The 56,216-nt window shown below is 60.3% G+C and carries 54 protein-coding genes (2 of these 54 cut by a window edge); 21 read left to right on the top strand and 33 right to left on the bottom strand.

Features of this window, described 5'->3' with window-relative positions; genetic code table 11:
- On the top strand, positions 1-684 hold the 3' portion of the coding sequence (gene hemN / locus ACUXAC_RS24725; RefSeq protein WP_087762530.1) for an oxygen-independent coproporphyrinogen III oxidase. Its footprint begins 690 nt before the window's first position; 684 of the gene's 1,374 nt are visible here — the last part of the coding sequence; its start codon lies off the left edge, out of view; its stop codon occupies positions 682-684.
- A 34-nt stretch (positions 685-718) separates the two neighbouring features.
- Here hemN and ACUXAC_RS24720 read toward each other — a convergent pair whose 3' ends face one another.
- The 4 genes from ACUXAC_RS24720 to glnA all read right to left on the bottom strand — a co-directional run bounded on the left by ACUXAC_RS24720 (position 719) and on the right by glnA (position 5,027).
- Positions 719-841 carry a YshB family small membrane protein gene (locus tag ACUXAC_RS24720; protein WP_015379453.1) on the bottom strand — a complete coding sequence of 41 codons (123 nt, stop codon included), beginning with the start codon at positions 839-841 and terminating at the stop codon, positions 719-721.
- Between the two features lie 112 nt (positions 842-953).
- Entirely contained in the window at positions 954-2,366 is a 1,413-nt protein-coding gene (gene glnG / locus ACUXAC_RS24715; protein ID WP_015379452.1) for a nitrogen regulation protein NR(I), read from the bottom strand.
- 8 nt (positions 2,367-2,374) lie between these two features.
- Positions 2,375-3,424, bottom strand: a complete 1,050-nt coding sequence (glnL, locus tag ACUXAC_RS24710; protein WP_004931246.1) for a nitrogen regulation protein NR(II) — start codon at positions 3,422-3,424, stop codon at positions 2,375-2,377.
- 193 nt (positions 3,425-3,617) lie between these two features.
- Complete coding sequence (gene glnA / locus ACUXAC_RS24705) at positions 3,618-5,027, bottom strand: glutamate--ammonia ligase (protein ID WP_019452181.1); 1,410 nt, start codon at positions 5,025-5,027, stop codon at positions 3,618-3,620.
- A 370-nt stretch (positions 5,028-5,397) separates the two neighbouring features.
- On the opposite strand from glnA, the gene typA reads away from it, so the two are divergent.
- From typA to fabY, 5 genes are all read left to right on the top strand, one after another.
- Positions 5,398-7,221 (top strand): ribosome-dependent GTPase TypA, encoded by a 1,824-nt coding sequence (gene typA, locus ACUXAC_RS24700; RefSeq protein ID WP_004931243.1) that lies wholly within the window; start codon positions 5,398-5,400, stop codon positions 7,219-7,221.
- A gap of 166 nt (positions 7,222-7,387) precedes the next feature.
- Entirely contained in the window at positions 7,388-7,978 is a 591-nt protein-coding gene (gene yihX / locus ACUXAC_RS24695) for a glucose-1-phosphatase (protein WP_060425015.1), read from the top strand.
- Positions 7,979-8,029: 51 nt separating this feature from the next.
- The gene (locus tag ACUXAC_RS24690; protein WP_049201866.1) at positions 8,030-8,923 is read left to right on the top strand and encodes a virulence factor BrkB family protein; all 894 of its coding nucleotides are present in this window, start codon (positions 8,030-8,032) and stop codon (positions 8,921-8,923) included.
- Complete coding sequence (gene dtd / locus ACUXAC_RS24685) at positions 8,920-9,357, top strand: D-aminoacyl-tRNA deacylase (RefSeq protein ID WP_025304712.1); 438 nt, start codon at positions 8,920-8,922, stop codon at positions 9,355-9,357. The genes ACUXAC_RS24690 and dtd overlap by 4 nt, the downstream gene beginning before the upstream one ends.
- Before the next feature lie 21 nt (positions 9,358-9,378).
- On the top strand, positions 9,379-10,326 hold the full coding sequence (gene fabY, locus ACUXAC_RS24680) for a fatty acid biosynthesis protein FabY (protein ID WP_004931235.1): 948 nt from the start codon (positions 9,379-9,381) through the stop codon (positions 10,324-10,326).
- A gap of 38 nt (positions 10,327-10,364) precedes the next feature.
- Here fabY and ACUXAC_RS24675 read toward each other — a convergent pair whose 3' ends face one another.
- Both ACUXAC_RS24675 and ACUXAC_RS24670 read right to left on the bottom strand, forming a co-directional pair.
- Complete coding sequence (locus ACUXAC_RS24675; protein WP_102985147.1) at positions 10,365-12,026, bottom strand: AsmA family protein; 1,662 nt, start codon at positions 12,024-12,026, stop codon at positions 10,365-10,367.
- Between the two features lie 116 nt (positions 12,027-12,142).
- On the bottom strand, positions 12,143-13,555 hold the full coding sequence (locus ACUXAC_RS24670) for a nucleobase:cation symporter-2 family protein (protein ID WP_387445438.1): 1,413 nt from the start codon (positions 13,553-13,555) through the stop codon (positions 12,143-12,145).
- 240 nt (positions 13,556-13,795) lie between these two features.
- On the opposite strand from ACUXAC_RS24670, the gene gltS reads away from it, so the two are divergent.
- Positions 13,796-15,007: a sodium/glutamate symporter gene (gene gltS / locus ACUXAC_RS24665; RefSeq protein WP_038872558.1), complete on the top strand. Its 1,212-nt coding sequence runs from the start codon at positions 13,796-13,798 to the stop codon at positions 15,005-15,007.
- A gap of 42 nt (positions 15,008-15,049) precedes the next feature.
- Here gltS and recG read toward each other — a convergent pair whose 3' ends face one another.
- From recG to ACUXAC_RS24635, 6 genes are all read right to left on the bottom strand, one after another.
- The gene (recG, locus tag ACUXAC_RS24660) at positions 15,050-17,131 is read right to left on the bottom strand and encodes an ATP-dependent DNA helicase RecG (protein WP_387445441.1); all 2,082 of its coding nucleotides are present in this window, start codon (positions 17,129-17,131) and stop codon (positions 15,050-15,052) included.
- Positions 17,128-17,823, bottom strand: coding sequence for a tRNA (guanosine(18)-2'-O)-methyltransferase TrmH (trmH, locus tag ACUXAC_RS24655; protein ID WP_387445444.1), 696 nt, complete (start codon positions 17,821-17,823; stop codon positions 17,128-17,130). Before trmH ends, recG begins: the two co-directional genes overlap by 4 nt.
- Positions 17,824-17,828: 5 nt before the next feature.
- On the bottom strand, positions 17,829-19,940 hold the full coding sequence (gene spoT / locus ACUXAC_RS24650; protein ID WP_019452189.1) for a bifunctional GTP diphosphokinase/guanosine-3',5'-bis pyrophosphate 3'-pyrophosphohydrolase: 2,112 nt from the start codon (positions 19,938-19,940) through the stop codon (positions 17,829-17,831).
- Positions 19,941-19,958: 18 nt separating this feature from the next.
- Positions 19,959-20,234, bottom strand: a complete 276-nt coding sequence (rpoZ, locus tag ACUXAC_RS24645) for a DNA-directed RNA polymerase subunit omega (protein WP_004931221.1) — start codon at positions 20,232-20,234, stop codon at positions 19,959-19,961.
- A gap of 54 nt (positions 20,235-20,288) precedes the next feature.
- Positions 20,289-20,912, bottom strand: coding sequence for a guanylate kinase (gmk, locus tag ACUXAC_RS24640; RefSeq protein ID WP_454266937.1), 624 nt, complete (start codon positions 20,910-20,912; stop codon positions 20,289-20,291).
- 205 nt (positions 20,913-21,117) lie between these two features.
- A complete protein-coding gene (locus ACUXAC_RS24635; RefSeq protein ID WP_387445448.1) occupies positions 21,118-22,641 on the bottom strand; it encodes an MFS transporter in 1,524 nt (507 codons plus the stop codon).
- Positions 22,642-22,756: 115 nt separating this feature from the next.
- Between ACUXAC_RS24635 and ACUXAC_RS24630 the strand changes: the two genes are divergently transcribed.
- Positions 22,757-23,653, top strand: a complete 897-nt coding sequence (locus tag ACUXAC_RS24630; RefSeq protein ID WP_100397016.1) for a LysR family transcriptional regulator — start codon at positions 22,757-22,759, stop codon at positions 23,651-23,653.
- Here ACUXAC_RS24630 and ACUXAC_RS24625 read toward each other — a convergent pair.
- Complete coding sequence (locus ACUXAC_RS24625) at positions 23,647-24,264, bottom strand: trimeric intracellular cation channel family protein (RefSeq protein WP_025304704.1); 618 nt, start codon at positions 24,262-24,264, stop codon at positions 23,647-23,649. The genes ACUXAC_RS24630 and ACUXAC_RS24625 overlap by 7 nt on opposite strands.
- A gap of 253 nt (positions 24,265-24,517) precedes the next feature.
- Here ACUXAC_RS24625 and ACUXAC_RS24620 point away from each other — a divergent pair, with 253 nt between their 5' ends.
- A complete protein-coding gene (locus ACUXAC_RS24620) occupies positions 24,518-24,952 on the top strand; it encodes a DUF3574 domain-containing protein (protein WP_055317175.1) in 435 nt (144 codons plus the stop codon).
- Positions 24,953-24,986: 34 nt separating this feature from the next.
- Here ACUXAC_RS24620 and ACUXAC_RS24615 read toward each other — a convergent pair whose 3' ends face one another.
- Positions 24,987-26,171 carry a NupC/NupG family nucleoside CNT transporter gene (locus ACUXAC_RS24615; protein WP_387445452.1) on the bottom strand — a complete coding sequence of 395 codons (1,185 nt, stop codon included), beginning with the start codon at positions 26,169-26,171 and terminating at the stop codon, positions 24,987-24,989.
- Between the two features lie 360 nt (positions 26,172-26,531).
- On the opposite strand from ACUXAC_RS24615, the gene ACUXAC_RS24610 reads away from it, so the two are divergent.
- Entirely contained in the window at positions 26,532-26,921 is a 390-nt protein-coding gene (locus tag ACUXAC_RS24610; RefSeq protein WP_387445455.1) for a hypothetical protein, read from the top strand.
- A gap of 55 nt (positions 26,922-26,976) precedes the next feature.
- Here ACUXAC_RS24610 and ACUXAC_RS24605 read toward each other — a convergent pair whose 3' ends face one another.
- Complete coding sequence (locus tag ACUXAC_RS24605; protein WP_015379441.1) at positions 26,977-27,840, bottom strand: YicC/YloC family endoribonuclease; 864 nt, start codon at positions 27,838-27,840, stop codon at positions 26,977-26,979.
- Positions 27,841-27,966: 126 nt separating this feature from the next.
- Between ACUXAC_RS24605 and rph the strand changes: the two genes are divergently transcribed.
- Both rph and pyrE read left to right on the top strand, forming a co-directional pair.
- Positions 27,967-28,683 carry a ribonuclease PH gene (rph, locus tag ACUXAC_RS24600; RefSeq protein WP_025160305.1) on the top strand — a complete coding sequence of 239 codons (717 nt, stop codon included), beginning with the start codon at positions 27,967-27,969 and terminating at the stop codon, positions 28,681-28,683.
- A 96-nt stretch (positions 28,684-28,779) separates the two neighbouring features.
- Positions 28,780-29,421, top strand: coding sequence for an orotate phosphoribosyltransferase (pyrE, locus tag ACUXAC_RS24595; protein WP_004931204.1), 642 nt, complete (start codon positions 28,780-28,782; stop codon positions 29,419-29,421).
- A gap of 31 nt (positions 29,422-29,452) precedes the next feature.
- Here the strand turns inward: pyrE and slmA are convergent, their stop codons facing one another.
- From slmA to coaBC, 3 genes are all read right to left on the bottom strand, one after another.
- Entirely contained in the window at positions 29,453-30,049 is a 597-nt protein-coding gene (gene slmA / locus ACUXAC_RS24590) for a nucleoid occlusion factor SlmA (RefSeq protein WP_004931203.1), read from the bottom strand.
- A gap of 251 nt (positions 30,050-30,300) precedes the next feature.
- Positions 30,301-30,759, bottom strand: coding sequence for a dUTP diphosphatase (gene dut, locus ACUXAC_RS24585; protein ID WP_016929680.1), 459 nt, complete (start codon positions 30,757-30,759; stop codon positions 30,301-30,303).
- Entirely contained in the window at positions 30,737-31,954 is a 1,218-nt protein-coding gene (gene coaBC / locus ACUXAC_RS24580; protein WP_049201884.1) for a bifunctional phosphopantothenoylcysteine decarboxylase/phosphopantothenate--cysteine ligase CoaBC, read from the bottom strand. Before coaBC ends, dut begins: the two co-directional genes overlap by 23 nt.
- 183 nt (positions 31,955-32,137) lie before the next feature.
- On the opposite strand from coaBC, the gene radC reads away from it, so the two are divergent.
- The 4 genes from radC to mutM all read left to right on the top strand — a co-directional run bounded on the left by radC (position 32,138) and on the right by mutM (position 34,396).
- Positions 32,138-32,821 carry a RadC family protein gene (gene radC, locus ACUXAC_RS24575; protein ID WP_025304698.1) on the top strand — a complete coding sequence of 228 codons (684 nt, stop codon included), beginning with the start codon at positions 32,138-32,140 and terminating at the stop codon, positions 32,819-32,821.
- A gap of 262 nt (positions 32,822-33,083) precedes the next feature.
- Complete coding sequence (gene rpmB / locus ACUXAC_RS24570) at positions 33,084-33,320, top strand: 50S ribosomal protein L28 (RefSeq protein ID WP_004931195.1); 237 nt, start codon at positions 33,084-33,086, stop codon at positions 33,318-33,320.
- Positions 33,321-33,331: 11 nt separating this feature from the next.
- Positions 33,332-33,499: a 50S ribosomal protein L33 gene (rpmG, locus tag ACUXAC_RS24565; protein ID WP_002442576.1), complete on the top strand. Its 168-nt coding sequence runs from the start codon at positions 33,332-33,334 to the stop codon at positions 33,497-33,499.
- An 81-nt stretch (positions 33,500-33,580) separates the two neighbouring features.
- Positions 33,581-34,396 (top strand): bifunctional DNA-formamidopyrimidine glycosylase/DNA-(apurinic or apyrimidinic site) lyase, encoded by an 816-nt coding sequence (gene mutM, locus ACUXAC_RS24560; protein ID WP_004931185.1) that lies wholly within the window; start codon positions 33,581-33,583, stop codon positions 34,394-34,396.
- Between the two features lie 3 nt (positions 34,397-34,399).
- Here mutM and coaD read toward each other — a convergent pair whose 3' ends face one another.
- Genes coaD through waaA form a run of 3 tightly spaced genes read right to left on the bottom strand, consistent with a single transcriptional unit; the run spans position 34,400 to position 36,940 of the window.
- The gene (coaD, locus tag ACUXAC_RS24555; protein WP_004931181.1) at positions 34,400-34,885 is read right to left on the bottom strand and encodes a pantetheine-phosphate adenylyltransferase; all 486 of its coding nucleotides are present in this window, start codon (positions 34,883-34,885) and stop codon (positions 34,400-34,402) included.
- 3 nt (positions 34,886-34,888) lie between these two features.
- Positions 34,889-35,662, bottom strand: a complete 774-nt coding sequence (locus ACUXAC_RS24550; RefSeq protein ID WP_038872579.1) for a glycosyltransferase family 2 protein — start codon at positions 35,660-35,662, stop codon at positions 34,889-34,891.
- On the bottom strand, positions 35,663-36,940 hold the full coding sequence (gene waaA, locus ACUXAC_RS24545; RefSeq protein ID WP_025304695.1) for a lipid IV(A) 3-deoxy-D-manno-octulosonic acid transferase: 1,278 nt from the start codon (positions 36,938-36,940) through the stop codon (positions 35,663-35,665).
- Positions 36,941-37,065: 125 nt separating this feature from the next.
- Between waaA and ACUXAC_RS24540 the strand changes: the two genes are divergently transcribed.
- Positions 37,066-38,079, top strand: a complete 1,014-nt coding sequence (locus ACUXAC_RS24540) for a glycosyltransferase family 9 protein (RefSeq protein WP_319857886.1) — start codon at positions 37,066-37,068, stop codon at positions 38,077-38,079.
- Between the two features lie 44 nt (positions 38,080-38,123).
- On the opposite strand, the gene ACUXAC_RS24535 is transcribed toward ACUXAC_RS24540, so the two are convergent.
- Genes ACUXAC_RS24535 through rfaQ form a run of 3 tightly spaced genes read right to left on the bottom strand, consistent with a single transcriptional unit; the run spans position 38,124 to position 41,433 of the window.
- Positions 38,124-39,224 carry a glycosyltransferase gene (locus ACUXAC_RS24535; RefSeq protein WP_213873720.1) on the bottom strand — a complete coding sequence of 367 codons (1,101 nt, stop codon included), beginning with the start codon at positions 39,222-39,224 and terminating at the stop codon, positions 38,124-38,126.
- 2 nt (positions 39,225-39,226) lie between these two features.
- Positions 39,227-40,354, bottom strand: coding sequence for a glycosyltransferase family 4 protein (locus ACUXAC_RS24530; RefSeq protein WP_142110687.1), 1,128 nt, complete (start codon positions 40,352-40,354; stop codon positions 39,227-39,229).
- Positions 40,351-41,433 (bottom strand): putative lipopolysaccharide heptosyltransferase III, encoded by a 1,083-nt coding sequence (gene rfaQ, locus ACUXAC_RS24525; RefSeq protein ID WP_147840659.1) that lies wholly within the window; start codon positions 41,431-41,433, stop codon positions 40,351-40,353. Before rfaQ ends, ACUXAC_RS24530 begins: the two co-directional genes overlap by 4 nt.
- Before the next feature lie 210 nt (positions 41,434-41,643).
- Here rfaQ and ACUXAC_RS24520 point away from each other — a divergent pair, with 210 nt between their 5' ends.
- Positions 41,644-42,600, top strand: a complete 957-nt coding sequence (locus tag ACUXAC_RS24520; RefSeq protein ID WP_100397021.1) for a polysaccharide deacetylase family protein — start codon at positions 41,644-41,646, stop codon at positions 42,598-42,600.
- Positions 42,601-42,608: 8 nt separating this feature from the next.
- On the top strand, positions 42,609-43,703 hold the full coding sequence (locus tag ACUXAC_RS24515; protein ID WP_060424994.1) for a glycosyltransferase family 9 protein: 1,095 nt from the start codon (positions 42,609-42,611) through the stop codon (positions 43,701-43,703).
- Between the two features lie 36 nt (positions 43,704-43,739).
- Here ACUXAC_RS24515 and ACUXAC_RS24510 read toward each other — a convergent pair whose 3' ends face one another.
- Genes ACUXAC_RS24510 through rfaD form a run of 6 tightly spaced genes read right to left on the bottom strand, consistent with a single transcriptional unit; the run spans position 43,740 to position 50,113 of the window.
- The gene (locus ACUXAC_RS24510) at positions 43,740-44,717 is read right to left on the bottom strand and encodes a glycosyltransferase family 2 protein (RefSeq protein WP_421115359.1); all 978 of its coding nucleotides are present in this window, start codon (positions 44,715-44,717) and stop codon (positions 43,740-43,742) included.
- A complete protein-coding gene (locus ACUXAC_RS24505; RefSeq protein ID WP_060441454.1) occupies positions 44,714-45,955 on the bottom strand; it encodes an O-antigen ligase family protein in 1,242 nt (413 codons plus the stop codon). The genes ACUXAC_RS24510 and ACUXAC_RS24505 overlap by 4 nt, the downstream gene beginning before the upstream one ends.
- Positions 45,956-45,983: 28 nt before the next feature.
- Positions 45,984-47,150, bottom strand: coding sequence for a glycosyltransferase (locus ACUXAC_RS24500; protein WP_060441455.1), 1,167 nt, complete (start codon positions 47,148-47,150; stop codon positions 45,984-45,986).
- Complete coding sequence (gene rfaC, locus ACUXAC_RS24495) at positions 47,147-48,112, bottom strand: lipopolysaccharide heptosyltransferase RfaC (RefSeq protein ID WP_047729607.1); 966 nt, start codon at positions 48,110-48,112, stop codon at positions 47,147-47,149. The genes ACUXAC_RS24500 and rfaC overlap by 4 nt, the downstream gene beginning before the upstream one ends.
- A 2-nt stretch (positions 48,113-48,114) precedes the next feature.
- Positions 48,115-49,161: an ADP-heptose--LPS heptosyltransferase RfaF gene (gene rfaF, locus ACUXAC_RS24490; protein WP_047729608.1), complete on the bottom strand. Its 1,047-nt coding sequence runs from the start codon at positions 49,159-49,161 to the stop codon at positions 48,115-48,117.
- A 22-nt stretch (positions 49,162-49,183) separates the two neighbouring features.
- Complete coding sequence (rfaD, locus tag ACUXAC_RS24485) at positions 49,184-50,113, bottom strand: ADP-glyceromanno-heptose 6-epimerase (protein WP_047729609.1); 930 nt, start codon at positions 50,111-50,113, stop codon at positions 49,184-49,186.
- Between the two features lie 239 nt (positions 50,114-50,352).
- Here rfaD and kbl point away from each other — a divergent pair, with 239 nt between their 5' ends.
- Together kbl and tdh are read left to right on the top strand one after the other, a co-directional pair.
- Positions 50,353-51,549, top strand: a complete 1,197-nt coding sequence (kbl, locus tag ACUXAC_RS24480) for a glycine C-acetyltransferase (RefSeq protein ID WP_004931154.1) — start codon at positions 50,353-50,355, stop codon at positions 51,547-51,549.
- Between the two features lie 9 nt (positions 51,550-51,558).
- On the top strand, positions 51,559-52,584 hold the full coding sequence (gene tdh / locus ACUXAC_RS24475; protein ID WP_025304682.1) for an L-threonine 3-dehydrogenase: 1,026 nt from the start codon (positions 51,559-51,561) through the stop codon (positions 52,582-52,584).
- Between the two features lie 41 nt (positions 52,585-52,625).
- Here the strand turns inward: tdh and ACUXAC_RS24470 are convergent, their stop codons facing one another.
- The 3 genes in view from ACUXAC_RS24470 to gpmM are tightly spaced (at most 9 nt apart) and all read right to left on the bottom strand, a layout consistent with a single transcriptional unit that may run on beyond the window.
- On the bottom strand, positions 52,626-53,579 hold the full coding sequence (locus ACUXAC_RS24470; protein ID WP_047573306.1) for a divergent polysaccharide deacetylase family protein: 954 nt from the start codon (positions 53,577-53,579) through the stop codon (positions 52,626-52,628).
- Positions 53,580-53,581: 2 nt separating this feature from the next.
- Positions 53,582-54,916, bottom strand: a complete 1,335-nt coding sequence (envC, locus tag ACUXAC_RS24465) for a murein hydrolase activator EnvC (protein WP_049201812.1) — start codon at positions 54,914-54,916, stop codon at positions 53,582-53,584.
- Positions 54,917-54,925: 9 nt separating this feature from the next.
- Positions 54,926-56,216, bottom strand: the 3' portion of a protein-coding gene (gpmM, locus tag ACUXAC_RS24460; RefSeq protein ID WP_387445483.1) for a 2,3-bisphosphoglycerate-independent phosphoglycerate mutase. It continues 254 nt past the right edge of the window; 1,291 of the gene's 1,545 nt are visible here — the last part of the coding sequence; its start codon lies beyond the right edge, outside the window — the gene reads right to left on this strand; its stop codon occupies positions 54,926-54,928.

Here is a 56,216-nt window from a genome sequence, read left to right as displayed (position 1 = left end):
GAGCTGAATCCCGATCGCCTCAGCGTGTTCAACTACGCGCATATGCCGAACTTGTTCGCCGCCCAGCGCAAAATCAAAGACGCCGACCTGCCGGGCGCGCAGCAGAAGCTGGATATCCTGCAGCAGAGCATCGCTTTCTTGACCGGCGCCGGCTATCAGTTCATCGGCATGGATCACTTTGCGCGCCCGGACGACGAGCTGGCAATCGCCCAACGCGAAGGCAAGCTGCACCGCAATTTCCAGGGCTACACCACCCAGGGCGACAGCGATCTGCTGGGGCTGGGCGTGTCGGCCATCAGCATGCTAGGCGACAGCTATGCGCAGAACCAGAAAGAGCTGAAGCATTACTATGACAGCGTACAGGCGCAGGGTAATGCGCTGTGGCGCGGGCTGGCGTTGACGGACGACGATTGCCTGCGGCGCGATCTGATCAAAACCCTGATCTGCAATTTCCGGTTGGCGTATCAGCCGCTCGAACGGCAATACGGCATCGACTTTACCGCTTACTTCGCCGAAGACCTGCAGCTGCTGGCGCCGTTTGAACGCGATGGGCTGGTGGAGCGGGACGAGCAGGGCATCCGCGTCACGCCGCGCGGGCGCTTGCTGATCCGCAATATCTGCATGTGTTTTGACCGCTATCTGCGGCAACAGGCGCGCAGCCAGCAATTCTCACGGGTGATTTGAGGATGAAAAAACAGCCGCTGATGCGGCTGTTTTTTTAACTGAAGAAGTTAATCAGCGCGGCGCACAACACCGCGGCAACCGCCGCCTGCGGGGTGTGGCTGGCAGCGGAGCCCAGCTCCGCGCCCTGAGAAATGAATACGATGAATGAGTCCAGCATCGTCAACCTCCAGAGTGTGCGACACGATCATACTGCGCCCGCACCGGCTGTAAAGCCTGAGGTTGGCGTTTTTTTGTGCGCCGGACTGTGTTTTTCATCATCCACCCCGCTCCTATTCCATGCCCAGCTCTTTGAGCTTGCGGGTCAGGGTATTGCGCCCCCAGCCCAGCAGGCGCGCGGCTTCCTGTTTGTGCCCTTGGGTGTGGCGCAGGGCGGTGGTGAGCAGCGTGCGCTCCATTTCCGGCTGCGCTTCCGACAGCAGGTTTTGATGACCGGAACGCAGCGCGCGATCGGCCCACTGCGCCAGCAGCGTGGCCCAGCTGTCCGGCAGACTGTGGCTGGGGCTTTCCGGCGCGGCGGTTTCGAACAGTTCACCCGGCAGATCCTGGATCAGCACTTCCTGCCCGGCGGCCATCACCGTCAGCCAGCGGCAGGTGTTCTCCAGCTGGCGCACGTTGCCCGGCCAGGGCAGGCGGGTGAGCGCGGTTTCGGTTTCCGGGTGTAGGTTCTTGGCTTCGACGCCTAACTCTTTGGCGGCGATCTGCAGGAAGTGGCGCGCCAGCCGCGGGATGTCTTCACGGCGCTCGCGCAGCGGCGGCAGGTGTACGCGGATCACGTTCAGGCGGTGGAACAGATCCTCGCGGAACTTGCCTTCCTGCACCCGCAGCTCCAGGTTCTGGTGCGTGGCGGCGATGATGCGCACGTCGACCTTCACCGGCGCATAGCCGCCGACCCGGTAGAACTGGCCGTCTGCCAGCACCCGCAGCAGGCGCGTTTGCACGTCGAGCGGCATATCGCCGATCTCGTCGAGGAACAGTGTACCGCCGTCGGCCTGTTCAAAGCGGCCCTGACGGATTTGGTTAGCGCCGGTGAAGGCGCCTTTCTCGTGGCCGAACAGCTCGGACTCGATCAGATCCTTGGGGATGGCGGCCATGTTCAGGGCGATGAACGGCGACTTGGCGCGCGGGCTGTGGCGGTGCAGCGCATGCGCCACAAGTTCCTTGCCGGTGCCGGATTCGCCGTTGATCAACACGCTGATCGACGAACGCGACAGCCGGCCGATGATGCGAAACACGTCCTGCATCGCCGGCGCTTCGCCGATGATGTCCGCCGCCGGATCGCTGGCCGGCTGGCTGCGCACCGGCTGCTGCTGCTCCTGATAATGGCTGATGGCGCGCTCGACCAGCGCCACCGCTTCGTCGATGTCGAACGGCTTCGGCAGGTAGTCGAAGGCCCCTTGCTGATAGGCGCTGACGGCGGCGTCCAAATCCGAATGCGCGGTCATGATGATCACCGGCAGCATCGGATGGCGCTGTTTGATCTGCTTGAGCAGCGCCAGGCCGTCTATACCCGGCATGCGGATATCGGACAGCAGCACGTCGGGGGTTTGCGTGGCCAAGGCTTCCAGCACGTCATTGCCGCCTTCGAAGGTGGCGCAGCTCAGGCCCGCGCCGGTGAGCGCACGCTCAAGCACCCAGCGGATGGAGCTATCGTCATCGACGATCCAGACTATCCCTCGTTGCATAGCAAACCTCACTGACGAATGGGCAGGTAGACCGAGAATTCGGTATGACCTGGCCAACTGTTGAATTCAATTTTTCCGCAATGCTGATCGATAAGATTGCGGGCGATGGATAATCCCAGGCCGGTACCGCCTTCACGGCCGCTGACCATCGGGTAGAACAGCGTGTCCTGCAGCTGCGCCGGTACGCCGGGGCCGTCGTCTTCGACGTCGATGCGCGCCGCCAGGCGGTAGCGGGTGCCGTGCAACGTAATCTGAAACGCGGTGCGGGTGCGCAGCGTGATGGTGCCGCCCGCTTCGCCCAGCGCCTGCAGCGCGTTGCGGGTGATGTTCAGCAGCACCTGTTCAATCTGATCCGGGTCGTGGGCCATTTCCGGCAGGCTCGGATCGTAGTCGCGCACCAGCGTGACGTTATCCGGCATTTCCAGCGACACCAGCTGGCAGACGCGCTCCGCGACCTGATGAATGCTCTGGGTAATGTGCTGGCCGGGCCGCTGTGGGCCGAGCAGGCGATCCACCAGATTGCGCAGCCGATCGGCCTGCTCAATGATCACCTTGGTGTATTCGGTCAGCGCCGGATCGGGCAGTGCCTTGGCCAGCAGCTGCGCCGCGCCGCGCAGGCCGCCCAGCGGATTCTTAATCTCGTGCGCCAAACCGCGCACCAGATCGCGAGCCGCCACCTGTTGGGCATGCTGCAGCTGTTCCTGGCTCAGGCGGCGCTGATTGTCCATCGGCGCCAGCTCGACGAGGATATAACCTTCCGGCAGCGCCTGAGCGGTCAGGGAAAGGATATGCGCGCGGCCATCGACTACCAGGGTCACTTCGTTGTCGGTGAAGCCCTGACCGGCGCGCAGGCTTTCGCGCATCAAAGAGACGTTCAGCGAAAAATAACCGAGCAAATCGGGCAGCGGCGTGCCGAACAGCTTGCGGGAGCTTTGCGCCAGCAGCTGCTGTGCCGCCGGGTTGGCGTAGTGAACCGCCAGTGAGTCATCCAACAGCAGGATGCTGTTGATGAGTGAATTGAGGATCTGCCCAGCATCGGGCAGCTTGCCAGTTGCCATACAGCAGACTCCTGCACCTTTTTAGTGCATCTATCCTACTCCATCCGGGATCGGCGCGGTATGGAATAGTTTTGCAGAAAATACGGTGGAGAAAAAAACCCATCCGAAGATGGGCTGAAAGTTTCCACGGCAACAAAAAAGCGATAACAAAAATGTGGGCGCCGCCCACCTGTGCAGACGGCGCGGGTAGGGCTTAGACGCTGTAGTACAGTTCGAACTCAACCGGGTGTGGCGTCATGCGAACGCGGTCCATCTCTTCTTTGCGCAGTTCGATGTAGGCATCGATCGCATCGTCGGTGAACACGCCGCCGCGGGTCAGGAACTCGCGGTCTTCGTTCAGTGCGGCCATTGCTTCGTCCAGCGAGCCGGCCACTTTTGGGATCTCGGCTTCTTCTTCCGGCGGCAGGTCGTACAGGTTTTTGTCCATGGCGTCGCCAGGGTGGATCTTGTTGATGATGCCGTCCAGGCCGGCCATCAGCAGCGCGGCGAAGCACAGGTATGGGTTAGCCGCCGGATCCGGGAAGCGGGCTTCGATGCGGCGCGCTTTCGGGCTGGAGACCACCGGGATACGGATGGACGCGGAGCGGTTACGGGCGGAGTAAGCCAGCATCACCGGCGCTTCGTAGCCTGGCACCAGACGCTTGTACGAGTTGGTGGTCGGGTTGGCCAGGGCGTTGATCGCTTTGGCGTGCTTGATGATGCCGCCGATGTAGAACAGCGCGGTTTCAGACAGGCCGCCGTATTTGTCGCCGGCGAACAGGTTGGTGCCGTTCTTGGACAGCGACATGTGGCAGTGCATGCCGGAACCGTTGTCGCCGAACATAGGCTTCGGCATGAAGGTCGCGGTTTTGCCGAAGGCGTGCGCCACGTTGTGCACCACGTATTTGTAGATCTGAATTTCGTCGGCTTTCTTGGTCATGGTGTTGAAGCGGGTTGCCACTTCGTTCTGACCGGCGGTTGCCACTTCGTGGTGGTGCGCTTCAACCACCAGGCCCATCTCTTCCATGGTCAGACACATGGTGGAACGCAGATCCTGCGAAGAGTCGACCGGTGGAACCGGGAAGTAACCGCCTTTCACCGCCGGACGGTGGCCTTTGTTGCCGCCGTCGTATTTTGTACCGGAGTTCCAGGCGCCTTCGATGTCGTCGATGGCCACGTGGGAACCGCGGATGCTGCTGCCGAAGCGGATGTCGTCGAACAGGAAGAACTCAGGCTCTGGCCCGAACAGCACGGTATCCGCGATGCCGGAGGAGCGCAGGAAGTCTTCGGCGCGTTTGGAGATGGAGCGCGGGTCGCGATCGTAGCCTTGCATGGTGCCCGGCTCGAGAATGTCGCAGCGAATGATCAGCGTAGGTTCTTCGAAGAACGGATCCAGAACCGCCGTGCTGGCGTCCGGCATCAGCACCATGTCAGATTCGTTGATGCCCTTCCAACCACCGATAGAGGAGCCGTCAAACATTTTACCTTCTTCGAAGAAGTCGGCGTTTACCTGGTGAGCCGGGATAGTCACGTGCTGTTCCTTACCCTTGGTGTCAGTGAAACGCAGGTCTACGAATTTCACTTCATGCTCATTCAGCATCGTCAAAACGTGTTCAGCGGACATACTTAACTCTCCCGGTTTATCATTGTCGTCGTCGTGGAACGAATCTGTGGAACTGGCTTTTTTTCGCCTTGAAAAGACTAAAGCGAAAAGCGTGCCAACTTTTAGAAAAGGCTTTTATCGCCTCTCTGCGCGGGTTTTACCCAGCCACAGTATGCACCATCAACGATAAATTGCACTGTTATGGTGCAATAAGGGTGGGCGCGGGCACCGAAATGGTGCAAAAGTGCAACGATTGCGGCTTTTTGCACCGTGAAAGGGATCACAAACTGACCGGTACGCGGTTGTTTATAAGAGATGGTTGTGATCTTGTTTAGTCCCTCGCTTAATACGTGTACAATAGCGCGCTATTTCTAATGCCCGAGGCAAAGCTGTGATCGAAAATTTGCGTAACATCGCCATTATTGCCCACGTTGACCATGGTAAAACCACCCTGGTTGATAAGCTGCTGCAACAATCCGGTACTTTCGGAGAGCGTGCGGAAGCGACCGAACGCGTAATGGACTCCAACGATTTGGAGAAAGAGCGTGGGATTACCATCCTCGCAAAAAACACCGCCATTAATTGGAACGGTTACCGTATCAACATCGTGGATACCCCAGGACACGCCGACTTCGGCGGCGAGGTAGAACGCGTGATGTCGATGGTTGACTCGGTGCTGCTGGTTGTGGATGCAATGGATGGCCCTATGCCGCAAACCCGCTTCGTGACCAAGAAGGCCTTCGCCAACGGTCTGAAGCCGATCGTGGTCATCAACAAGGTTGACCGTCCTGGCGCGCGCCCTGACTGGGTTGTGGATCAGGTGTTCGATCTGTTCGTGAACCTCGACGCGACCGACGAGCAGCTCGACTTCCCGATCATCTACGCTTCTGCGCTGAACGGCATCGCCGGCGTCGACCACACCGACATGGCGGAAGACATGACCCCGTTGTATCAGGCGATCGTCGACCACGTGTCTGCGCCGCAGGTTGAGCTGGAAGCGCCATTCCAGATGCAGATCTCCCAGTTGGACTACAACAACTACCTGGGCGTTATCGGCATTGGCCGCATCAAGCGCGGTAAAGTGAAGCCGAACCAGCAGGTCACCATCATCGACAGCGAAGGTAAAACTCGCAACGGTAAAGTGGGCAAAGTGCTGGGCCACCTGGGTCTGGAGCGTATCGACAGCACCCTGGCGGAAGCGGGCGACATCATCGCCATCACCGGCCTGGGCGAGCTGAACATCTCCGACACCATCTGCGACACCAATGCCGTAGAAGCGCTGCCGGCGCTGTCCGTCGACGAGCCGACCGTAACCATGTTCTTCAACGTCAACACCTCGCCGTTCTGCGGTAAAGAAGGTAAGTACGTAACGTCGCGTCAGATCCTTGACCGTCTGAATAAAGAGCTGGTACACAACGTAGCGCTGCGCGTTGAAGAAACCGACGATGCGGACGCCTTCCGCGTATCCGGTCGTGGCGAACTGCACCTGTCGGTGCTGATCGAAAACATGCGTCGCGAAGGTTTCGAGCTGGCGGTTTCCCGTCCGAAAGTTATCTTCCGTGAAATCGATGGCCGCAAGCAGGAGCCATTCGAGAACGTAACGCTGGATATCGAAGAGCAGCATCAGGGTTCCGTGATGCAGGCGATGGGTGAGCGTAAAGCCGACCTGAAAAACATGGATCCGGACGGTAAGGGCCGCGTGCGTCTCGACTACGTGATCCCAAGCCGCGGTCTGATCGGCTTCCGTAACGAATTCATGACCATGACTTCGGGTACCGGCCTGCTGTACTCCACCTTCAGCCACTACGACGACGTGCGTCCGGGCGAAGTGGGCCAGCGTCAGAACGGCGTGCTGATCTCCAACGGCCAGGGCAAAGCGGTAGCGTTCGCGCTGTTCGGCCTGCAGGATCGCGGCAAGCTGTTCCTGGGCCACGGTGCAGAAGTGTATGAAGGCCAGATCATCGGTATTCACTCACGCTCTAACGACCTGACCGTAAACTGCCTGACCGGTAAGAAGCTGACCAACATGCGTGCTTCCGGTACTGACGAAGCGACTACCCTGGTTCCGGCCATCAAAATGACCCTGGAGCAAGCTCTGGAGTTCATCGATGACGACGAACTGGTAGAAGTGACGCCAACCTCGATCCGTATCCGTAAGCGTCACCTGACGGAAAACGATCGTAAGCGTGCCAGCCGCGGTCCTAAAGACGCTTAATCGCTGATTGAGTGTCTCATGCTTAGGGCGCGGTTCTCGCGCCCTGAGTTTTTTCCTCTGTTGTTCCCCGTTTGTGCGGCGCGCTATGCGCTTTTCCGTTCGCTCCCTGTTCAGCTGTTCCTTTTCCCGCTACAGTGAAATCTCACCGGCCCATCAGGAGAGGACTATGCTGTATATCTTTGATTTAGGTAATGTGATCGTCGATATCGATTTCAAGCGTGTGCTGGGCGTGTGGAGCAATTTGAGCGGCACGCCGTTGGCGGTGCTGTCCGATCGTTTCACCATGGGTGAGGTGTTCCAGCAACATGAACGCGGTGAAATCAGCGACGAAGACTTCGCCGGCAAGCTGTGCGATGAAATGGGCATCGCGCTCAGCTTCGAGCAATTCGCCACCGGCTGGCAGGCGGTATTCGTCGCGCTGCGCCCGGAAGTGATCGACATCATGCAGCGCCTGCGCAACGAGGGTCACCGGGTGGTGGTGCTGTCGAACACCAACCGTCTGCACTGCAACTACTGGCCGCAGCACTATCCTGAAGTGGCCGCCGCCGCCGATCATCTTTATCTGTCGCAAGATCTCGGCATGCGCAAGCCGGAGGCCGATATCTATCAACATGTGCTGGCTGCGGAAAACACCGCCGCCGCCGACGCGGTGTTCTTCGACGATCACCCGGCGAACGTCCTCGCCGCGCAGGCGCTGGGGATCAAGACGGTGCACGTCACCGATCGCGACGTGGTGCCGGCCTATTTTGCCCAATGAGCGCAGGGCGCGTTAAGCTTAAGGCGTATCAACTGACATCAAGGAGTGACCATGTCGTTTTTCCGCCGCAAGAAGCTGCCCTCTGCGATTAAGCCCGGCGTCACCTTCGGACGGTTGCTGTACCAGCGTATCGATCACGATGGCCTGACGATGTTGGCGGGCCATCTCGCCTATGTTTCCCTGCTGTCGCTGGTGCCGCTGGTCACCGTGGTGTTCGCGCTGTTCGCCGCTTTCCCGATGTTTTCCGACATCAGCGAACAGCTGAAGAGCTTCATCTTTTCCAATTTCGTGCCGGCCGCCGGCAACGTCATACAGAACTACCTGGAACAGTTCGTCGCCAACTCCAACAAGATGACCGCCGTCGGCACCTGCGGGCTGATCGTCACCGCGCTGCTGCTGATCTCCTCGGTGGACAGCGTGCTGAACACCATCTGGCGCAGCAAGAACAAGCGGCCGATCGTCTTCTCCTTCGCCGTGTACTGGATGGTGCTGACGCTGGGGCCGCTGCTGGTGGGTGCCAGCATGGCCATCAGCTCCTACCTGCTGTCGCTCAACTGGCTGGCACAGACCGGCGTCAACGGTTTGGTGGATCAGGTGCTGCGCATCTTCCCGCTGATTTTGTCGTGCATCTCCTTCTGGCTGCTGTATTGCATCGTGCCGACGGTGCGGGTGCCGCCCAAAGACGCGCTGATTGGCGCGGTGGTGGCCGGATTGCTGTTCGAGCTGGGCAAGAAGGGATTCGCGCTGTACGTCACCATGTTCCCCTCCTATCAGCTGATTTACGGCGTGCTGGCGGTGATCCCGATTTTATTCCTGTGGGTCTACTGGAGCTGGTGTATCGTGTTACTCGGCGCGGAAATCACCGTGACCATCGGCGAATACCGCGACTACCGCCGGCAGAAGGCGGAGCAACAGGAACAGAAACCAGAAGGGCAGCAGGAATGATTGCGTTGATTCAACGGGTGTTAAACGCCAGCGTCACGGTGGGTGGCGAGACGGTAGGCAAGATTGGCCCCGGTTTGTTAGTGTTATTGGGCGTGGAGCAGGGCGATAACGAGCAAAAAGCGCAGCGCCTGTGCGAACGCGTGTTGGGATACCGCATTTTCGGCGACGAGAACGACAAGATGAATCTCAACGTCCAGCAGGCCGGGGGCAGCGTGCTGGTCGTTTCGCAGTTCACCCTGGCGGCGGACACCCAAAAGGGCATGCGGCCCAGCTTCTCGCGCGGTGCTGCGCCGCAGGAAGCCGATCGGTTGTATCAATATTTTGTTGGCCAGTGCCGCGAACGCGGCGTAGAGACCCAGACCGGCGAGTTCGCCGCCGACATGCAGGTGGCGCTGGTCAACGATGGTCCGGTGACATTCTGGCTACAGGTCTAAGCATTCGGAGAACAGGCGTCTATGTATCACCTACGAGTACCCGTAACAGAGCAAGAACTGAAGGAGTATTACCAGTTTCGCTGGGAAATGCTGCGCAAGCCGCTGCACCAGCCGGTGGGTTCGGAAAAGGATGCCTATGACGCCATGGCCCATCACCAAATGGTGGTGGACGAGGCCGGTAAAATCGTCGCCATCGGGCGGCTGTACATCAATGCCGACAACGAGGCGGCGATCCGTTTTCTGGCGGTAGACCCGACGCTGCAGGATAAAGGGCTGGGGACGCTGGTGGCGATGACGCTGGAGTCCGTTGCGCGGCAGGAGGGCGTGAAGCGGGTGGTGTGTAGCGCCCGTGAGGACGCGGTGGACTTCTTCGCCAAGCTGGGGTTCGTCAATCAGGGGGAGATCACTGCGCCGCAGACCACCCCGATCCGCCACTTTTTGATGATCAAACCGGTAGCGACGCTGGACGATATCCTGCATCGCCCCGACTGGTGCGGCCAACTGCAGCAGGCCTGGTATGAACATATCCCGCTGAGCGAAAAGATGGGCGTGCGCATCAGCCAATACACCGGCCAGCGCTTCGTCACCACCATGCCGGAGATCGGCAACCAGAATCCACACCATACGCTGTTCGCCGGCAGCCTGTTCTCGCTGGCGACGCTGACCGCCTGGGGGCTGATTTGGCTGCTGCTGCGCGAGCGCCATCTCGGCGGCACCATCATTCTGGCGGACGCGCACATTCGCTACAGCAAACCGATCACCGGCAGGCCGCGGGCGGTGGCGGATCTCGGCTCGCTGAGCGGCGATTTGGCGCGTCTGGCGCGCGGCCGCCGCGCGCGCGTACACGCCGAAGTACATCTGTTCGGCGACGAGGATAAAGGCGCGGTGTTCGAAGGCACCTACATGGTGTTGCCGGCCGAGCCGGATGTGCCCTTGGATCAGGGCGGTTCTGAAGCGCTGGAAGAGTAAGGCGGCGGCCCTGCCCTGAGGGCGGGCCGCGCAGTGCATTACGGCAGTTGTTGGTTCACCGCTTGGCCGTCGCCGGCGGTGGCCTGCAGATTGCCCTTCAACGAGGCTTTGAACGGCCCGTCGCTGTTCAGCAGCCCTTTCAACTGCAGCTCAAGGTTGCCGTCGCCCGTCAGCGGCACCGGCTGCCATCCCCATTGCTGCAAAGTGTTGATCGGTACCGATCGGCCGTGCAGCGTCAGCTGGAACGGCTTGCCCGGCAGCTGATCGACGGTCGCTTTGGCCTCAAGCAACCCATTAGGCATAAAGGCGCTGAGCTCGGTGACGGCGATCTGATTGGCGTCGGCGTTCAGCGCCAGCGAAGGGCGCCGCACGTCTATTTTGTTGAAGGTCGCTTCGCTGCCGTTCAGGTTCAGCGAGCCGGACCAGATGCCCCATTGGCGATCGCGCGCCAGCAGCAGGTTGCTGCCGTAGCCGTCCAGCGCGGTGATCTGGAACGGGAATGCCGGGTTGATATCGATGATCAGATTGCGGTTGGTGGTCAGTTTAGTGACGTACACCTCCGCCAGCCAGTCCGGCAGCGGTTTCAGCCACAGCTCGCGCCAGTCGATCGGCAGGGTGTACTCCAGCGCCGCCATGGCCACTTCATCCAGCTGCAGGCGTTTGCCGGCGCGCAGCCAGTTGCCGGAGGTGCGCAGCAGCCCGCCTTCCCAGCGGGTGGTGAATTGCTGAATGGCGATGCCGGCGGAAGAGAGCCGCAGGGTGGCGATCGGATCGATCAGGTGGAAACTGCCGTTGATCACGTCGCCGGCGTTGACGTTGAGCGAGCCGTCTTCGCTGCGCCAGTCGCCTTTTTCGATGCTGACGTTTTGCAACGACAGATCGAGATCGTTAAACGCCCATGCCTTGCCTTCCAGGCGCGCGTCGATCAGATCGAAACGCTTGAGGGTGACCGGCGGCAGCGTGGTAAAGCGCTGCATGAATTCCGCCAGCGTCAGCGGGGTCTGCATGCGCACGCCGCTCAGCCGCAGGCGATCCACCTGCCAACTGCCGTCGGCGGCGCGGCTGGCCACGCCGGTCAGGTCGCCCTGCGCCAGATTGGCGCCGAAGTTGTTCAACAGCAGCTGGCCCTGTTTTTGCTCCCCCTGCACCAACACCTTCGAGGCGGGTATGCCGTTCAGCGTCATCGAACCGGCGCTGAACTGGAACTGGTTGTTGTCCCCCAGCAGATGGCCGGCCAGCGGGCGCCACGGCGTGATGCCGGCAGTGACCTGCTGTGCGTTGAGCTGCCACTCGCTATCGTTGGACTGCAACGCCATGTTGCTCAGCTGCAGCACGTCGGCCTGTACAGGCAGCGCCGCCGCCTGCGGCTGCACGTTCAACGTGCCGTCGCGCAGCGTGACGCTGTGGAAATAGCGCGGTTCGGTGATTTGGCGCAGGCTGAGGCCGAGATCGACGCGTTTGGCGACCAGCGCCTGCGGCTGGCCGTTGCGCGCCAGCTGCACGTCTTCCAGAGCGATCTGGTCCGGCTGGCTCCACGAATGGGTGATTTTTCCTATCGACAGGCGGTATTCGCTGTTGTCGCTGATCCAGGCGCTCAGGCGGCCTGCCGCCCAGCGAGTTTGCCCCACCAGGTACAGCACCACCACCGCCAACACGATCAGCAGCAGCAACGTCAGCAACAGCTTTCCGATAAATTTCATCGTCTACATCCGCATCGGTCAAAAAAGATACCCTGTTTATGCCGCAATTGGCCGGGCATCTCAAGGGCAATGGTCTGATAGACAATAAAAAACGGCCGCAAGCGGCCGTTTGAACATCAATGGACGGGGTACTTTTTCTCGTGTTCCTGCGGGAACACCAGGTTCAGCACGATGGCGGTAATGCCGCCGGCGGCGATGCCGGAAGAGAGCAGGGTTTTCAGCCAGTCCGGCGCGAACTGCAGGATCAGAGGTTGCTGGGAGACGCCCATGCCGACGGCCAGCGACAGCGCCATGATCATGATGGCGCGACGGTTCAGACGCTCGCGCGACACGATGCGCACGCCGGAGGCGGCGATGGTGCCGAACATCACGATGGTCGCGCCGCCCAGGACCGGCTCGGGAATGTGCTGTACGAAGCCGGCCACCGCCGGGAACAGCCCCAGCGCGATCAGCATCAGCGCCACCACGAAGCCGACGTAACGGCTGGCGACGCCGGTCAGCTGGATCACGCCGTTGTTCTGGCCGAAGCAGGAGTTGGGAAAGGTGTTGAACACTGCCGACAGCATCGAGTTCAGGCCGTTGGCCAGCACGCCGCCCTTCAGGCGCTTCATGTACAGCGGCCCGCTGACCGGCTGTTCGGAGACGTCGGAGGTGGCGGTGATGTCACCGATGGTTTCCAGCGAGGTGACCATAAAGATCAGCATCAGCGGCAGCAGCAGGTTCCAGTCGAAGCCCAGGCCGTAATAGAGCGGCGTGGGGATGGTGATCGCCGCTGTGGGGGCCGCCGGTGCGTCGGCGGGCAGCATGTCCATCGTCCAGGCCAACAGATAGCCGACCGCCATGGCGATCACCAGCGAAGCCACGCGCAGATAAGGGTTGCGCTGGCGGTTCAGCAGGATGATCACCGCCAGCACCGCGCCGGCCAGCAGCAGGTTTTTCGGCGAGCCGAAGCTGTGATCGTTCATCGCGGCGTAGCCGCCGCCGATCGAGGTCAGGCCGACCTGAATCAGCGACAGGCCGATGATCATCACCACGATGCCGGAAACCAGCGGGGTGATGATGCGGCGCGCCAGATGCAGCACGCGCGACAGCAAAATTTCGGTGCAGGAAGCGACCATCAGGGTGCCGAACAGCGCGGCCATCATGGTCGGCACGTCGGCGCCGCCGTTTTTCAGCGCCAGACCGCCCATGATCAGCGGCGAAACGAAGTTGAAGCTGGTGCCCTGAATCGACAGCAGCCCGGAACCCACCGGCCCCCAGGTTTTGATTTGCAGAATGGAAGCCAGACCGGAGGCGAACAGCGACATGCTGATGATGTGCTGGGTATCCTGTGCCGGCAGGCCCAGCGCCTGGCAGATCAGCAGGGCCGGAGTGATCACCGCGACGAACATCGCCAGCAGATGCTGGCCGGCGGCAAACAGCGTTTGCGGCAGCGGCGGGCGATCTTCCAGGCGATAAATCAGTTCACTGGCGCGGGGTTCTGAGGCGGCTTGGCGCGCGGCATCAAGCTCGGAGGATGACATGCTCATGGTGTGGCGTTTCCAGATACGGCAAAGCAGGCATTTTAATGCTCCGCCCCGCAAAAGCAAACGGTTGCGCGTAAATATTATGTTGCCGACTTTCTCGCTTATGTCGCATTTTCATTCATTTTTTCTTGTCATCTCAGCGTTTTTTACTTTTAATCCCGCACTCATCAAGTTTAAAAACTAAGTGGTTTTCTATAACTTATTATTTTTATTTGGATCTTTTCCCTTACATGGAGTACCTGGATGTTTCATCTTGATACTTATGGCACGTTAGTCGCGGCGACGCTGGTTTTGCTCCTCGGGGGCAAGTGCGTCAGAACCATTCCTCTGCTGCGAAAATATACCATTCCTGCTCCCGTCGCCGGCGGTTTGCTGGTGGCTCTCCTGCTGTTAGCCCTGAAAAAGCTCGTCAACTGGGAAATCAGTTTTGACATGTCGCTGAAGGACCCGCTGATGCTGGCCTTCTTCGCCACCATCGGCCTGAACGCCAACCTGGCGCGTTTGCGCGCCGGCGGCAAGGTGCTGGTGGTGTTCCTGTTCGTGGTGCTGGGGTTGCTTATCGTGCAGAACGCCATCGGCATCGGGATGGCGAAAATGCTGGGGCTGGATCCGCTGATGGGCCTGATCGCCGGGTCGATCACTCTGTCGGGCGGGCATGGTACCGGGGCGGCCTGGAGCAAGCTGTTCATCGAGCGCTACGGTTTTGAAAACGCGACGGAAGTCGCCATGGCCTGCGCCACCTTCGGGCTGGTGCTGGGCGGCCTGATCGGCGGCCCGGTGGCGCGCTATCTGGTCAAGCACTCCTCCACGCCGGAGGGTACCCCGGAAGACAGCGTGCAGCCGAGCGGCTTCGAGAAGCCGGAAAGCGGTCGCCTGATCACCTCGCTGGTGATGATCGAAACCATCGCCATGATCGCCATCTGTCTGAGCCTGGGGCAGCTGATTGCCGGCCTGCTGAGCGGCACGGTGTTTGAACTGCCGAACTTCGTTTGCGTGCTGTTCGTCGGGGTGATCCTCAGCAATACGCTGGCCTTCACCGGTTTCTATACCGTGTTCGAGCGGGCGGTATCGGTGCTGGGCAACGTCAGCCTGTCGCTGTTCCTGGCAATGGCACTGATGAGCCTGCGCCTGTGGGAGCTGGCCTCGCTGGCGCTGCCGATGTTGGCGATCCTGGCGGTGCAGACGCTGGTCATGGCGCTGTATGCGATCTTCGTTACCTACCGGGTGATGGGTAAAAACTACGACGCGGCGGTGCTGGCTGCCGGCCACTGCGGCTTCGGCATGGGCGCCACGCCGACGGCGATCGCCAACATGCAGGCGATCACCGATCGCTTCGGCCCTTCGCACGTGGCGTTTTTGGTGGTGCCGATGGTGGGGGCGTTCTTTATCGATATTGCCAACGCCATCGTCATCAAGCTGTATCTGCTGCTGCCGGTGTTCCCGGCGGTGGGGTGATATCACGAGTCATAATGAAAAGGGCGCCTGCGGCGCCCTTTTTTATGCGTTGGAATAACGCGCCTTCTCCGGCAGCCAGCGTTCTATCAGCGCCTGGGCGTGCTCCGGATAGTGCTGATGGAGATGGCGAGCGACGCGCTGCACTTCGGGGATCATCGCCTGGTCGCGCAGCAGATCCGCCACCTTGAATTCGGCGCTGCCGGTCTGGCGGGTGCCCAGCAGCTCGCCCGGGCCGCGGATCTCCAGATCGCGCTGCGCGATGACGAAGCCGTCGTTGCTGTCGCGCAGCACCTGCAGGCGCGTTTGCGCAGTCTTGCTCAGCGGCGTTTTGTACAGCAGCACGCAGTGTGAGGCCACGGCGCCGCGTCCTACGCGGCCGCGCAGCTGGTGGAGCTGCGCCAGGCCCAGCCGCTCCGGGTTTTCGATGATCATCAGGCTGGCGTTCGGCACGTCGACGCCGACTTCGATCACCGTAGTGGCGACCAACAGCTGCAGCTCGCCCTGTTTAAACGCCTGCATCACCGCCTGCTTTTCCTGCGCTTTCATGCGGCCGTGCACCAGCGCCACCTTCAGCTCCGGCAGCGCGGTTTTCAATTCTTCCCAGGTGGCTTCCGCCGCCTGCGCTTCCAGCAGTTCGGACTCTTCGATCAGCGTGCACACCCAGTAAGCCTGCCGCCCCTCTTCCAGACAGGCGCTCTTCACCCGTTGAATGATGTTGGCGCGGCGGGTATCGGGAATGGCGACGGTAGTCACCGGCGTGCGGCCCGGCGGCAGCTCGTCGATGACCGAGGTATCGAGATCGGCATAGGCGGTCATCGCCAGCGTGCGTGGGATCGGCGTGGCGGTCATGATCAGCTGATGGGCGTGGAAGCCCTGTTCTTCGCCTTTCTCCCACAGCGCCAGCCGCTGATGCACCCCGAAGCGGTGCTGCTCATCGATGATCACCAGCGCCAGGCCGTTAAATTGCACCTGCTCCTGGAAGATGGCGTGGGTGCCGACCACCATCGACACCTGACCGCTGGCGATGGCCTCCTGCTGCGCGATGCGCGCCTTGCCTTTCTGTTTGCCGGCCAGCCAGCCGACCTCCAGCCCCAGCGGTTCGAACCACTGGCGGAAATTGTTGGCGTGCTGCTCGGCCAGCAGCTCGGTCGGCGCCATCAGCGCCACCTGCTTGCCGTGCGCGATAGCGCGCAGCGCCGCCAGCGCCGCCACCAGCGTTTTGCCGGAGCCGACGTCGCCCTGCACCAGTCGCATCATCGGGAAGTCTTTTTGCATATCGGCTTCGATGTCGGCCACCACGCGCGTTTGCGCGCCGGTCGGCGAGAACGGCAGCTGGGCGAGAAAACGGTTTTTCAGCCGATCGTCTGGCAGCAGCGGCTGCGCCTGGTAACTCTGGGCGCCGGCGCGCACCGCCAGCATGCTGAGGTTATGCGCCAACAGCTCTTCGAGGATCAGGCGTTTTTGCGCCGGGTGTTTGCCCAGCTCCAGATCCGCCAGCTGGATGTCCGGCGGCGGGCGATGCAGGGTGTGCAGCGCCTGCGGCAGGCTCATCAGGCCGCCGCTCAGCTCCGACGGCAGCAGTTCGGCGATGGCGCAGGTATCCAGCAGCTCCAGCGCCTGATCGGTCAGCTTGCGCAGCGTGGCTTGCCGCACCCCTTCGGTGGTGGGGTAGACCGGCGTCAGCGACTCCTGCAGCTCGACTTCGCTGGCTTCGCCCTGAATGCGGTATTCCGGGTGGATGATCTCCGCGCCGTGGTTGCCGCGTTTGATCTCGCCGTAGGCGGTCACGCGGCGGCCGGTGGCCAGGCTGTTCTTCATCGCGGCGTTGAAGTTGAAGAACCGCATGGTGAGGATGCCGGTACCGTCGCTGATCTGGCAGGTCAGCATGCGGCGGCGGCCGAAGCTGATGTCGCTGCGCAGCACTTCCCCTTCTACCGTGGCGTAGATGCCCGGCAGCAGATCGTTGATCGGGTAGAGGCGAGTGCGGTCTTCGTAGCGCAGCGGCAGGTGCAGCAGCAGATCCTGAATGGTCTCGAGGCCAAGCTTGGCCAGTTTGCCCGCCTGGCTGGCGCCAACCCCGGAAAGCGTGGTGAGTGGGACAGCATCCAGCAGGCGGCCTTTCATTTGCGCACCGTCGCCTGCATGGCCGCCCACCATTCGGCGCTGGCGACCACCTGGCCCTGCTCGTCAATCTGCGGGCGTGGCAGCCCTTTGCGCTTGGCCACGTTGGCCAGCACCGGGTAGCCGCCTTCGAACAGCAGACGCTGCTGCTCTTCTTCATCCAGCATACTGTTGTCGCGGCGATACAGGCCGGCGTTCTGCCGCTGGCGCTGCGCTTCATACAGGATCAGTGCTGAGGCCACGGAGACGTTGAGCGATTGCACCATGCCGATCATCGGAATGACGATGTCCTGATCGGCCAGCGCCAGCGCTTCTTCGGTGATGCCGGTTTTTTCCTGGCCGAGCAGCACGCAGGTGGGCCGGGTGTAATCCACCTCGCGGAAATCGACCGCGCGCGCAGACAGATTGGTGGCCAGAATTTGCATGCCCTGCGCTTTCAGGTGACCGACCGCGTCGCCGATGGAGCGATGGGTTTTGACGCTGACCCAGCTGTTGCTGCCGGCGGCGGCGGAAACCAGGGTGCGCATGCGGGTGGTGGGCCACACGGCGTGGACCTGATGCACGCCGACGGCGTCGGCGGTGCGGATAATGGCGGAGACGTTATGCGGTTTGTGCACTTGCTCCAGGCAGACCGTCAAATCCGGCTGCCGGGTCGCGAGCATTTCACAAATCCGCGCATAGCGTTCAGGACTCATAAGCGCTAGTTTCGGTTGCGGTTAACTTTGATCACATCCGGCATGATACGGATTTTACGCATAATGTTTGCCAAATGGATGCGATCGCGGGTGGTCAAGCGGATAAAGGCGCTATAAACCCGACCGTCTTTCTCTTCGGTGTTCAGGCTCTGAATATTGGACTCGGCTGCGTTGATCGCCGCCGTCAGGTTGGCCAGCGCGCCCTGGTGGTTGAACATGTCCACCTTGATCTCGGCGATGAACTCCTGCTCGGTCTCTTTATCCCACTCGACCGCCATGAACTTCTCAGGCTCTTTCTGATAGCCGCGAATATTGCGGCAGGATTCATGGTGGATCACCAGCCCTTTGCCCGGGCTGACGTGAGCGATAATCGGGTCGCCCGGAATCGGACGGCAGCACTTGGCGAAGGTGATCAACACCCCGTCGGCGCCCTTGATGGCCAGGTTACGCACGCCGGAGGAAGCGCCCAGGCTGGACTGATCGCCCTGCAGGTTCTTCGCCACCACCACGCTCATGGCGTTGCCGAGGCCGATTTCCGCCAGCAGATCGTCCAGCGTCGCCAGCTTCATGCGGTCCAGCTCGTGCTGAATGTTTTCCTGCGGGATTTCGGCCAGCTTGCGGCTGCCACCCAACGCGTGGTTGAGCAGACGGCGGCCGAGGCCGACGGAGTCGTCGCGCTTGAGATTCTTCAGCATCTGGCGAATTTTGGCGCGCGCTTTCGAGCTGACTACGAAGTTCAGCCAGGCGGCGTTGGGCCGTGCGCCCGGTGCGGTGATGATCTCGACGGTCTGGCCGCTGGTCAGCGACTGCGACAGCGGGTATGGCTGACGATCGACGCGCGCGCCGACGCAGGCATGGCCGATATCGGTATGCACCGCATAGGCGAAATCGACCGGCGTGGCGCCGGCGGGCAGCTCGACGATGCGGCCTTCCGGGGTGAAAACGTAAATCTCATCCGGGAACAGATCGGATTTGACGCTCTCGATAAATTCAAACGAACTGCCGGCGCTTTGCTGCAGCTCCAGCAGGCTTTGCATCCAGCGCTGGGCGCGGATCTGCGCCGTGGTGCCGGTTTCGCCCTGTTCTCTTTCCTTGTAAGCCCAGTGCGCGGCCACCCCCATCTCAGCCATCTGATCCATGTCTTCGGTGCGGATCTGCACTTCGACCGGCACGCCGTGCGGGCCGATCAGCGAGGTATGCAGCGATTGATAGCCGTTGGCCTTGGGAATGGCGATGTAATCTTTCACTCGCCCCGGGCGTGGTTTGTACAGGCTGTGCACCTGGCCGAGCACGCGGTAGCAGGTATCGACCTCTTTCACGATCACCCGGAACGCGTAGATATCCATGATGGAATGGAAACGCTGTTCTTTGAGGTGCATCTTGAGGTAGATGGAGTAGAGGTGTTTTTCCCGCCCGCTGACGCGGCAGGCGATGCCAGCTTCGGTCAGTCGCCCTTCGATCTCGGAGAGGATTTTTTGAATCATCTCTTTGCGGTTGCCGCGCGCGGCTTTCACCACTTCCTTGATCACGCGATAACGGTTCGGGTACAGCGCCTCGAAGCCCAGCTCTTCCAGCTCGGTCTTCAGGTGATGAATACCCAGACGGTGGGCGAGCGGGCTGTAGATTTCCAGGGTTTCACGCGCGATGCGCCGGCGTTTGTCGGGGCGCAGCGAACCGAGGGTGCGCATGTTGTGCGTACGGTCGGCCAGCTTGATCAGCACGACGCGGATATCCTGCACCATCGCCATGATCATCTTGCGGAAGTTTTCCGCCTGCGCTTCTTTCTTGTCCTGGAACTTCAGCTTGTCGAGCTTGGAGACGCCCTCAACCAGTTCGGCGACGCTCTTGCCGAACAGCTGTTCCATATCTTGATAGGTGGCTGGGGTGTCTTCGATGACGTCGTGCAGCAATGCCGCCATCAGCGTCTCGTGATCGAGACGCATTTCCGCCAGAATGCAGGCCACGGCGACCGGGTGAGTAATGTAAGGCTCACCGCTGGAGCGTGTCTGGCCCTCGTGCGCGTCGCGCGCGACGAGGTATGCCTGTTTGAGGCGCTTAATCTGCTCCTCGGGCAGGTAACGTTGAATCAGCAGATTCAGGCTTTCAAACAGGTACAAGGCGGACTCGCAGTCTAATTAACGACGACCTTCAGCAATCGCGGTAACCGCTTGAATCTCTGCGGCTTCCTGCTCTTGCTGTTCCTGGCGCTCACGCACGTCGAGGATCTGGCTGGTGATCAGGCCTTCTTCGATTTCGCGCAGGGCGATAACGGTGTACTTGTCGTTCTCTTCCGGAACCAGTGCATCTTTGCCGCCGGTCTGGATCTGACGCGCCCGACGAGCAGCGACCAACACCAGGTCAAAACGGTTACCAATTTTCTCTACAGCGTCTTGAACAGTTACGCGTGCCATATTTGTGCTACTCCACAGGTGACGAAAAGACTGGGCATGATACTGAAACTGCCTTCAGTCTGCCAATAGTTTGCTGATTAAAGCGTCATGCCGCAGCAACTGGCGGCCCAAACGCAGGCGTTCGGCGCGAATGATGGTCTTCAGATCGGACAGCGCCAGATCGAAATCATCGTTCACAATCAGGTAATCGTACTCCGCATAATGCGTCATTTCCGCCACGGCCTGAGCCATGCGCTTGGCGATTACCTCTTCGGAATCCTGCCTGCGCCCGCGCAGGCGGCGGCCCAGTTCTTCCTTCGACGGCGGCAGAATGAAGATGCTGCGCGCCTGCGGCATTTTGGCGCGGATTTGCTGCGCGCCCTGCCAGTCGATATCCAGAAACACGTCTACGCCGGTCGCCAACACTTGTTCGATGGCGGCGCGCGAGGTGCCGTAATAGTTGCCGAACACTTCGGCGTGCTCAAGAAACGCGTCCTGCTCGATCATCCGGCGGAATTCGTCTTTCGAGACGAAGAAATAGTGTTCGCCGTGATTTTCACCCGGGCGGCTGTCGCGCGTGGTGTGCGAAACCGAAACCTGCGTGTCGTACAGCGGTTGCGTCTTTAACAAAGCCTGAATCAGACTTGATTTACCTGCGCCACTGGGAGCAGAGACAATATAAAGCGTGCCTTGAGCCATGATGATGTTCGTTGATAACGGTTGATATGCCAATAACAGCGGATGTGTATTTTCTCCGCACAGTATACACGGCTAACGCGCCGGGTGCAGCGTTAGCTCGCATTTTGCCCGCCGCTTTGCGCGGAAAAAGCGGCGAATGAGCGAATTTGCGCGTCGAAGGGCAACATTTCAGCTGTTTTGGCCTCGGCGGCGAGGCCATGTCAGATTACGGCGCGTCGGTAATGCGTGGGGCGGACGAAGGGGTTTCCCGTGCGGGGTGGCGGAGAAAGAGAAAGATAATGACGGCGGACGCCAGCGTCGTCAGGGCGAGTAGGTACAGCAGATTCTGGAAAGCCAGTTCGTAGGCGTGCTTCAGCCGTGCGGCGTCCGCATTGAGCAGGGCGGTCGCCCGCGGCATATCCCCCATGGCCAGGGCGTGCGCGCCGGCGGCGTTTGCGGTTGGGGGAGCGAGATGGCGCCCAACCAACAAGGCCAACAGGGCACCGACGATCGCCAATGCAATGCCTTCCCCCGCGACGCGAACGGTGCTGAAAATGCCGGTCGCCATGCCCGCTCGCTCTCGTGGCACGACGCTGACGGCTAAACCGTCCATCAATCCCCAGGGCAAGCTGATGCCGCAACCGATGGTCAGCATAGGCAGCAGTAACCGCGCGAGCGATTGCCCCGGCGCATAGTGCGCCAGCCATGCCAGCCCGGCGGCGCAAATCAACAAGCCGAGGCTGGAAACGGCGCCGGCGGAAAAGCGGTGAGCGAATGCCCCGGTCAGCAGCGGCAGCGCCAGCATTGGCGCGGACAACGTCAGCATCATCATGCCGGTTTCCACGGTGCCGTAACCCTCGATGCCGATAAATCGGAGGGGAAGCAGCACCAGCAACACCACGTATGAATAGGCCGGCGCTGCCGCCAACAGCTGTACGCCGACAAAGCGCGGGTAGCGAAACAGCGACAGATCGAGCATCGGCCGAGCGGTGCGGCGTTCTATCAGGATAAAAGCCAGCATAAACAGCAGCGCGCCGGTCAGCGGCCTAATGACTTGCGCGCTGCTCCAGCCGCTGTCGGGCGCCAGCAGCACGGCGTAAGTCAACAGCGACAGCGCCAGCGTAAAGACGATGGCGCCGGGCCAATCGAGGCGAGAGGCGGCGGGATCGCGCGATTCGGGCATATCGCGCTGGCCGCTGAACAACGCAATGGCGCTGAGCAGCGCCAGGCAGAGAAAAAGTGCGCGCCAGCCGAAGAGCTGCGTCAGCGTGCCGGCCAGCAGCGGACCGAATGCCAGCCCGATGCCGAACGTGGTGCCCAGCAGGCTGAAGGCCTTGCTTCTCTCCGGCCCGTTAAATACCTGGGCCAGGCTTGCGGTTCCGCCGGCCAGTGCGGCCGCGGCGGAGATGCCTTGCAGCGCGCGTATCGCGTCGAAGGACATAATGTCTTGCGCCGCGCTCATGAGCAGAGCGCTGAGCGCGAGCGCCGCCAATCCACAGATAAACACACGCTTGCGGCCAAAACGATCGGCGAGCGCTCCGGCGAGCATCAGGCTGCAGCCGAAGGTCAGCATAAACGCGTTGGTGACCCAACTGAGCGCGACCAGTCCGCCGCCCAAATCTTTGGCGATTGCGGTGAGCGCGACTGCGGGGCCGGTAAAGCTCAGCGGCATGATCAGGCCTGCGAGACACACGGAAAAGAGTATGAGCCAGCGCTGCGGGGGCGCATTCCGGGATGGATGAACGTTCATGGGCGATTCCTGATGCGGTGGTTTCGATGGGTATGGATGATAAATAAGACTGAATAGGTTAAAAATAAGGCTGAATTCCACACTTTCAGGACAAAAACGCTCTAATGGGGGCCATATGGAAAGTTTGAGCGGGCTGCTGGCGTTTGTTCGCGCTGCCGAATCGTGCAGCTTTGTCGCTGCTGGGGAGCGATTGGGGGTGTCGGCCTCGGCGGTGGGTAAAAGCGTGGCGCGGCTGGAGGCGTCGTTGGGCGTTAGGCTGTTCAACCGCAGCACCCGGCGCATCAATTTGACGGAGGAAGGGGCGCTATTTTACGAACGCTGCCGGCGTATTGTTAGTGATATCGAGAACGCTGAAGCCGAGATGGCACGTATTTCAGAGGCGCCGCGCGGCAAGCTGCGCGTCAGCATGCCTGCCATCGGTTACCGCATGCTGGTGCCGCTGTTGGCTGATTTTACCGCGCGTTATCCTGAGATTGAGTTGGATGTGGACTTCAACGATCGCATCGCGGATCTGATCGCCGAGGGCGTTGATGTGGCGGTTCGCGGCGGAGAGCTGGCTGATTCCCGCCTGATGGCGCGGCGTCTTGGACCGTTTCGCCAGGTTTTGGTCGGCGCGCCGGACTACTTCCGCCGGCGTGGAACGCCGTTGAAACCGACGGATCTGCTCGAGCATGCTTGTTTGCGTTATCGCTTCCCGGGCGGGCAGCAGTTGCAGGCGTGGCGGCTGAGCGCCGACGATGAGGCGCTGTCGTTAAGGTTGCCGGTGACGATGAGTTTCAGCAGCGTTGAGGCGCTAATCCATGCGGCGCAGCAGGGATTGGGCATCGCCTACCTGCCGGATTTCACTTTGAGCCAGGCCCTGCGCGGCGGGCAGCTGACGGCGGTGCTGCAAGACAGCACGCCCGAGCGCGGCGCGTTTTCTGCCGTGTGGCCCTCTAACCGGCACATGTTGCCGAAAGTCCGGGTGTTCGTGGATTATCTGGCGCGGTACATGCTGCCGGACGATCAGTGATCCGGATGCTGGTAGTTGAACACCGGCAGGCCGAGGCGGAAGCGCAGGGCGATCAGGCGCGCGCTCAGGCCGGCGACCAGCGTGAGGATCACCACCAGATTGTGCGGCAGGCTGAGGTGCTGCAGGCCGATATACAGCCAGGCGGCGCTGAAGGAGATGCCGGCGTAGATCTCTTTCTGGAAAACCAGCGGGATACGGTTGCAGAACATATCGCGCAGCACCCCGCCGAAGACGCCGGTGATCACTGCGGCGATGGCGGCGATAATCGCACTGTGCCCCATATCCAGCGCCACCTGCGCGCCGATGATGGAGAAGACGATCAGGCCGACGGCGTCGAGCACCAGGAACAGGCGGCGCAGATGGCGCATCAGGGGGGCCACCCAGGTGGTGACGATCGCCGCTATCGCGACGATGACGATGTATTCCGGGTGTTTGACCCAGCCCAATGGAAAATGCCCGAGCAGCATATCGCGCACCGACCCGCCGCCGATCGCCGTGACCGAAGCGATGATGATCACGCCGAACATGTCCATTTGGCGGCGGCCGGCCGCCAGCGCGCCGGTCATGGCTTCGGCGGTGATGCCGATGATATAAAGGATGCTCAGTAACATAAGGGATTCACAGCGTACTTGCGTCAGAATGATGGCCGGCAGGGTAATCGCCGCCGATGGCGCGCGCCACTGAGTTTTTTTCACTGATGGTGTTTCGGATTAATTTAGCTAATCCAAACTCCGTTTTTATTGCCGATAACCAGCCTTTTTTAACATCTGGCTGTTGATAAAAGCATTAGAAATTTCGCGCTGGTTTCCATCGCTGACTATGCTTTTTGCAGCTAATCCTTCAACCGAGAAACCGAGACTGCAGATGAAAAACTCCCCGAAACTGGCCGCCGGCGCCGTGGTGGCCGCCCTGCTGCTGAGCGGCTGCGTGGCGCCAGGCCATCAGGCTGTGTCACCCGCTCCGGCTTGCCACACCGGCGATCCGATGATGCAAACAACGCTCTACTTCGGCCTGAATCGCCCGGCGGGGCCGGCGATCACCGCCGCCGAGTGGCAAACCTTCGTCGACAGCCAGGTGACGCCGCGTTTTAAAGACGGGTTGACGGTCTTTGATGCCAAAGGGCAGTGGCTGGGCCACGACGGCAAGCTGGCGCGCGAGAACAGCAAGGCGCTGCTGTTGATCCATGCGCCGGGCAAAGAGAGCGAGGCGAATATCGAGGCGCTGCGCAGCGGCTATAAGCAGCAGTTTGCGCAGGATTCGGTGATGCGGGTGGATGCGCCGGTGTGCGTGGCGTTTTAAAGCGAACTCCCGGCCATGCGGCCGGGAGTGGGGATTACAGCACCAGGCCGGCGATGGCCGCTGACAGCAGGCTCACCAGCGTCGAGCCATAAACCAGCTTCAGGCCAAAACGGGAAACTACGTTGCCTTGCTGCTCGTTCAGCCCCTTGATGGCGCCGGCGACGATGCCGATGGAGGCGAAGTTGGCGAACGACACCAGGAACACCGACAGAATACCTAGCCCGCGCGGCGACAGCTCCGCCGCGATTTTCTTCAGCTCAATCATCGCCACGAATTCGTTGGCCACCAGCTTGGTCGCCATGATGCTGCCCGCCTTCAGGGCCTCCTCCGCCGGGATGCCGATCAGCCAGGCCAGCGGATAGAACACATAGCCGAGGATCTGCTGGAAGCTGATACCGAGCACCGCGGAGAACAGCGCATTGACGGCGGAGATCAGCGCGATAAAGCCGATCAGCATCGCCGCGATGATCATCGCAATCTTGAAGCCGGCCAGAATGTACTCGCCCAACATTTCGAAGAAGCTCTGATCTTCATGCAGTTTGTTCAGCTTCAGCTCCGGCTCGTCTTCGACCTGATACGGGTTGATGATCGACAGAATGATGAAGGTGCTGAACATATTAAGGATCAATGCCGCCACCACGTACTGCACGTCGATCATCGACATGTAGGCGCCGACGATGGAGAGCGATACCGTCGACATGGCGGTCGCGGCCATGGTGTACATGCGGCGCGGCGAGATATCGCCGATGATGCCTTTATAGGCGATGAAGTTCTCCGACTGCCCCAGCACCAGCGTGCTGACGGCGTTGAACGACTCCAGCTTGCCCATGCCGTTGACCTTGGATAGCAGGGTGCCGACCAGGCGGATGATCAGCGGCAGGATGCGGAAATGCTGCAAAATGCCGATCAGGGCGGAAATAAAGATGATAGGGCACAAAACGCCGAGGAAGATGAACGCCAGGCCATCCTTGCTCATGCCGCCGAACACGAACTCCGATCCTTGGGCGGCGTAGGCGAGCAGGGTGTCGAAGAAGCCGGCGACGTGTTTGATCACGCTGAGCCCGCTGGCGGAGTGCAGGAAGAAATAGGCCAGCGCGCCTTCGATCACCAGCAGCTGGATGATATAGCGCAGGCGGATTTTCTTGCGATTATTGCTGACCAGCAGCGCCAGGGCGATGATCACCACCAGAGCCATAATAAATTGCAGAATTTGTGGCATAAACGGTCCGTACGGTTCACGGGCAGAGAAAAAACACATTTAGCCACAGCATCGACGTCCTTTCATTACCTTGCGTGATAATTAGAACAAAATACTTATGGCATGCGGGATATCTTGCCAAATGTCATCCACACGTGCTGTCCGGCAGTTTTTCATAAGCTTCCCGGTGAGCCGGTTCCCCAGGGGCCTGCCGGCTCGCAACCTGATGCAATCACTGTCACTCGCGTGCAAACGCCTGGAATCTGGCTCGCAACTGGTGCTTTTTCATGGCGTAAAGCGTGGTTTTCTCGAGGGAGGCAAAGAAAAATGCCTGAACAAGGCGCCACGACCGGCGCATCTTCTCGGATAAGGAGGCGAACAATGAATACCGGCACGTTGCTCAGGGCGCTGGCCAACGGGGTTAATCCCGACACCGGTGAGCTGTTGAGACCGGCTTCGGCGGCCTGCGCGCCGGAGGCTATCCGCCTGCTGTTCGCGTTGGCCAACGAGTTCGACGGTGAAGCCGAACTGCAGAAAAAAGCCCGGCTGACGCCGGAGGAGAAGCGGCAGAAGAATCTGGCCGAGGGGCGGCCGGCCAATGCCTACTTCCCTTGGCCGGAAGAGGAAAAGCTGAGGTTGCGCGAGAGCCATGCGGCCGGGGCGACGCTGGAAGCGCTGAGCGATGAGTTTGAACGCTCAACCTGGAGCATTGCGGTGCAGCTGCAGAAAATGGGGCTGATCGGTGAGGAGCAGGTGGCCGCTTATCGCTGAGCTGCAGCCATAAAAAAGCCCGCTTGGCGCGGGCTTGATGGCGTGCGGGGCAGGATCACTCGATGTTCTGGATCTGCTCGCGCATTTGCTCGATCAGCACTTTCAGCTCGATGGCGGAAGCGGTGACGTCGGCATTGATCGACTTGGAGGCCAGGGTGTTCGATTCGCGGTTGAACTCCTGCATCATGAAGTCGAGGCGGCGGCCGACGGCTTCTTTCTTCTTCAGGATGTTGTGCGTCTCTTTCACGTGCGCTTCCAGACGGTCCAGCTCTTCGGCGACGTCGATGCGCTGCGCCATCAGCACCAGCTCCTGCTCCAGGCGGGTGTTTTCCAGCTGTACCTGCGCCTCTTCCAACTTGCTGACCAGGCGTTCGCGCTGCCATTGCAGGATGTTCGGCATCTGGGCGCGCACTTTGACCACTTCGGCGCTGACGCCGTCGAGGCGTTGTTCGATCAGCGTTTTCAGCGCGGCGCCTTCGCTTTCGCGTGCGACGATGAAGTCATCCAGCGCGCCGTCCAGCGCCTGCATCAACTCGGCGCTGATGGCGTCCAGATCCTGCTCCTGCGCGGACATCACGCCCGGCCAGCGCAGCACGTCGATCGGGTTGATTTCCCCTTCGTCGCTCTGCATTTTCACCCAGTTGGCGGCTTCAACCAGCTGTTTGGCCAGTTTTTCGTTCAGGATCAGCGAGCTTTGCGCGCTTGGATCCAGTTCGAAACGCAGGTTGCATTCGACTTTGCCGCGGGTCAGGCGGCCACGGATACGTTCACGGATCACCGGCTCCAGGCTGCGGAATTGTTCCGGCAGGCGGATGTAGGTTTCTAAGTAGCGCTGGTTAACGGAACGCAGCTCCCAGGCTGCGCTGCCCCATTCACCCTTGATTTCACGCCGGGCGTAGGCGGTCATGCTGCGGATCATTGATGCGTACCCGTAATAGGAAAAGATGGGGCGATTATAGCGTCGCGGCTGCGGGCAGGATAGGCATTACGTCACGAAGCCCGTATAATGCGCAGCCAATAGTTGATTTGAAGCCGGAGAGAGCCCATGCGTCCTGCAGGCAGAGCACCACAGCAAGTTCGCCCCCTGACACTGACCCGTCACTATACCAAACACGCTGAAGGTTCAGTGCTGGTTGAGTTTGGCGATACCAAAGTCTTGTGCACCGCCACGGTAGAAGAGGGCGTTCCGCGCTTCCTGAAAGGCCAGGGGCAAGGTTGGATCACCGCCGAGTACGGCATGCTGCCGCGCTCCACCCACAGCCGCAACGCCCGTGAAGCTGCCAAAGGCAAACAGGGTGGCCGCACGCTGGAGATCCAGCGCCTGATCGCGCGCTCGCTGCGCGCCGCGGTGGATCTGAAAAAGCTCGGTGAATTCACCATCACCCTCGACTGCGACGTACTGCAGGCCGACGGCGGTACCCGCACCGCCTCCATCTCCGGCGCCTGCGTGGCGCTGGCCGATGCGCTGAACACGCTGGTGGCCAACGGCAAGCTGAAAGCCAACCCGATGAAGGGCATGGTGGCGGCGGTTTCCGTCGGCATCGTTAATGGCGAAGCGCTGTGCGATCTGGAGTATGTGGAGGATTCAGCGGCGGAAACCGACATGAACGTGGTGATGATGGAAGATGGCCGCATGATTGAAGTGCAGGGCACCGCCGAAGGCGAGCCGTTCAGCCACGATGAGCTATTGGCGCTATTGGCGCTGGCCCGAGGGGGCATCGAAACCATCTTCCAGGCGCAGAAGGCGGCGCTGGCGGACTGATTTTTTAAGGCGACTGAGAAGTCGCCTTTTTTATGCCCGACGATCGGGCGGCAGTAATGACAAGACCCAAGCAGATTCAGACGAGGAGAAGCAGTAATGAAAGCCTATCAGCGCCAGTTTATCGAGTTCGCGCTTAACAAGCAGGTATTGAAATTCGGCGAGTTCACCCTGAAGTCCGGCCGCACCAGCCCGTATTTCTTCAATGCCGGCTTGTTTAATACCGGGCGCGATCTTGCGCTGTTGGGGCGCTTCTACGCCGAAGCCCTGATGGACTCCGGTATCGATTTCGACCTGCTGTTTGGCCCGGCCTATAAAGGCATTCCTATTGCCACCACCACGGCGGTGGCGCTGGCGGAACACCATGAGCGCGACGTGCCTTACTGTTTTAACCGCAAGGAAGCCAAGACCCACGGCGAAGGCGGTTCGCTGGTGGGCAGCCCGCTGCAGGGGCGCGTGATGTTGGTGGATGATGTGATCACCGCCGGCACCGCGATCCGCGAGTCGATGGAAATCATCGGCGCCAGCGGCGCTTCGCTGGCGGGGGTGCTGATCTCCCTCGACCGTCAGGAACGCGGCCGCGCGGATATCTCCGCCATTCAGGAAGTGGAACGCGACTATCACTGCAAGGTGATTTCAATCGTCACGCTGAAGGACCTGATCGCCTATCTGGAAGAGAAACCGGAAATGGCGGATCACCTGGCGGCGGTGCGCGCTTACCGCGAGCAGTACGGGGTATAAATAAAAACGCCGGGGATGCCCGGCGTTTTCGTTATTGCAGCTGTGCCGCCAACAGCGGCCAGCGGGCGTCGAACTCCTGCGTTGGGCGATAACGGAATTCCGAACGCACATAGCGCGACAACATGCCTTCGCAGAAGGCCAGCAGTTGGCTGGCCAACAGCGTTTCATCGACGATAAAGCCTTTGCCTTCGCGCAATTTGCGCTCTTTCAGCACCTGACGCAGCTGTGCTTCGATGCGTTCGAACAGCTGGTTGATGCGGCCCTGTAGGCGATCCTGTTCAAACATCAGCGCGTGGCCGGTCATGATGCGCGTCAGCCCCGGGTTGCGTTCCGCAAAGCCCAGAATCAGCAGTAAAATCAGGCGCAGACGATTAAACGTCTCTTTCTCGTCCTGCAAGATCAGGTTGATGCGGGTGATCAGGCTGTCTTCGATAAACTCGATCAGGCTGTCGAACATCCGTGTCTTGCTGGGGAAATGCCGATACAGCGCAGCTTCAGAAACACCCACGTTCGCGGCGAGCTTGGCGGTGGTGATGCGTTGGCTGCCGTCGCTGGACTCCAGCATCTGGGCTAACGCCTGCAATATTTCCTCGCGCCGATTCCTTTTCGTCTTTTCTTTTTCTGCCATGTCTGATTAGACCCTTGCTAAAACTTAACTGACGGAAACCCGCGCACCGGCCGCTGCAGAGCAGGCTCTGTGTGGCTTATGTGATAGCTTTTTTACGATGCTGGGGTCAGCGGCCTTAACGGCCTTTTTCCGCGCTGCCTGGTGTGCGCTGCAATTGTCGCGGTAAAACCTTGCCGCAGAGACATCCTTCTCCCCGGAAAGGCAAGGTTCAGGCGACGTTTCCCTGCCGGCCATCGTGCATTGGGTGGCGCTTAGTGGCGCCCCGAGTGGCCGAAGCCGCCTTCGCCGCGCTCGCTGCTGTCGAACTCTTCCACCAGGTTGAATTCGGCCTGCACCACCGGCACGAAGACCATCTGAGCGATACGTTCGCCCGGCTCGATGGTGAAGTGTTTCTGGCCGCGGTTCCAAACGGACACCATCAGCTGGCCCTGATAATCGGAGTCGATCAGGCCGACCAGGTTGCCCAGCACGACGCCGTGCTTGTGGCCCAGGCCGGAGCGCGGCAGGATCACCGCCGCCAGGCCGGCGTCGGCGATGTGGATCGCGAGGCCGGTAGGCAACAGCGTGGTTTCACCCGGCGCCAGCTCCACCGCGCTGTCCAGGCAGGCGCGCAGGTCGAGACCGGCGGAGCCCGGCGTGGCGTAGGTCGGTAGCGGGAAATCCTGACCGATGCGCGGGTCGAGGATCTTAACGTCGATTTTTTTCATCATAACGGCTGACTATCTCGTCTATTAAACGTTGGCCAAGGAGTGCCTTGTCGCTCAGCGCCAGGCGCTTTTCTCCATCCTGCCAAAAAAGATGCAGGGCATTGGTGTCGCTGTTGAACCCGTGCTCTGCAAGCGATACATCGTTAGCGCAAATCAAATCCAGCTTCTTACGCGCCAGTTTTTGCCGCGCGTATTCTTCCACATTCTGGGTTTCGGCGGCAAACCCCACGACAAACGGTCGATTTTTGGTCATCGCCGCCACGCCGGCGACGATATCGGGGTTTTTTACCATCTTGAGGACGATTTCATCACCCTGTTTTTTTATTTTTTCATCGGCGATCTGCTCGGGGCGGTAGTCGGCCACGGCGGCGCAGGAGATGAAAATCTGCTGCTGCGCGGCGCGCTGTTGCACCGCCTGCTCCATCTCCAGCGCACTGGTGACGTCCACTCGGGTGACCGATGGCGGCGTCGGCAGGCTGACCGGTCCGGCGATCAGCGTCACCTGCGCGCCGCGGGCGGCGGCGGCGCGGGCAATGGCGAAGCCCATTTTGCCGGAGCTGTGATTGCTGATGAAACGTACCGGATCCAGCGCCTCACGCGTCGGGCCGGCGGTGATCATAACCTGTAAATGTTGCAGATCCTGCGGGGCGGAGAAATGCGCGTTCGCCAGGTCGACGATGTCCAGCGGATCCAGCATGCGGCCCGGGCCGACGTCGCCACAGGCCTGGCTGCCGCTGTCCGGCCCCCAGAGCAGCATGCCGCGCGCCTGCAGCGTTTGCAGGTTGGCCTGCGTGGCGGCGGCGCGATACATCTGCTGGTTCATGGCCGGGGCGGCGGCGATAGGGGCGTCGGTCGCCAGGCAGACGGTGGTCAACAGATCGTTGGCCATGCCGGCGGCGACGCGCGCCAGCAGATCGGCGGTCGCCGGCGCCAGAATCACCAGATCCGCCCACTTGCCGAGTTCGATGTGGCCCATGGCGGCTTCGGCGGCGGGATCCAACAGATCGTCGGACACCGGGTAGCCGGAAACGGCCTGCAGCGTCAGTGGCGTAATGAACGCCTTGGCGGCGTGGGTCATCACCACGCGCACTTCTGCGCCCCTGTCGCGCAGGCGGCGCACCAGCTCTGGGCATTTGTAGGCGGCGATGCCGCCGCTGATGCCAAGTACAATATGTTTGCCGGAAAGTCCCGTCATCATCATTGTCCGATTGAAAGCCGAAAGATGCGCCATTTTAGCATATCCGCCGTTCAGGTGAGCGATTCCGCAATGACTGCAGGGCGTTACATTGTGCTTTGCGAAACACTTCGCAATGTTATCAAACACCTGTCGAACGCGCCGGGCAGCACATGGCATGCTGTAGCCCTTTCAGGGAGGAATACGATGAGCAACCCGATTGTGGCGTGCTGGCCGGGCGCGCTGGCGCCGCGTGAAAAGCTGTTGATGCAGGGGGCGGCGGCGCTGTCAGACGCAGAACTGTTGGCCATTTTTTTGCGTACCGGGCTGCCCGGCGTGCACGTGATGCAGCTGGCGGAGCAGCTGCTGCGCCGGTTCGGCTCGCTTTATCACCTGATGTCGGCCGATCATCAGGCTTTTTGCAGCCAAAAAGGCCTGGGGGACGCCAGCTATACGCAGCTGCAGGCGATTGCCGAGCTGGCGCTGCGCTTCTTTTCCAGCCATTTGTCGCAGGAAAACGCCATGCTCAATCCGCGCGTCACCCAGCATTATCTGCAAAGCCTGCTGGCGCATCGCGAGCGTGAGGTCTTTTTGGTATTGTTTTTAGACAATCAGCACCGGGTTATTCGCCATCAGGAGATGTTTGCTGGTACCATCAGCAGCGTCGTCGTCTACCCGAGAGAAATTGTGCGTGAAGCGTTGAAGGCTAATGCCGCCGCGCTGATTCTCGCGCATAATCACCCTTCGGGTAAGGCTGAACCCAGTCATGCCGACCGTTTGATAACGGAACAGGTGGTGAAAGCCTGTCAGTTATTGGAGATCCGAGTGCTTGATCATTTGGTGATCGGTCGGGGTGAATGCGTCTCTTTTGCCGAGCGCGGATGGCTTTAAGCGATTTTTTCGCGATCCTTGTGGGATCTTTAGCTGTTCGGGACTTGAGCACTTACGCTTCAGAGCGTATACTACGCCACCTTTGAGAATCTTGGGTTTGGCGCAAGAGCCTATCTCAGCAGGTTTCTGACCTGATGTGTGGTTTCTACCTGATGACGAGAGTCTCCTCAGTATGAAGTTTGCTGAGATGGGCTCTAAAAGCCTGACGAGGCGGCCATACCCTATACGAAGCTCGAGCTGATTTGATTTTTGGAGAATAGACATGTCCCGAGTCTGCCAAGTTACTGGCAAGCGCCCGGTGAGCGGTAACAACCGTTCCCACGCAATGAACGCGACCAAACGCCGTTTTCTGCCTAACCTGCACTCACACCGTTTTTGGGTTGAGGCTGAGAAGCGCTTTGTAACTCTGCGTGTATCTGCTAAAGGTATGCGTGTTATCGATAAGAAGGGTATTGAGACGGTTCTGGCCGATCTGCGTGCCCGTGGTGAGAAGTATTAAGGAACTGAATCATGGCTAAAGGTGTTCGCGAGAAGATCAAGCTGGTTTCTTCTGCTGGTACTGGTCACTTCTATACCACCACGAAGAACAAGCGTACTAAGCCGGAAAAATTGGAACTGAAGAAATTCGATCCAGTTGTCCGTCAGCACGTAGTATACAAAGAAGCTAAAATTAAATAATTTTAGTGGATTAATGAAAAACCCGGCCTTGGCCGGGTTTTTTGTTTTATAAAGGGTAGAAAACGTCGGAGGGGAAGCCAGATGCCTGAATTACCGGAAGTTGAGACGAGCAGACGCGGTATAGAGCCTTATCTTGTCGGCCACAGCATTCAGTATGCGGTGGTGCGCAACGCGCGCCTGCGCTGGCCGGTTTCCGAGCAGATCCTGACGCTGAGCGATCGGCCGGTGCTCAGCGTGCAGCGCCGGGCTAAATACCTGCTGATCGAGCTGGAGAACGGTTGGATTATCGTGCACCTGGGCATGTCGGGCAGCTTGCGCATGCTGCGCGAGGAAAACGAAGATGAAGCCGGCAAACACGACCACGTCGATCTGGTGATCAGCAACGGCATGATCCTGCGCTATACCGATCCGCGCCGTTTCGGCGCCTGGCTGTGGTGCGAAGATTTGGCGACCAGCAGCGTGTTGGCGCACCTGGGGCCGGAACCGCTGAGCGAAGCGTTCAACGGCGACTACTTGTATGAAAAATCACGCAATAAGCGCACGTTGATTAAACCGTGGCTGATGGATAACAAGCTGGTGGTCGGGGTCGGCAATATTTACGCCAGCGAATCGCTGTTCAGCGCCGGGATCTTGCCCGATCGTCCGGCGGGATCCTTGAGCAAAGCCGAAGCGGAACTGCTGGTGAAGACCATCAAGGCGGTGTTGCAGCGTTCTATCGAGCAGGGCGGCACGACATTGCGCGACTTTTTGCAGTCGGACGGCAAACCGGGGTATTTCGCACAGGAGCTGCAGGTTTACGGGCGGGCGGGAGAACCGTGCCGCGCGTGCGGCACGCCGATCGAATCCGCCAAGCACGGGCAGCGCAGCACCTTCTTTTGCCGTCGCTGCCAGCGCTGAGCATCACTCGGCGGCGAGCTTCGCCATCAGTGCCTGGGTGACCACGTCAGGCAGGAAAGGTGCGATATCGCCGCCGTGACGGGCGACCTCTTTCACCAGTGAGGAGGAGATGAACGACCACTCTTCGGAAGGCATCAGGAACACGCTTTCCAGCGTCGGCATCAAATGGCGGTTCATGTTCGCCAGCTGCAATTCGTATTCAAAGTCAGACACCGCACGCAGGCCGCGCACCAGGATATTGGCATTTTGGTGAGCGGCGAAGTGCGCCATCAGCTCGCTGAAGCCCAGCACTTCCACATTGTCCAGATGCGAGGTGACCTGCGTCGCCAACGCCACGCGTTCATCCAGGCTGAACAGCGGCTTTTTACTCGGGCTGGCGGCGATGGCCAGAATCACGTGATCGAACATCAGTGACGCGCGCGTCACTAAATCCAGGTGGCCGTTGGTCATGGGATCGAAGGTCCCGGGATAGATGGCTTTGCTGGTCATGATTCACTTCTCTGAGTAGTTGCGGCCCAATGCCCATAATGCGGCATATTTATTGAAGGTATATTGCGCGTTGACCACCGCTAACAGCAACCCCTGTTTGCCATCCAGGAAGCCGGCGCGCAGCAGCCAGGTTTTGACGAAGGCGCCGAGCGTGTGGGTCAGGATAGACAGATAGCCGCAGCGCTTGCCGGCCCGGTGGCGCTGCGTGGCCCACTCTTCGGCGTAGCGCAGCTGTTTGCGCTGGAAGGCGAAGAAGTCGCGGCAGGTCAGGTGCAGCATATCACCGCTGAGGGGGATCACTTTGGCGCCGCCGATGTTCAGCGATTCGTGCACCAGATCGTCGTTATAACGATAGCGTTGGTTGGCGTACAGGCGGTTGACGCGGTCGGGATACCAGCCGCTGTGGCGCATGAAGCGGCCTAGAAACAGGTTGCGCCGCGCACAGCTGTAGACGGCGCCGTCGTCCGGCGCATTCAACACCCGCTCGATGGATTGCCGCAGCTCGGGCGTGACGCGTTCGTCGGCGTCGATCATCAAAACGTAGTCATGGCTGGCATAGCTTTGCGCCAGCTGACGCTGCTTGCCGAACCCTTGCCAGTCGGTGTGCGTGAAGACTTTGGCGCCCAGGCCTTCGGCGACGGCGACGCTGTCGTCCTCGCTGCCGGAGTCCAGCACGATGATTTCATCGGCCCATTCGACCGAACGCAGACAGTCCGGCAACAGCCCGGCTTCGTTTTTGGCGATCATCACCACCGACAGGCTTTTGCGGCTGCTCATTCAGTGACTCCGGGGCGGCAGGTGCGGTTCCAGCAGCTGCAGCAGGCGCTGCAACGCTCCCTGATTCTGATACAACACTTCCACCGCATGGCGGCCGTAGTAGCGCCGGTAGTCTTCGTCGGTCAGCAGGGTTTCCACTTCCTTCACCAGCGAATCCACGTCGGTCACGGTGATCAGGCCTTCGGCCTGCGAGAGCTTGGCGCAGATGTCTTTGAAGTTGAAGGTATGCGGGCCCATCAGCACCGGGATGGCGTGCGCGGCGGCTTCCAGCGGGTTGTGCCCGCCGCGTTCCACCAGACTGCCGCCGACAAAGGCCAGATCGGCGATGCCGTACAGCAGCATCAGCTCGCCCATGGTATCGCCGATCACCACCTGGGTGCTGCCGGACGGGATTTCGCCGCTGCTGCGCAGGGTGTAGCTGAAGCCGGCCTTCTGCACCAGCTCTTTGGCGGTCGGGAAGCGTTCCGGGTGACGCGGCACCAGGATCAGCAGCAGGTCGGGGTGTTTTTCCAGCAGTTTGCGGTGTGCTTCCAGCAGGATGGTTTCTTCACCGTCATGGGTGCTGGTAGCGATCCACACCGGGCGGCGCGGCGCCCATTGGCGACGCAGCGTAACGGCGCGGGCGGCCAGTTCCGGGGTGACGGAGATATCGAACTTCAGGCTGCCGGTTACGGCCAGCTGCGAGCGCTTCAGGCCCAGTTCGATAAACCGATCGCCGTCTTCCTGGTTCTGTGCGGCGATCAGCGTAATGCGGCGCAGCATATCGCGCATGAACCCGCCAATTTTCTTATAGCCGGCGGCGGAGCGGGCCGACAGGCGCGCATTGGCGATCACCAGGGGGATCTGCCGCTGATGCAGCGCGTTAATCAGGTTAGGCCACAGCTCGGTTTCCATGATGATCACCAGCTTGGGATTCACCTGGTCGAGGAAGCGGTTCATGGAACCGGGCAGATCGTAGGGCAGATAGACATGATGTACGTCTTTGCCGAAAGCGGACTGGACGCGTTCTGAACCTGTTGGGGTCATTGTGGTCACAGTTATCGGCAAAGCGGGGTAACGGTGGCGCAGTGCCCGTACCAACGGGATGGCCGCCAGCGTTTCGCCGACGGAGACGGAATGCAGCATGATGCCGCCTGGCACGACTTTCCCGGCGCAGAAGCCATAGCGTTCCGCCCAGCGTTTACGGTAGGCTGGAGCTTTGCGGCTGCGCAGCAGTAAGCGGAGCCAGATCAGGGGTTGGATGAGGTAGAGTAGTACCTGATATAAACGCAGCAACATTCTATCAATTTCATTTATATGGGTTATTCGGAATAGTACCATAACTGGAAGGGAAAGGCGCTAATTTGGTAACCTTGGGTGTCAGTTTCAGACAACCGGCGAGCGATTTCGCCGACAGGCTCGGAATGAAGAATATTTTAATTATTCGCCGCGACAACATCGGCGATCTTGTTTGCACCACGCCTCTGATTGAAGGGGTGAAAATTGCCTATCCGGACGCTAAAGTTTATCTGCTGATCAATAAAGTCAGCCAGGACGTTGTTAAAAACAATCCTCATCTCGAGAAAGTCTTTGTCTATAAAAAGGCCAAGCACAAGGCGAAAAATGAAACGACGTTGGGCGTTTATTTCGAACGCTTGATGATCTTCCTGAAGCTGCGAAAAATAAAGTTCGATGCGGTCATTCTGGCCAACCCGGTGCCTTGCAAATACAGCCTGCGTTTAGCGAAAATGGCCGGCGCCACCCATATCATCGGCGCCGATTTGGGCACGAAAGATATCCATCGCCCGTTCCGCAAGGACGATTTCCACGGTCAACATCAGGTCGAACATACCTACAGCTATTTATCGGCGATAACCGATCAATCCATTCCGATCCCGCCGGTGCGGGTGTTTCTGACGCCTGAAGAGCGGCAATTGGCGGCGCAACGGCTACAGGAGCGTCTGCCGCCGGTCGAACGCGTATGCGCCATGCACATCAGCAGCCGCAGCCCGAAAAGGCGTTGGCCGGTTGAACGCTATGCCGAAATCATCAACCGTCTGGTTGCCGATCCCCACACCGGCGTGCTGATCTTCTGGTCGCCGCAGGGCACGCTGGCGCCGGACGACATCGGCGACCAGCAGCGCGCCGAACAGCTGTTGGCGCTGTGCCAAAACGAACGCGTCGCGCTTTATCCGACGGCCTCGGTGCGCGAGCTGTTGGGTGGGTTCGATTTATGCGACCGGGTGCTGTGCAGCGACGGTGGGCAGATGCATCTTGCCGCCGCGCTGAATAAGGACATGGTGGTGTTCTTTGGCGATACCGATAAAGCCTCCTGGCATCCATGGACCGGCCGTCATCATATTTTGCAGAGTGAGTCGGGGCACTGTGAAGATGTTTCTGTCGATGAGGTTTGGCAGAAAATGCAGGCGCTCAGCTAACGAATAAAATAAGGCAGGTATCCCCTGCCTTATTTATTTCTCTATTATTTTTCTTTCAGCTCAATATATTGACGGCAAATAGGCTCCAGCCCATAACTCAGCAATTGCTGTTGATTTATCTGGGGCGGATTGGCGTAAATTTCCGCCATTTTTTCTGCCAGCGACGCTTCGTTTAATTCCGCCAGCGCGTTAGCCATGCCGGCTTTTTCCAGAATTTCCGCAGGGCCGCCCGGGCAGCGAGTGCTGACCACCGGCGTGCCGCACAGCAGCGATTCCACCAGCACGTTACCAAACCCTTCGCTGTCGGAGCTGAGCACCAGCAGCGAGGCATGGCGAATAAACGGATAAGGATTGGCCTGGAAACCGAGGAAGAGCACGCGCTCTGCGATACCCAGCTCTGTCGCCAGACGTTTGACCTCGGCGACTCTGGCATCATCCCCGGTGCCGATCAAGGCCAGCGGTGCCTGAATGCCCGAGTGCGCATAGGCTTTCAGCAGACGGTCATGTCGTTTGGTCGCGTGAAAGCGGCCGACGTGCACCAGATAGTCCTGACCGGCCAGTTCGCAAGGCGCCACCGCCTGTTGCTGGATGGCGTCGATGTCGAACGGGTTGTTGATGACCGCCAGCCGGCGTGGGCGAATCGGCAAGTTCTGCTGCAGATCGTCGCCAACCGCCCGTGAAACGGCGACGATATTTCTTCCTTGGTAAACGTTGGCGATTTTGCGCTGCTTCAGCCAGCGATCCAGGCCCTTGCGGTGGCCGAGATAGGAGGTGGAGAGAATGCCGTGAATGCAGAACCACAGGCGATCCGCGGCCAGCCGCTTGCTGCGGCTGACGATGCGATCGGTTTTATGCAGATTGGAGAACACCAGATCGAACGCGCCGTGTTGGCGCTCGTGTTCGGCGATTGCCCGATCCAGCGCGGCGGCGCGGCGCGACAGCTCGGTCAGCTTGCGCCAGGGGGCACGGCTGCGATCGGCCACCACCTGATAATCAATGCCTGACGGGATAGGGTAATTGCAGACGTCGCGCAGCGAGATCAGACTGACGTCATGCCCCTGTTGCTGCATGCCCTGGCACAGGGTCAGCACCACTTTTTCCGCGCCGCCTCCCGGCAGGCCGTCGATGATCATCAGAATACGCATAGCTAATCCAGTAACCGGTTATAGAGGGAAATCAGCTGTTCGGACAGATGCGCCGGCGTAGCCGTCATAATGCGCAATCTCGCCGCTTCGCCCATGGATGATCCCAGCGCCTGGCGCGGCAGCGCCCGAATGGCCTCCGTGATGGCCGGTACGTCGAGCGCGTCGGTCACGAAGCCGTTCTGGCCGGGGGTGATAAACTCGGCGCCGCCGCAGGTGGTGCTGGTGATAACCGGCAGGCCGCACGACATCGCTTCCAGAATCACATTCGGGAACGGATCGTACAGCGTCGGCAGGAGCAGCGCGTCCGCGGCCTGATAGAACGGCAAGGTCTGCTTCTGCACGCCCATAAAGTGAACCCGCTCGCCGCAGCCCAGCGACTGTGCCAGCGCTCGATAGCGTTTTTCGGCCTTGTCTTTGCCGACCACCAACAGATGGCTGTCGATCGCCGCCACGGCGCGGATGGCGGCGGCCAGCCCTTTGCGCTCGAAACCGGAGCCGACGAAGATCAGGCAGTGCGCCCGTTGTGGGATCTGATACTGCTCGCGCAGACGTTGGCGCAGGGCCTCGTCGGCGGGCGGGAATTTTTGATTGTCGATGGCGTTATAGATCACCGTGATTTTGTCGGCGGGCACGCCAAAGTCGGCGATGATTTCCTGCTTGATCATCTCGGCGTTGCAGATGACGGCTTTCAGCTCCGGCGCGGCGTACATGGCGCGTTCGGCGCACATCACATAGCGGTGATAGCGATTGGAGAACAGCCATTTGCGGCGCCATTCCGGCAGCAGACGCGCACGCTGCAGCAACCAGCGGCGGTGTACGCCGTCGCCGGCGCGGTAGATGTCGCAGCCGGGAATGCGCTCGTGGCTTTGCACCAGATCGAAACGCTCTTTCTGCCACAGCGCCCTGGCTGCCACGGCGAAGCCTCGCTCGCGGCTGATGCGGCCGAGTTTTAACGGGTTGCACAGGTGGATATGCCAGTTGGGATTGGCGTCACCCTGCCATTCGCGGGTGATGACGTTCAGATCGAGATCCTGTTGCTCCAGCGCCTCCAGGGCGCGGGAAACGAAACGTTCGGCCCCGCCGTCCGGGCGGTATTTTTGGCGAACGATCGCCAAACGAAATGCTTTCATGCCAGCGTGCTCCGCGCGGCTGCAATCACCGCGTCTGTAGGAATAAGGTCGAGATACCGTTCGTCGGTGCCGGTATCAATGGCGTCCGGATCGGGCAGTTCGCCGAAGTCGCCGGCCCAGATCACGGCGCCGGTAGCCTGCCATGGCCGCCAGAAAGTCAGCTTGGAAGGGCCGAACAGCGCCACACACGGCGTTTGCAGCGCGGCGGCCATGTGCATCGGCACCGAATCCACGCCGATAAACAGCTTGGCGTGGTCGATCAGGGCGGCCAGCTGGCGCAGCGTCAGCTGGCCGGCCAACGAGATCACGCCCTGCGGCGGGCAGAGCGCCAAAATGCGTTCTACCATGGCTTGTTCTCTGGCGTCGGGGCCGGAGGTGATCACCAACTGATGGCCATCGGCCTGCAAGGCGGCGAGGGTGGCGGCCATTTTCTCTTCGCTCCAGCATTTGAAGAACCAGCGCGAGGTGGGCTGCACCACAATATAACTGCCGGCGACGCCCTGTTTCTGCAACCGTTGCTCACAGGCCTGCCAATCCTGCGGATCGTAACTCATGGTCACATGATCACTGAGCGCGGGCAGGTTCAGCGGCGCCAGCAGCGAGAGATTTTGTTCGACGGTATGCAGGTGGGCGTGATTGTCGACCGGCACCAGCTGCGTGTGGCAGTGGCGCCACAGGAAGCCGCGGCGTTTGGGGAAATCGAAGCCCAGACGAATGCGCGCGCCGGTCAGGCGCGTGATAATGGCGCTGCGCCACTGATCGGCCAGGTTGACCACCAGATCGTAGCGCTGCGCCTTCAGGCGGCGCAGCAGCGCCAGCTCGTGCCCCAGATGCGCGCGGGTGCCCTGTTTTTTCCATTGGCGGTCGATGGCGAACAGCGTCGATAGTTCCGGATTGCTGGCCAGCATCTCCTGCGTTTCCTGATACAGCAGCACATCGATCTGCGCCTGCGGGTAGTTTTGCCGCAGGCTGCTGATGACCGGCGTGACCAGCAGCATATCGCCGTGATGGCGCAGTTTTATGATCAAAATACGCTGTACGGATGGGGCGGAAGTTGGGGCTGGCGCGTCGTTCATCATGAGTCGCTTTCTGGGAAACCAATCTTTGATTCTAAATGACCCGATCGCATGTGGCTACTGTTGCAAGGTTTTCTTGCCGGGCCGCAAAAAAATCGTCGGGCCGGGGACGAATGCGCTTCAACGTTGTCCAAACCAGGCAGCAAAGTCGTTTGCCCTGGCGAAACGGCCTGCGTAACATAGTGCATTCTGTTGATATCAGGCTCGATATTCATGACTAAACCGGCGTTTCTCATCACCATTGATACCGAAGGCGATAATCTGTGGCAAAACCACGATCGCATCGCGACCGAAAACACGCGTTTCTTGCCGCGCTTTCAGGCATTGTGCGAAAAATACGCCTTCAAACCGGTTTATCTCACCAACTATGAAATGGCGATGGATCCGGCTTACGTCGAGTTCGCGCGCGACGTGATCGCCCGCGGCGCGGGAGAAGTGGGCATGCACCTGCACGCCTGGAACAGCCCGCCGCTGACGCCGCTCACCGACGACGACTGGCGCCACAAGCCTTATTTGATCGAGTATCCCGCCGATCAGATCCGCGCCAAGGTCGATCACATGACCAAGCTGCTGGAAGATGCCTTCCAGACCAAAATGCTCAGCCATCGCGCCGGCCGCTGGGCGTTCAACGAATATTATGCCTCGCTGCTGCTGGAATACGGCTATCAGGTGGACTGTTCGGTGACGCCGCGGGTCAACTGGCAGTTTTCGCCGGGCAACCCGCAGGGTAACGGCGGTACGGACTATAGTCGGTTCCCGTCGCAGGCCTATTTCATCGATCCGCAGAATATCGCCAGGCCGGGCGCTTCGTCGCTGCTGGAAGTGCCGATGAGTATCCAGTATAAGCACTCCGCATTCGTTAATGCATTCAAGCAAGGGTACGATCGGCTGCGTGGCAAACGGCGCCCGACATCAGTCTATTGGTTGCGGCCAAGCGGCAGCAACCTGGATCTGATGAAAACTGTAGCTGAAGCATCGTTTTCTCAAGGTAATGATTTTGTTGAGTTTATGCTGCACTCCTCCGAATTTATGCCGGGCGGCAGCCCGACGTTCAAAACCGAGCAGGATATCGAAGGGCTGTACCGCGATCTGGAGCAGCTGTTTGACTGGCTGCAGCAGCGTACGGTGGGCATGACGCTGGCCGAGTATTATCAACTTAAAGCGAACTAAGCACGCACATGTCGAAGAAATGGAAAATCAAGGTTGCCGACTGGTTCTTGCGGCGCTATACGGCGAAGTACGGCCGTTTTCAGGACAAGGCGACGTTCGACGGCGCCCAGCAGTTTGACAATATCGTCATCTATTCCACCACGGCGTTGGGCGACTTCATGTTCAACACGCCGGCATTGAGGGCGATGAGGGAACGCTACCCCAATGCGCACATCACGCTGGTGGTGCACAAGAAAAACCGCGAGCTGGTGGAAAACGGCCGTTATTACGATCGCGTGGTGTATTGGGACAGCAAGATCAAGACGATACGCCCATTGCTGAAATCGCTGCGCGAACATCAGCCGGATTTGGCGCTGATTCTGCACTCCCACCTGCCTTATGACATCATCAGCGCCGTACTGGCCGGGGCGAAGTACATTATCAGGGATAACTACAGCTCGGGCATTTGCGGGCTGGAGCCTTGGCTGACCAACTATATCTTCCATTATTACGGCCACTTTGTACGCCGCAAACTGGAGCTGATTTCCATCTTAGGCTGCCGCAGCGACGATCCGACGATGGAAATTCCCGTGGATTATCAGCGCGGCGTCAAAAGCAGCGAGCATCCCACCATCGGTTTTCAGCTGGGGGCGTCAACAGAGTCGCGTTGCTGGCCGGTTTCGCACTATGCGCGGCTGGCCGATGAGCTGGTGGCGAAGCACCCCAATGTGCGCATCGTGCTGATTGGCGCACCGTTCGACGACGGCAAGGCCAAACAGTTTATGAGCCTGATCGGCCCGCAAACGCAGGCCTGCGTGGATAACCAGATCGGTAAAACGGGACTGCAAGGCTTGCTGACGTTGATCGACAGTTTCCATGTTCTGGTCACCGGCGATACCGGGCCGCTGCATCTGGCGGTGGCGTTGAAGGTGAAAACCATCAGCCTGTTCGTGACCGCCGACTCACGCTCCACCGGCCCGATTCAGGATGCTGAACTGCACCGCATCATTCAGGTGTCGCGTACTGGCTATACGATGCCGCTGGAGGCGGAAAGCCCGATGGGGGTCATCCAGCCGCAGCGGATTTATGAGGAGCTGGTCGCGCACGTGCCTTTAGCGCGCTGAGGGAGCGACGACGCATCGGCCGCCCGGCCGATGCGGTTAGCGCGGCTTGCGCCCGCGCAGCTTCGAAAGAAAGGTATCCACTCGCGCATAGCGCATCTGGCGGACTTTTTTGCCCGGCACGTCGCTGTTGCGGCAGATATCGGCGGCGCGGCGCAGGATGTGCAGCGTTGCCGGCGCGTAATGATAATAGCCGTACACCGCCTTCGACATGCTTTTCACCTCGGAAAAGCAGTTGGCCAGCATCAGGGCGGCCAACCGGCGCAGCGGCTCATCCCCGGGATGCTGCGCCACAAAACGCAGCATCTTCTCCATGGCGAACAGCAGATCTTCAATATCTTTGGGTTTGATATTGCGAGTGATGCCTTGGCTGTTATCCTGATAGAAATAGAGCTCGCAGTCCAGATGGGCGATGCGGCGGGTTTTGAAATACTGAAAAGGCGTGAAAATCACGTCTTCATAGCGCCTGCCGTCTTCGAACGTTTCCCCTTCCAGCAGCGTGCGTTTATACACGCGGCTCCAGAGATGCCACATCGAGCGTGCGAACAGCGGTTGCAGGCAGCTGAGCCCCAACTGTGAAAAGTCGTAGGCTACGGGCTGCGCCGCGCGGTTATCCGGCGTCGGCGGTTGTTCGGTGAACTTCTGATAATTAAAGTCGATCAGGTCATATTCACCGGTGGTAAGCAGGGGCCGCAGGATTGCCAGATAGTCGTCGCTCAGCAGATCGTCGCCGTCGAGGAAGGTGAGATAGCGGCCGGTGGCCAGCCGTAAGCCGACATTGCGGGCGTGCGCAATGCCGCCGTTGGGCTGTGAAGTAAAGACCACGCGCGGGTGCCGCCGCTGCGCCAGATATTGGCTGACCAGCGCGCCGGAGGCGTCGGTGGAGCCATCGTCGATGATCAGCACCTCGATATCGTCGCTAATCTGCGCAAATAACGAATCCAGCGCAGCGATAACGAACGCTTCATTATTATAAAACGGCACGATAACGCTGAGCAGCGGCTCCTGAGGATTCACGGGGTGGGCTCCTGAACAGGGGGCTGTTTCGTGACGGAAAGAACGGCGGCGATCAGCGCCAGGCAGAACATGGCGGTGCCTTCCGTGCTGAAGAAGATGACGTCGCTCAGGCCGTAAACGAACAGGCTGACGCTAACGCTCAGCAGCAGCGCGTTGCGCTGTGGCCGGAACGAAGAGAAGAACAGACAGACATAGAGCGCCAGCAGCAGCAGTACGCCCCAGACGCCCTTGAGCGAGTAGGTTTCCAGCAGCTCGTTGTGCAGGTGGACGTTGATGTAGGGCATGACGCCAGACAGGCGAGGTTGCTGTGCGACCATTGCACGGATCTCTTCGCCGCGCTGTTCGGCGGATTGGCCCCAAGGGGCTTGTGAACCGGTGCGCCATGCCAGCGTTTGCATCGACAGCCGTGAAATGATCGAGTTTTCAGTCTGTGGCTGATCCATCAGACGCATATCGGTCTCAAAGGCCTGAATGCGTTCTTCTATCTGCGGTTTAAACACCAGGCCGCAGGCTACGAGCAGCAGCGGTACCGAGGCCACCAACGCGAGTTTGTGTTTCCTGGAAACCAGCTGCTTGGTCGCCAGCAGCGACAGGCAGACCGCTACCGGGTAGACCAACATGGCCGCGCGCGTGCCGGTGAGCACCAGTGCAGAGAAGGACAGCAGGAATGCCGCAATGTACAACACCAGGCGGTAGCGGGTGCGTAGCATCAGGATGGCTTGCATCATGACCAGATCGATGGCGGTCATCAGGTAGGCGGCGACCGTGGCGCGATCGAAGTTGAGCTCTACGCGAGGAATATCCAGACGCAGCCCCTGATAGAGGGAATAACCGTTGATCGCCAGGCCGGTGGCGAGAGCTACAACGATCAGCAGGCGCTGCACGCACAACCGCTCATTGAGTGCGATCAGCAAGATGAAGGCGGTCGCGAGCTGCAGTTTGCCGGTCGACATATAAGAGCGATAAATATTGATGTACTCACCCGGCTGTTTGAAGTGATGCATCCAGAGGATGGTTCCCATGCCCACGCTGAACATCAGCGCGGGCAGCAGCAGATTTCTCGCGTTGCTGAAGTAGTAGCGCGGGTACAGGCAAACGGCGATAAAGGCGATGTAGCTGGAAACGTAAAACAGATTGCGTCCGGTCGCGGAACCGAAAGGGATGGTGCAAAAAGCGATGGCGCACCCCAGATAGATCAGATAGCTGAAGGCAGGGTGCGGCGTTCTGTGTTTTAGCATCGGGCGTGTTTTCCGGCTCACGTTTCAATTAAGCGATAAAGGATCGCAGCGTGTCGTCGAACTCAGCTTTGAACTGAGCATAGTTGAAATGTTCCGCAGGATAGCGCTGCGCATTTCGGCTCAGAGTCTGGTAGGTTTCGCGCGCCAGCAATTTCTCAACCGCATCCGCACAGTCGAGATGCGACAGCAGCTTGGGCGCGACCAGGCTGTCGGTCAACGGATCGTAGACCTCATGCGGGAAGTCGACCTCGATATTGGTGAGCTGCCGGTGTTGTTCGACGGTGACCGACGGCGTCAGGCCAATGCCGCAGACGCCGTCCTTGACCGCTTCCGGCTGGCCGTCAACCTGCGGGAAAATGACCGGCACGCCGAAATAGAGCGATTCCATGCAGGACAAGCCGAACGGCTCGGTGATCGGCGTGCTCATGTAGATGTGCGTGCGATTGAAGAAGCCGGCGACGTCATCCTGATAACCGCTGAAGGTGACGCGGTCGCCGAGCTGAAGCCGGGCCGCCAGCGCCTCGAACGCCGCGCGATCCGGCCCTTTGCCGGCCACTTCCAGCGTGACGTCATGCCCGCGCCGCAGCAGTTCCTGCATCATTAATAATGAAACGCTGATGCCTTTCAGGCTGACCAGGCGTGAAGCGGTGCCGATCCTGACCGGCTGCGACAGCGTTTTCGGCGCAGTGTCGATCCCCGCCGGCGTCTTGATGCGGTTGATCACCACGTGATTTGGGCAAGGCAGATTAAAACGCAGCTCCATCACCCGCTTCGACGCGTGCGAGGCGGAAATGACGCCGTCCAGCATGGCGAAGAAACTCAGCGTCTTTTTATTCTTGGGGTAACGCCAGGAGCAGCCGTGATCGTAGTAAACCAGTTTGCCGCGTTTGGGTTTGGCCGCCAGCCCCGGCACCAGGTCCCAGACGATCACCACGTCGGCGTTCGCCCGCTCGATTTTCCACTTCAGCAAAAATTTGCGCAGGAACTGCGGGCAGCGTAACGGCAGCGCATTGATCAGGCGGTTGGCGAAGGTGACGGGCTGATGCGCAGGCAGCTGGCGGCGGATCTCTTCGCCAATGTCGCCGCTGATGCACAAGACCTGGTTGCTGCCGTCGGTGGTATCGTTGATGTACTGCAGGAACAGGCGTTCGACGCCGCCCATTTTACCCAGGTTGATAATATGCAGTTTTTTCATGCTATAACCTTTTGCAACGCCTGCCATGCCGTATCGGCGTCGATTGTCGCCATGCTTTTTTCCGGCGAAATCAGCGAGTGCTGATTTTGCCCGTAGCCGCCGATCAGGCCGGGATCGGTCGGCCCGAACAGCGTGATGTTGGGTTTGTCGAGCGCGGCGGTCAAATGGCTGAGCCCGGTGTCGACCGAGACCACGCCCTTGGCGCCGGCCAGCACCTCGGCCACCTGCTGCAGGCTGAGCTTCGGCAGCACTTCGACATGTGAAAAACCTTCCGCCAACCGCAGCGCGCGCTGATGTTCATGCTCTGCGCCCCACGGCAGTTTGATCTTCAGCCCGCTGTCGGCCGTCAGCGCGATCAGCTCGCGCCAGTTCTGCTCCGGCCAGTGCTTGTCGTCACGCGTCGTCGCGTGCAGAAACACCAAATACTGCCCGGCATCGGCCGGCGGGCGGCTGAGAAAGCGCGCGGCGATGGCGTAATCGCCGTAGCTGCCCGGTTTGTCGTAACCGAGGCTTTTGGCGAACAGCTCACGGGTGCGTTCCACCGCGTGCTGCTGTTTGTCTATCTCATGGCGCACGTTGTAGAACCAGCTGGCGAACGGCTCGCGCGCGCTCTTGCAGTCCGGGCCATGTTTGTTGCCTTTGGCGATGCGCGTGATCAGCGCGGCGCTTTTGATCAGGCCCTGAGCGTCGATCACCACGTCGTAACGGCGTTCTTGCAGCGCGCGCTTGAAGTCGCAGCGCTGTTGCCGGGTGTCGTTGCCGAACCAGTTCTTGCGCCAGCGGCGAATGGCCACCGGGATCACGCGATCCACCGCCGGGTGCCAGGTGGGGATTTGGCTGAAGCCTTCTTCCACTACCCAGTCGAAGCGGATATCGGGAATGGCCTGCAGCGCGTCGGTCAGGGCGGGCAGCGTATGCAGCACGTCCCCCATCGAGGAGGTTTTTACGATTAACACCTGCATGACTATTCCTCGCTGGCGACAAGTAACGGCGTCAGCGCGTCCAACACTTGCTGCGGCTGAATATCGATCAAACTTTGGTGGTACCCCTGCTCGGCATCGCCCTTACGCACCTTGTGGTAGCCGCTGATCAAGCGAATGACCCGCGCCTTGTCGGAGAGCGGCGGCGTGAAGTCGGGGCTGCTTGGGCCGTACAAGGCTATCAGCGGTTTGTTCAACGCTGCGGCAACGTGCATTAAGCCCGAGTCGTTGCTGACCACTGCCCGGCAGGCCGCGATCAGGATCACCGCCTGCTCCAGCTGGGTTTTTCCGGCCAGGTTAAGGCAGAAATCGCGCGCGTCTTCCTGCAGCGCGGCGCGGATCTGTTCGCCGGCCTCGTGGTCTTTCGCCGAACCGAACAGCGCTATTTGATAGCCGCTCTCGATCAGCCGCTGAGCCAGTGCCGCGTAGTGATAGTGCGGCCAGCGTTTGGCGGGGCCGAACTCTGCGCCCGGGCAGAAGCCGACGATCGGTCGGCTGCCGGTCAGGTTGAACGCTGCGGTGGTGTCGGCGATTTCTTCGTCGCTCACCTGCAGCTGCGGCCACAGCAGCGGCTGCGGCAGATCGTCGGCGCGCTGAATGCGGCCTTTATCATAGGCCAGCGCCACGTAGCGCTGCACCATCAGCGGGAAGGCCGCCTTGTCGAGCACGCGGACGTCGTTCAGCAGGCCGTAACGCATTTCGCCCCGCCAGCCGGTACGCTGCGGGATATCGGCAAAGAAAGGCACCAGCGCGGATTTGAACGAGTTGGGTAGAACGTAAGCGCGATCGTAACGGTTGGCGCGCAGGGCCCGCCCCAGGCGGCGACGCTCGCCGAGCCCCAGCGCGCCGTGGCCCAGCGGCATCGCCAGCGCCTGATTGACTTCCGGCATGCGCGCCAGCAGCGGGCGGCACCAGGCCGGCGCCATCACATCGATCTCCGCCGACGGGTATTCGGCCTTCAGGGTGCGATAGAGACTTTGCGACATCATCATGTCGCCAACCCAAGAAGGGCCGATAACCAGTATTTTCATACCCAGCGTTAATTCCTTCAGCTTATGCGGTGCGGTTCAACCAGGCCATGTACTCTTTCACGCCTTCGGCGACCGTTTTGAACGGTGCGTCGTAGCCGGCGGCGCGCAGCTTGGTCAGATCGGCCTGGGTGTAAGCCTGATAGCGGCCCTTCAGCTTCTCCGGGAACTCGATGTATTCCACCGCGCCCTTCTGGTGGAAGTCCACCACCGCGTCGGCCACCGCCTGGAAGGTTTCCGCCCGGCCGGTGCCGCAGTTGAAGATGCCGGATTTGCCGGTTTCCCAGAACCACAGGTTAACCGCCGCTACGTCGCCGACGTAGATGAAGTCACGCTTGAAGTTTTCGCTGCCGGCGAACAGCTTCGGGTTTTCGCCGCGGTTGATCTGGGTATTCAGGTGGAAGGCGACGCTGGCCATGCTGCCTTTGTGGCCTTCGCGCGGGCCGTAAACGTTGAAGTAGCGGAAGCCGCAGATCTGCGAGTCCGCTTCCGGCAGAATCTCGCGCACGTACTGGTCGAACAGGAATTTGGAGTAGCCGTACACGTTGAGCGGCGCTTCATACTCCCGCTCTTCGATGAACTCTTCGCGGCCGCCGTAAGTGGCGGCGGAGGAGGCGTACAGGAACGGGATTTCGCGATCCAGGCAGTAGTGCAGCAGGTCTTTGGAGTACTGATAGTTATTGTCCATCATGTACTTGCCGTCCCACTCGGTGGTCGCGGAGCAGGCGCCTTCGTGGAAGACCGCTTCGATATCGCCCAGATCGTCGCCGGCCACGATGCTGGCGACAAAGTCTTCTTTATCGATATAGTCAGCGATGTCCAGATCGACCAGGTTGACGAACTTGGTGCCGTCTTTCAGGTTATCCACCACCAGGATATCGCGATATCCCTTGTCGTTCAGTGCCTTAATGATGTTGCTGCCGATCATGCCGGCGCCGCCTGTGACGATAATCATTGGGTTACCCCTGCTAAGCTGCTGGTGGAGCACAATGCCCCACGCTCAATGGCGGTTATCATAGCATTTCATGCCGCGGCAAACAGCGGAAGGGCTCCGAATATCCCGCATTGCCATTGAAGCCCGCCTTTTGCCGTGATATCTGCTGCAATTTTAATATTCTCTCCCGCGCATTCTCGTCAGTTTGGTTACAAATCAGTAAAATATGCCGCAAATAGCCCAATCCTGGAGATAACCGAATGTCAGCGTCTTTTTATCAGCAGTTGGAACAACAGCTTGCCGCCACTCGCAGTGAAGGGCTGTTCAAGGAAGAACGCATCATCACCTCCGCGCAACAGGCGGATATCGCCGTTGCCGACGGCAGCCATGTGATCAACTTCTGCGCCAATAACTACCTGGGTTTGGCCAATCATCCGGCGCTGATCGCCGCCGCCAAGTCGGGAATGGACAGCCACGGTTTCGGCATGGCGTCGGTGCGCTTCATCTGCGGCACCCAGGACAGCCACAAGCAGCTGGAACAGAAACTGGCGGCTTTCTTGGGCATGGAGGACGCGATCCTGTACTCCTCCTGCTTCGACGCCAACGGCGGGCTGTTCGAAACCCTGCTGGGCCCGGAAGACGCCATTATCTCCGATGCGCTGAACCACGCGTCGATCATCGACGGCGTGCGCCTGTGCAAGGCCAAGCGCTATCGCTACGCCAATAACGACATGACCGAGCTGGCCGCACAGCTGAAGCAGGCCAAAGCCGACGGCGCGCGTCACATCCTGATCGCCACCGACGGCGTATTCTCGATGGACGGCGTGATCGCCAACCTGAAAGGGGTCTGCGATCTGGCGGACGAGTATCAGGCGCTGGTGATGGTGGATGACTCCCACGCGGTGGGCTTTGTCGGCGCCAACGGGCGTGGCACCCATGAATACTGCGAAGTGATGGGCCGCGTCGATATCATTACCGGTACGTTAGGCAAAGCGCTGGGCGGCGCGTCCGGCGGCTACACCGCCGCCAAGAAAGAAGTGGTGGAGTGGCTGCGCCAGCGTTCGCGCCCGTACCTGTTCTCCAACTCGCTGGCGCCGGCGATCGTCGCCGCGTCGATCAAAGTGCTGGAACTGCTGGAAGAGGGCGACGCCCTGCGCGATCGCCTGTGGGCCAACGCGCGTCTGTTCCGCGAAAAAATGACCGCCGCCGGCTTCACATTGGCCGGTGCCGATCACGCCATCATCCCGGTCATGCTGGGTGAGGCGAAGCTGGCGCAGGAATTCGCCAATGCGTTGCTCAAGGAAGGCATCTATGTGACCGGTTTCTTCTATCCGGTGGTGCCGAAAGGCCAGGCGCGCATCCGCACCCAGATGTCCGCCGACCACACCCCGGAGCAAATCGAACGCGCAGTGGCGGCGTTTACACGTATCGGTAAGGATCTTGGCGTTATTGCATAAGGTAAAACCATGAAAGCACTGTCAAAACTGAAAGCGGAAGAAGGGATTTGGATGACCGACGTGCCTCAGCCGGAGCTGGGCCACAACGACATCATGATCAAAATCCGCAAAACCGCGATCTGCGGCACCGATGTGCATATCTACAATTGGGACGAGTGGTCGCAAAAAACCATTCCGGTTCCGATGGTGGTCGGCCATGAATACGTGGGCGAAGTGGTGGCGATCGGTCAGGAAGTCAAAGGTTTCAGCATTGGCGATCGCGTGTCCGGCGAAGGCCATATCACCTGCGGCCACTGCCGCAACTGCCGCGGCGGCCGCACGCACCTGTGCCGCAACACCGTCGGCGTGGGCGTGAACCGTCCGGGCAGCTTCGCGGAATACCTGGTGATCCCGGCGTTCAACGCCTTCAAGATCCCGGATAACATCTCCGACGAACTGGCTTCGATCTTCGATCCGTTCGGCAATGCGGTGCACACCGCGCTGTCGTTCGATCTGGTCGGTGAAGACGTGCTGGTCTCCGGCGCAGGCCCGATCGGCATCATGGCGGCGGCGGTGTGCAAACACGTCGGCGCCCGTCATGTGGTGATCACCGACGTTAACGAATACCGTCTGGAACTGGCGCGCAAGATGGGCGTGACCCGCGCGGTGAACGTCAGCAAGGAAAACCTCAACGACGTGATGGCCGAGCTGGGCATGACCGAAGGGTTCGACGTCGGTCTGGAAATGTCCGGCGCGCCGCCGGCGTTCCGCACGCTGCTCAATGCGATGAACCACGGCGGGCGTATCGCCATGCTGGGCATTCCGCCTTCGGACATGTCGATCGACTGGAACCAGGTTATCTTCAAAGGGCTGTTTATCAAAGGGATTTACGGCCGCGAAATGTTCGAAACCTGGTACAAGATGGCGGCGCTGATCCAGTCCGGCTTGGATTTGACCCCGATCATCACCCACCGCTTCTCGATCGACGAGTTCCAGCAGGGCTTCGACGCCATGCGCTCCGGCAAGTCGGGTAAAGTGGTGCTGAGCTGGGATTGATCCCGGCAAACGTGAAAAGGGCCGGAATTCCGGCCCTTTTTTTATGCTTGCGGTTTGGCTTGCGTCCAGTGCTGCCAATGACGCTTGATGAAGGTCACCGGCGGCGAGCTGGCGATGCTGTCGGCGATGATGCCCAGTGCGGTACCGGCGTTGGTTTTTTCCTTCGGCGGTTTGACCTTGCACTGCTTGATGCCGCCGCTGAACGGGTTCTTCGGCTGCGGTTTTTGCGGTTTGACCGGCGGCGGGACGTAGCTGCCGCCAGCGTTGCCCTGCGGTTCGTTCAGCAGCGCGCTCGGTTTGACCAGCACGATATCGGCGGGCAGCGATGGCAGCATCTGCTGCAGCACCTTTACCGTCGCCGGGCGCGGGTGGCCGATGGCGATGGCGGAGCCGTTGCGCCGCGCCAATTCGACCGCACGGTTGAACTGGCGGCGGATGTCGGCTTCGTTCGCGGTATCGTCGAGAAACACCTTGCGTTTGATCACTTTCACGCCGGTGCCGGCCGCGGCGCGGGTCGCCTGGCTGCTGCCGATGGTCATGCTGTCGAGGAAGTACAGGCGGTAGCTTTCGAGCGCCTGCATCACTTTCTGCATGCCCGGCAGGCTGGAGGTCATGGCGCTGCCCATGTGGTTGTTCATGCCGACCGCGTAGGGCACGTTGTTCACCGCATTGCGGATGATGCGCTGGATCTCGTCGCTGCTCATGGAAGGCTGCAGGGTATCGCGCTCCAGCGGCTGCTTGCTGAGCGGCGCCATCGGCATGTGGATCAAGACTTCGCGGCCCTGGCTGTGGGCGCGGGTGGCCATCAGGCGGGCATGCGGCGCGTTGGGCAACACCGCGACCGAGATCGCCGTCGGCATTTGCAGCACCGCGTTTTCTTCGTGAGGGCGGTAGCCCACGTCATCGATGACGATGGAGAGTTTTCCTGCCTGCGCAGCGTAAACCTGCAGCAGACAGCCTATTAACAGAGCTGTTCGGGTTTTGACATAGCGCAAATCTATCTTCCCAACCACGGCAGTGGGTTAACCGCCTGTCCCTGACGACGGATTTCGAAATAGAGCGACGGCGTTCCCTGGCCGCCGCTGGTGCCGACCAGAGCGATCGGCTGGCCGGCGCGCACCTGCGCCCCGACGTTGACCAACGCGCTTTGGTTGTAGCCGTACACGCTCATGTCGCCTTTACCGTGTTCGACCACCACCATCAGGCCATAGCCTTGCAGCCAGTCGGCCAGCAGCACGCGGCCATCGGCGACGGCTTTCACTTCGCTGCCTTCGCGGGCTTCGATCACCATGCCTTTCCAGCGTAGCTCGCCCTGCTGCTGTTCGCCAAAGCCGTGCAGCGTGCGGCCGCGCACCGGCCACATCAGCTGGCCGGCCGGACGACCGAGGCCGCCGGTTCGCGCCATCAGCGAGCGATCGGCTTCGCTAGGTTTGTAGGTCGTGCCGGTTTTCTTCGCCTGCTGCTCCTTGATGCGCACCTGTTCGCGCACCTTGGCCGCTTCACGCGCTTCGCGTTCGGCGCGCGCACGGGCTTCGCGCTCCGCCCGAGCGATCTTGTCGCGCATGCGGGCTTCGTTCTGGCGCAGTTCCACCAGGCGTTGTTGGTCTTTTTCCAGCGAGGCTTCCAGCGCGGTCAGCGTTTTCTTGCGGGCGCCACGCGCCTGCTCCAGCTTCTGCTGCTGCGTCTGTTGCTCGCCCAGTAAGGATTTTTGCTGGCCCTGTTTGGCCACCAGCGTGGTTTTTTGCTTCGCCAGCTCGGCGCGGGTCTGCTTCAGCTCTTCGATGGTTTTCTGACGCGCTTCGTTCAGATAGCCGAAATAGGCCAGAATACGTTCGCTGCGCTGGCTTTCTTCACCGCTGAGGATCAGCTGCACGGCGCTGTGCTGCCCTTGCCGGAAAGCGGCGTCGAGCTGTTTGGCGAGGAGGTTTTGTTGGGTCGATTGCTGCTTTTGCAGTTTGGCTATCGAGGCGTTCAGGCCGGAAATGTCTTTGCCCAGCTGGGTGAGCGTGCCCTGGGTGTCGCGCAACTGGCGGCTGGCCTGGGCGATGGTTTTTTCCTGCTGACGCAGCTGATCCTGCAGCGAGCTGCGCTGCTGTTGCTGCTGCTTCACCGCTTTTTCTTTCTCGGCGATGCTCTGCTGGATGTCTTTCAGCTGGGATTTATTGTCTTCCGCCGCCTGGCCGGCGAGCGGCAACAGCAAGACGCCAGCGCAAAATACGCTGGCGCACATGGCGGTGAACGTCCTTGGCGCGGTGCGTTCAGGCAGCGGTCGGCTGCCTGCGTTTGCGCTTCGGGTTACCCTTGATAGTGCAAAAAACGCCTTCTCCCTCATGGAGAAGGATTATTCCACGATGAACAGCGGCTTACCAGTCATCTCTTGCGGGATTTCCATTCCCATCAGCGTTAACAGGGTTGGCGCGATGTCCGAAAGCTTGCCGCCTTCGACCGCCCGCGCCGGTTTGCCGACGTAAATCAGCGGTACCGGCAGGCTGGTGTGGGCGGTATGCGCCTGGCCGGTGGCCGGATCGCGCATCTGCTCGGCGTTGCCGTGATCGGCGGTGATCAGCAGCTGGCCGTCGACGTCGCGCACCGCGTCAACCACCTGGGCGATGCAGGCATCCAGCGTCTCCACCGCTTTGACCGCTGCTTCATACACGCCGGTATGCCCCACCATGTCGCCGTTCGGGTAGTTGCAGATAATGGCGTCGTATTTGCCGCTGCGGATGGCGCTCAGCAGTTTGTCGGTCAGCTCGGCGGCGCTCATCTCCGGCTGCAGATCGTAGGTGGCGACCTTCGGCGAATTGACCAGCACGCGGTCTTCCCCTTTGAACGGCGCTTCCACGCCGCCGTTATAGAAGAAGGTGACGTGGGCGTATTTTTCGGTTTCCGAGATGCGCAGCTGGGTTTTGTCGTGCTTCATCAGCCATTCGCCGAAGGTGTTGGCCAGCGACGCCGGCGGATAGGCGCAGGCGGTCGCGATGTCGGCGGCGTATTCGGTCAGCATCACGAAATCGCCGAACTGTACCTGCTTGGCGCGTGGGAAACCGTCGAAATCCGCGTTCACGAAGGCGCGGGTGATCTGGCGCGCGCGGTCGGCGCGGAAGTTCATGAAGATCAACGCGTCGCCGTCCTGCATTGCGGCATCAGCCTCACCGGCGGTGCGGATCACGGTCGGTCTGACGAACTCGTCGTTTTCACCGCGCTGATAAGCGGCCTGCAGGCCGGCCATCGCATCCTCGGCCACGGCGTCGCCTTTGGCCGCGGTCAGCAGGTCATAGGCCAGCTGCACGCGATCCCAGCGGTTGTCGCGGTCCATCGCGTAGTAGCGGCCGATCAGCGAGGCGATGCGCCCGACGCCCAACGCGGCGAAGGCGTCACGGCAGCGTTGCAGCGGGGCTTCGGCGCTGCGCGGCGGCGTGTCGCGCCCGTCGAGGAAGGCATGCAGATAAACGGCTTTGGCGCCGCGTTGGGCGGCTAGCTTGATCATGGCCAGGATGTGCTCGTCGTGGCTGTGCACGCCGCCCGGCGACAGCAGGCCCATGATATGCACCGCCTTGTCGGCCGCTACGGCCTTATCGACGGCGGCGGTCAGCACCGGGTTGGCGAAGAAGTCGCCGTCGGCGATCGCTTTG

The organism is Serratia sp. 121840015-1, from assembly GCF_053627655.1.
The sequence above is the reverse complement of the archived record's forward strand: the minus strand, read 5'-3'. Positions and strand labels throughout refer to the sequence as shown.

Bases quoted from the DNA above. Each gene is read 5' to 3' on its own strand.
- ACUXAC_RS24720 (WP_015379453.1), bottom strand. From the start codon at position 841: ATGCTGGACTCATTCATCGTATTCATTTCTCAGGGCGCGGAGCTGGGC.
- glnG (WP_015379452.1), bottom strand. From the start codon at position 2,366: ATGCAACGAGGGATAGTCTGGATCGTCGATGACGATAGCTCCATCCGC.
- glnL (WP_004931246.1), bottom strand. From the start codon at position 3,424: ATGGCAACTGGCAAGCTGCCCGATGCTGGGCAGATCCTCAATTCACTC.
- glnA (WP_019452181.1), bottom strand. From the start codon at position 5,027: ATGTCCGCTGAACACGTTTTGACGATGCTGAATGAGCATGAAGTGAAA.
- yihX (WP_060425015.1), top strand. From the start codon at position 7,388: ATGCTGTATATCTTTGATTTAGGTAATGTGATCGTCGATATCGATTTC.
- ACUXAC_RS24690 (WP_049201866.1), top strand. From the start codon at position 8,030: ATGTCGTTTTTCCGCCGCAAGAAGCTGCCCTCTGCGATTAAGCCCGGC.
- dtd (WP_025304712.1), top strand. From the start codon at position 8,920: ATGATTGCGTTGATTCAACGGGTGTTAAACGCCAGCGTCACGGTGGGT.
- fabY (WP_004931235.1), top strand. From the start codon at position 9,379: ATGTATCACCTACGAGTACCCGTAACAGAGCAAGAACTGAAGGAGTAT.
- ACUXAC_RS24675 (WP_102985147.1), bottom strand. From the start codon at position 12,026: ATGAAATTTATCGGAAAGCTGTTGCTGACGTTGCTGCTGCTGATCGTG.
- ACUXAC_RS24670 (WP_387445438.1), bottom strand. From the start codon at position 13,555: ATGAGCATGTCATCCTCCGAGCTTGATGCCGCGCGCCAAGCCGCCTCA.
- gltS (WP_038872558.1), top strand. From the start codon at position 13,796: ATGTTTCATCTTGATACTTATGGCACGTTAGTCGCGGCGACGCTGGTT.
- recG (WP_387445441.1), bottom strand. From the start codon at position 17,131: ATGAAAGGCCGCCTGCTGGATGCTGTCCCACTCACCACGCTTTCCGGG.
- trmH (WP_387445444.1), bottom strand. From the start codon at position 17,823: ATGAGTCCTGAACGCTATGCGCGGATTTGTGAAATGCTCGCGACCCGG.
- rpoZ (WP_004931221.1), bottom strand. From the start codon at position 20,234: ATGGCACGCGTAACTGTTCAAGACGCTGTAGAGAAAATTGGTAACCGT.
- gmk (WP_454266937.1), bottom strand. From the start codon at position 20,912: ATGGCTCAAGGCACGCTTTATATTGTCTCTGCTCCCAGTGGCGCAGGT.
- ACUXAC_RS24635 (WP_387445448.1), bottom strand. From the start codon at position 22,641: ATGAACGTTCATCCATCCCGGAATGCGCCCCCGCAGCGCTGGCTCATA.
- ACUXAC_RS24630 (WP_100397016.1), top strand. From the start codon at position 22,757: ATGGAAAGTTTGAGCGGGCTGCTGGCGTTTGTTCGCGCTGCCGAATCG.
- ACUXAC_RS24625 (WP_025304704.1), bottom strand. From the start codon at position 24,264: ATGTTACTGAGCATCCTTTATATCATCGGCATCACCGCCGAAGCCATG.
- ACUXAC_RS24620 (WP_055317175.1), top strand. From the start codon at position 24,518: ATGAAAAACTCCCCGAAACTGGCCGCCGGCGCCGTGGTGGCCGCCCTG.
- ACUXAC_RS24615 (WP_387445452.1), bottom strand. From the start codon at position 26,171: ATGCCACAAATTCTGCAATTTATTATGGCTCTGGTGGTGATCATCGCC.
- ACUXAC_RS24610 (WP_387445455.1), top strand. From the start codon at position 26,532: ATGAATACCGGCACGTTGCTCAGGGCGCTGGCCAACGGGGTTAATCCC.
- ACUXAC_RS24605 (WP_015379441.1), bottom strand. From the start codon at position 27,840: ATGATCCGCAGCATGACCGCCTACGCCCGGCGTGAAATCAAGGGTGAA.
- rph (WP_025160305.1), top strand. From the start codon at position 27,967: ATGCGTCCTGCAGGCAGAGCACCACAGCAAGTTCGCCCCCTGACACTG.
- pyrE (WP_004931204.1), top strand. From the start codon at position 28,780: ATGAAAGCCTATCAGCGCCAGTTTATCGAGTTCGCGCTTAACAAGCAG.
- slmA (WP_004931203.1), bottom strand. From the start codon at position 30,049: ATGGCAGAAAAAGAAAAGACGAAAAGGAATCGGCGCGAGGAAATATTG.
- dut (WP_016929680.1), bottom strand. From the start codon at position 30,759: ATGATGAAAAAAATCGACGTTAAGATCCTCGACCCGCGCATCGGTCAG.
- coaBC (WP_049201884.1), bottom strand. From the start codon at position 31,954: ATGATGACGGGACTTTCCGGCAAACATATTGTACTTGGCATCAGCGGC.
- radC (WP_025304698.1), top strand. From the start codon at position 32,138: ATGAGCAACCCGATTGTGGCGTGCTGGCCGGGCGCGCTGGCGCCGCGT.
- rpmB (WP_004931195.1), top strand. From the start codon at position 33,084: ATGTCCCGAGTCTGCCAAGTTACTGGCAAGCGCCCGGTGAGCGGTAAC.
- rpmG (WP_002442576.1), top strand. From the start codon at position 33,332: ATGGCTAAAGGTGTTCGCGAGAAGATCAAGCTGGTTTCTTCTGCTGGT.
- mutM (WP_004931185.1), top strand. From the start codon at position 33,581: ATGCCTGAATTACCGGAAGTTGAGACGAGCAGACGCGGTATAGAGCCT.
- coaD (WP_004931181.1), bottom strand. From the start codon at position 34,885: ATGACCAGCAAAGCCATCTATCCCGGGACCTTCGATCCCATGACCAAC.
- ACUXAC_RS24550 (WP_038872579.1), bottom strand. From the start codon at position 35,662: ATGAGCAGCCGCAAAAGCCTGTCGGTGGTGATGATCGCCAAAAACGAA.
- waaA (WP_025304695.1), bottom strand. From the start codon at position 36,940: ATGTTGCTGCGTTTATATCAGGTACTACTCTACCTCATCCAACCCCTG.
- ACUXAC_RS24540 (WP_319857886.1), top strand. From the start codon at position 37,066: ATGAAGAATATTTTAATTATTCGCCGCGACAACATCGGCGATCTTGTT.
- ACUXAC_RS24535 (WP_213873720.1), bottom strand. From the start codon at position 39,224: ATGCGTATTCTGATGATCATCGACGGCCTGCCGGGAGGCGGCGCGGAA.
- ACUXAC_RS24530 (WP_142110687.1), bottom strand. From the start codon at position 40,354: ATGAAAGCATTTCGTTTGGCGATCGTTCGCCAAAAATACCGCCCGGAC.
- rfaQ (WP_147840659.1), bottom strand. From the start codon at position 41,433: ATGATGAACGACGCGCCAGCCCCAACTTCCGCCCCATCCGTACAGCGT.
- ACUXAC_RS24520 (WP_100397021.1), top strand. From the start codon at position 41,644: ATGACTAAACCGGCGTTTCTCATCACCATTGATACCGAAGGCGATAAT.
- ACUXAC_RS24515 (WP_060424994.1), top strand. From the start codon at position 42,609: ATGTCGAAGAAATGGAAAATCAAGGTTGCCGACTGGTTCTTGCGGCGC.
- ACUXAC_RS24505 (WP_060441454.1), bottom strand. From the start codon at position 45,955: ATGCTAAAACACAGAACGCCGCACCCTGCCTTCAGCTATCTGATCTAT.
- ACUXAC_RS24500 (WP_060441455.1), bottom strand. From the start codon at position 47,150: ATGAAAAAACTGCATATTATCAACCTGGGTAAAATGGGCGGCGTCGAA.
- rfaC (WP_047729607.1), bottom strand. From the start codon at position 48,112: ATGCAGGTGTTAATCGTAAAAACCTCCTCGATGGGGGACGTGCTGCAT.
- rfaF (WP_047729608.1), bottom strand. From the start codon at position 49,161: ATGAAAATACTGGTTATCGGCCCTTCTTGGGTTGGCGACATGATGATG.
- rfaD (WP_047729609.1), bottom strand. From the start codon at position 50,113: ATGATTATCGTCACAGGCGGCGCCGGCATGATCGGCAGCAACATCATT.
- kbl (WP_004931154.1), top strand. From the start codon at position 50,353: ATGTCAGCGTCTTTTTATCAGCAGTTGGAACAACAGCTTGCCGCCACT.
- tdh (WP_025304682.1), top strand. From the start codon at position 51,559: ATGAAAGCACTGTCAAAACTGAAAGCGGAAGAAGGGATTTGGATGACC.
- envC (WP_049201812.1), bottom strand. From the start codon at position 54,916: ATGAGGGAGAAGGCGTTTTTTGCACTATCAAGGGTAACCCGAAGCGCA.